We start from the raw sequence: 57,671 nt of genomic DNA on the forward strand, positions 1-57,671 counted from the left end.
CGCCGCGATCGAAACCGCCAGCGAGACCGCGGCAGCGCTCAGCAACGCCGCGAGCAAAGGCGTCGAGTGGGAGAACGGCAGTCGATCCGCGAGTTCCAAATTGGCCAAGGCCGAAAAGGCCGCGATCATGGCGGCGGTCAGCGGAAAGCGCGCGACCCCGTTCGATGCGTCTCCGAGCCAGGATCGGCTTCGAAAGCCATGGGTCGGCAAGAGGTCCATCGGCATCGACTTCCGCTTAGATCAGCGGCGCATAAGCCGCCAATAGGTCCAAAGACGTTTGAACGGGCCGACGGGCTTGGTTTCGTCGCCCAGGGTCGAAGCAGCCAAGAGCGCCGGCAGGAAGACCGGGCGAAGGCTGCGTGGAATCTCTGCCCAGCGCGTCGAGACGTTCGTAGTATGCTCACGCGCCAAGGCCCGGGTCGCCTCGCGCACTGGCCGCGCCTTATCCTCGCCCGCCAGCCATTCCGCCGGCGTCGTGCCGAGGGCCGAAAGCATGTCGCCTGGCACGTAGATCTGGTTGCGATGGCGATGCTGCGCTTCATGGCGCAGCGCCCACACGGCGGTTTCGGCCACACCGGCATGACCGGCGGCCGTGGCCACCGACGGGGCAGAGTCGCGATCGAGCACCATGGCCGCGAGCATCATCAGCGTCGAAAAAGTCTCGCCCGCATAGGCTTCGAACTCGGTGCGCGAAGGCATGGGATCGTTGTAGAGGTCGAAAAGCCTCGCTTCGAGATAGCGATCGAACGCGTCCACCGGCAGGTCGAAGGCGCGAACCGTCGAGATCAGGGCGAGGGCGACGGGCGAGCCCTGCGCGGCTTCTTCGATATCGTCGGCGCTGGTCAGCCGGTCGCGCCACCACTGGAGGCGAATTTCGCCGGGCAGAGGCTGCGAGACGAGGTCCCGCACGCGCAAAGTTTCGATGTGGAAAGCGTAGAGCGCGAACAGGTGCTTCTGCTTGTCAGGCGCGGTGAAGCCCACGGAAACGGCCCGATCCGCGTCGCCATCGCGCACGATGCGCTCGCATTCGGCATAGGCTGCCGCCAGGCCTTCGGGCGCCATGCGCTCAGTCCACCGCGATCAAGGCAGCGGCGACGGGCCGCCCTTCGCCCAGCATGATGTTGTAAGTCCGCACGGCGGCGCCAGTCGACATGGGATCGCAGGAGATCCCGGCCTTGCGTAGTCGGTCGAGCAGCGCGGGGGGCACGCGGCGAATGTCCTTGCCGGTGCCATAGAGAAGGAAGCGGATGTCCGCCCCCTCCTCGAGGATTTTCAAGAGACGCTCGCCGCCGAAAGGCTCCGCCTCCGTCGCGGTCCATCCGTAGATGCCCGACGGCAGGCAGAGGATCGAGCCGCGATGCGACATATCCGCGAAGCGGAAGCCGCAATTGCCATAGGCATCGATCGGTGCGCGACGCGGATAATGGGCGTCGCGCATGCCTGGGTTTTCGGCGTCGCTCACGGCTCAGACCTTGCCCGTGGGCGCGGCCGACGAGCCTGTGTCCGCCTTCAGCTCCTTCAGGTCGTTCTTGTCGCCACCGCGAATCGCGTCCGGCCGAAGCTTGAAATAGATGAGCACCGGCGCCGCGATGAAGATCGAGGAGTAGACGCCGACGAGAACGCCAGCCAGCATCGGCGCGACGAAGACACGGATTACGTCGCCGCCGAACGCATAGAGCGCGACCAGCGCAAGCACCAACGTCACCGCCGTCAGCATGGTGCGCGACAGCGTCTCGTTGAGCGACAGGTCGATGATGTCGGAGATCGACATCTTCTTGTATTTGCGCAGGTTTTCTCGAATTCGGTCGAACACCACCACCGTATCGTTCAACGAGTAGCCGACGATCGTCAGGATCGCGGCGATGGACGACAGGTTGAATTCAAGCTGCGAAACCACGAGGAAGCCGACCGTCATGGCGACATCGTGCGCGGTGGCAAGCAGCGCGCCGATCGCGAACTGCCATTCGAAGCGCAGCCAGACATAGACCGAGATGGCCAGAAGCGCGGCGCCGACGCCGAACACGGCCGCCCAGGCGAGTTCGCCCGACACGGTCGGGCCGACGACCTCCACGCGCTGGAAGTCGTATTCCGCCGCAAGCGCGCCGCGCACGGCGTTGACGCTGGCTTGCGGCGTCTGGAGGTCCTGCTGCTGGACGGCGAAGCGAACCAGCACGTCGGCCGGGTTGCCGAACTGCTGAACCTGGACGTCGCCCTCGACAATGCCCGAAAGATCCTCGCGAATCTTGCCGACATCGGCCTCTCCAGTCTTGGCGCGCAGCTCGAGTACGGTGCCGCCCGTGAAATCGATGCCGTAGTTCAGCCCGCCCACGAAAAGGCTGCCGATCGAGGCGAGCGACAGGCCGATCGTGATCGCAAAGGCCCAGCGGCGAATGCTCATGAAGCGGATGCGCGTTCCATGCGGAACGAAGGACACCCATCCCTTCGGCACTTCCTTCGGACGGCGGCTGCGCAGCCAAAAGGAAACCATCCAACGCGTCAGGGTCAGCGCGGTGAAGACGGTGGTGAAGATGCCGAGCGCCAGCGTCACGGCGAAGCCGCGCACCGGACCCGAGCCGAGGAAGAACAGAATCACCGCCGCTATCAGCGAGGTGATGTTGGCGTCCATGATCGTGCCGAGCGCCTTGTGGAAACCGGCGTCGATGGACTGAACGACCGATCGTCCGTTTCGCCGCTCTTCCAGCAGTCGCTCGTAGATCAAAACGTTCGAATCGACGGCCATGCCCATGGTGAGCACAATGCCGGCGATGCCGGGCAGCGTCAGCGTGGAGCCGAGGGCCGACAGAAGTGCGACAAGAAGGATGACGTTGACGAGAAGGGCGATGTTGGCGATCAGGCCGAGGAAGCCGTAGGCCACGAACATGAAGACGATGACCAGCACGCCGCCGATGATGCCGGCGGCCTGACCGGCCGCGACGGAATCGGCGCCGAGGCCCGGTCCGATCGTGCGCTCTTCGATGATGTCTAGCGTTGCCGGCAGCGCGCCAGCGCGCAGAAGAACAGCTAGATCGTTGGCGGACTGGACGGTGAAGTTGCCCGAAATCTGCGCCTGACCGCCGAGGATCGGCTCACGAATATTGGGCGCCGACAGAACCTTATTGTCGAGCACGATCGCAAAGGGACGACCGGTGTTTTCCTGCGTCACCTGACCGAAGCGCTGCGCGCCCCGCGCGTCGAAGCGGATGTTGACGACCGGCTGGTTGGTCTGCTGCTCGAAACCGGCCTGGGCGTCGGTCAAGTTCTCGCCGGAAATCATGACCTGGCGCTGCACCAGGATCGGCTGCGGCGTCGGGTCGTTGGTCTGGAGAAGCTCATCTCCGGCCGGAACCGGCTGCGCGCCGCTGGCGACAGCCTGCGCCGAATTGTTCACGTCGACAAGGCGGAAGGTCAGACGCGCGGTCTGGTTGAGGAGGTTCTTGAGGCGGGCGGGGTCCTGCAGACCCGGCACCTGAACCATGATGCGATCGAGACCCTGGCGCTGAATAACGGGCTCGGTGGTCCCTAGCTCGTCGACGCGCCGACGCACCACTTCGATCGATTGCGACACGGCGGTCGACAGGCGATAGTCGATGCCGGGATTGGTGAGAGCCAAACGGAACGTGCCGGATTGCGGCTCGGTGAGTTCGGTTTCCGTCACCGAGCCACCGGCCAGAAGGCCGCTGGAGATTGGCGACGTCAGGCTCTGCAGTGCCGTGCGCGCGGCGGCGCCCTGCGAAGGGTCGCGCAGCGTGAACTGGATCGCGCCATTGTTCTCGCGAAGGCTGGTGAAGCCGATATTGGCGGCCCGCAGGCTAACCTGCACGTCCTCGCGAAGACTCTGGAGGCGGTCGTTGACCAGCGAGGCGCGATCCACCTCCAGCAGCACATAGGAGCCGCCCTGCAGGTCGAGACCGAGCGTCATCGGCTGCTTGGGCATGAAGCCCGGCAGACTGGCCCGCTGCTGTTCGGTCAGAAGGTTCGGGAGCGCGAACAGGACGCCGAAGAGCACGGCGAGCCAGATGAAGGTGGTCTTCCACCGCGAGAAATAGAGCATGGCGTTCCCGAACGACAATCGGAGCACCGGACCGATGGGGTCCACGGCGCTCCGAAGATGGGGTTCGGCAGAGGATCTGCCGAAGATGAAACCGAGCCGAACGCCGTTCGGCCCGAAGGCAGGTTACTTCGCGTTGGCCGCCGTGGGCTCGCCCTTCACGCGGACATCCGCAACCATGGACTGCAGCACGCGGATCTTGGTGGTCTCGGAAATCTGCACTTCCAACTCGCCATTGTCCTGAACCTTCGTGACCTTGGCGATGATGCCGCCGCCAGTCACGATCGTGTCGCCGCGACGAATGTTTTTCAGCATATCGTCCCGCTTCTTGGCGGCCGAGCGCTGCGGGCGAATGATCAGAAAATACATGATCGCGAAGACGGCGACGAAGGGAAGAATGCTGATGAGGATGCTCTCCGGTCCTCCCGCTGCGGTGGCGGTCTGCGCAAAAGCCGGCGATACGAACATCAAGATCTCCCAACACAAACGAAAACAGGGCGCTGAGCCCTTCACAAGGTGGCCGCAATATACGATCGGTCGACGCGATTGCAACAAGCGCCGCCTGGCATATCCGGGTGGACCCGCGCACTTCCGAAGGGCCGACCGGTGACCATCGACACGGATTTCCTTCCCCTCCTGCGACGGATCGCCGACGCGCTGGATCGTCTGGCGCCGGAGGCGACCCCCTCGCCCGATCTCGGCGCGGCCGATTGCTTCGTCTTCGCGCCACCCGGTGGCCTGACGCCGGTGCCCCGGGTCAACCGCGTCGATTTCGAACTGCTGCGCGGCATCGACCGCTCGCGCGACATCCTGTTCGAGAACACAAAACGCTTCGCCGATGGCCTGCCGGCCAACAACGCCCTGCTTTGGGGCGCCCGCGGAATGGGCAAATCATCGCTGGTGAAGGCCGTTCACGCCAAGGTCAATTCGATAGGAACGGGCCGTCCGGTCCTGAAGCTCATCGAGGTCCACCGCGAGGACATCGACGACCTGCCTCTGCTGATGACGCTCTTGCGCGCCGCGCCCTTCCCGATTCTCCTGTTCTGCGACGATCTGTCGTTCGATCACGACGACACATCCTACAAGTCGCTGAAGGCCGCGCTGGACGGGGGCGTCGAGGGGCGGCCGGACAATGTCCTGTTCTATGCCACGTCGAACCGCCGCCATCTCCTTCCGCGCAACATGATGGAAAACGAGCAGTCGACCGCCATCAATCCAAGTGAGGCGGTGGAAGAGAAGGTCTCGCTGTCGGATCGATTCGGCCTTTGGCTCGGCTTCCACAAATGTTCGCAGGACGATTATCTCGCGATGGTGTGCGGCTATCTCGCCTCCGCCGGGATCGAGCGGGACGCCGAGGAGGTTCGTCGCGACGCGCTGGAATGGAGCACGACGCGCGGCAGCCGCTCGGGCCGCGTCGCCTACCAGTTCGTTACTGATCTCGCGGGACGCCTCGGCCACGCCCTGCCCCGCTGACCAACGAAAAGCGCCCGGCTCTTTCGAACCGGGCGCTGCCTTGCTCCGAACTATTCTTGCTTAGCGCAGATAGGTCATCGGATTGACCGGAGAGGAGTCCTTGCGGACCTCGAAATGCAGCATCGGCGCGTCCGTGTCGCCGGTCATGCCCGCCGTCGCGATTTCCTCGCCGCGCTTCACCGTGGCACCGCGCTGAACCTTGATGTCGTCGGCATGGCCATAGACGGTCACGAGGCCGTTCTCGTGCTTGACCAAGACGGTCTTGCCGAACTCCTTGAGGCCCTCGCCGGCATAGATCACGACGCCGTTCTCGGCCGCCTTGATGGGCGTTCCGCGCGGCACGGAAATGTTCAGACCGTCGTTGCGGCGCGAGCCGACCTTGTCGCCGAAATTCTTGATGACGCGGCCCTGCACCGGCCAACGCATCTGGTTGATTCCAGTCGAGGCCGGAGCCAACGAAGCCTGCTCCTCTTCCTCCGCCTTGGCAGCGGTGGTCTGGGCAACCGGTGCGGCGGCCGCCACTGACGTGCTCGCGGCGCTCGGAGCGACGGGCGCCGGCGTAGCGGCCACGGCCGGCATCTCATGCGTCGCAGGCTTGGCCGGCGTTGCGGCAGCGGCGGCTGCCTGCGCGGGCTTGACCGGCGGCAGTTCGCGAGTGGCCTGCGCAGCCGCAGCGGCCGGACGCGCATTGGTCGGAGCCGAGCTGGGCACGGCGATCTTTGCGGCCTGAGCCTGGAGGCTGGTCGGCGGCGCGCCGAGCGTGGCGTAGCGAACGTTCCCGGCCGGCTGTGCCGACGCCGTGGCAGAGCCCCCTGCCGGGATCGTCAGCTTCTGGCCGATCCGCACATTGTCGTCGGTCAGCCGGTTGGCGTTGCGCAGATCGGCGGCGCGGACATTGTGACGGCGCGCGATGCCAAGGAGCGAGTCGCCGGACGTCACGACATAGGTACCTGCCGAACCCGTCGGGGCCGGCGCCATGTTGCGAGAGGCTTCGGTGCGAGCCACTTCAGCGTGGTTCACCGGCGAGGACGCATGCTGCGACATCGGCGCAGCGGCCTGCTGCTGGACGGGCGCATAGCTGTCGTTGCCATTGCCGTAGGAACTGGCCGGCGGAGGCGGCAGCGTCGAGCGGGAGACCGGCGGCGTCGCTGCCGCAAAGGTGCGCGAGGCGCCCGTGGTGCCGGAACCGTAGGAGGCGTTCGGCTGCCCCGCGCCGTAGCTCGGCTCGGCCGCAGGGGCCGCACTCGCCACCTGCTGCGAGCGCACCGGCGCCGGCGGAATCGCTCCGGTATAGAAGCTATCCTGCAACCGCGTGGCGTCGGCACTGCATCCGGCCGCCAACGCGGCCAGCGCGATCAGCCCCGCCGAGCGCACCAGCCGAAGCCGACTCTGATTCAACACGTCCGTCCGCATTGCAGTCCCCAAAGCATTCGCCCAACCTGAGAACATTAGACAGCGTTAATGTTACCCGAGGGTTAAGCATGATCGGGACGAAGACGGATTTCTTTACAGAAAGCTCGCGACGCCGGTTTCGAGCGGCTGGAGACGGGCGTTGAACAGCGTCTCTTCCTCGAAGCGGCTTCCCAACTTCTGGTGTCGCACGAGACGCTGCACGTCGCCCGGTGGTCCAAGCGCGCAGATCAGAATTCCTTGCGACGCCATCTGCTCTACGAAGGCACGCGGCAGCGACTCGAAGGAGCCATGGACCACGATCCGGTCGAAGGGCGCCTGGTCGGGATAGCCCGTGCGACCATCCTCCTTAAGGAAGGTCACGTTGTTGATGCCGCAGGCCTTCAGTCGCTCCTGCGCCTTGGTCAGCAAGGTCTGGTAGCGATCCAAGGTCAGAACCTGAAAACAAAGCTTGGCGAGCAGCGCCGTGACGTAGCCGCTTCCCGTGCCGATCTCCAGCACGCGGTGCTCCGGGGCGATCTTCAGCGCCGCGACCAGTCGCACCGCGTGGCGCGCGCCGGGCATGGACTGGCCGCAGTCGAGCGGAAACACCTTGTCGGAATAGGCCTCCACCGCGTCCGCCGGCACGAAGGCGCGGCGCGGCACGGCCTCGACGGCGGCCAGGACACGCGGCGTCACGCCATCGGCGGTGCGCACCGTCATCAGGAAGGCCGCCAGTTGCTCGCGATCGACTGTTGCGGTCATGCGCGCTCAGCGGAAGGTTTCGCGCATCTGCTCGCGCAGCGCGTGATGGGTGAGATCGAGATGCAGCGGTGTGACTGAGATGCGGTTGGAGCGCAGGGCGCCAATATCCGAACCGTCCAGCTCCGGCCCGGCCTGACGCCCGAACTTCAGCCAGAAGTAAGGGAAGCCTCGCCCGTCGACCCGCTCTTCGATGCCAAGCGAATAGTCCAGCTTGCCCTGCCGGGTCACCTCGATGCCTTGCACGGCACCGGCTTTCACGGCCGGAAAGTTGACATTGAATAATGTCCCAGCCGGAGCATCGACTTTGAGAAGACGCTCCACGACATCCGCACCATGATGGCGAGCTGTCTCCCAGATGGCCTCACGCTCGGAGTCGGGACGGAAGGCTTGGCTGAGCGCGATGGACCGGACGCCCAGCATCATGCCCTCGATGGCGCCGGCAACGGTGCCGGAATAGGAGACGTCGTCGCTGACGTTCTGCCCGGCATTGACGCCGGACAGGACGAGGTCGGGTGCCTCCGACAGGAGATGCTTGACGGCCATGATGACGCAATCGGTCGGCGTGCCGCGCAGCGCAAAACGGCGCTCCGATTCCTGACGAAGACGCAGCGGCGAAGAGAGCGTCAGCGAATGGGACAGGCCGCTCTGATCCGTTTCCGGCGCGACGACCCACACATCGTCCGACAACTGTCGGGCGATGTGTTCGAGGACGGAAAGTCCCTCCGCGTGAATGCCGTCGTCATTCGTCAGGAGAATGCGCATGGATTACTTCTTGCCGATCTGTTCGAGCCCGCCCATGAACGGCTTGAGGACGTCCGGCACGAGAATGCTGCCATCCTCCTGCTGGTAGGTCTCCATGACCGCGATCAGCGCGCGCCCGACCGCCGTACCTGAGCCGTTGAGCGTATGTACGAAGCGGGGCGCAGCCTTTTCGCCAGCGGGGCGGAAGCGCGTGTTCATCCGCCGGGCTTGAAAGTCGCCGCAGACCGAGCAGGACGAGATTTCGCGGTAGGCGTTCTGCCCTGGTAGCCAGACTTCGATGTCGTAGGTCTTCTGCGAGGAGAATCCCATGTCGCCGGTGCAGAGCACGACGGTGCGGAAATGCAGGCCGAGCTTGGTCAGAACGGCTTCGGCCGCCGCCGTCATTCGCTCGTGCTCTTCATGCGACGTTTCCGGCGTCGTAATCGAGACGAGTTCGGCCTTGTAGAATTGATGCTGGCGCAGCATGCCGCGTGTGTCGCGACCGGCCGATCCTGCTTCCGAGCGGAAGCTCGGCGTCAACGCCGTAAAGCGGAGCGGCAGGGCCTGCTCCTCGATGATCTCCTCGCGAACGAGATTGGTCAGCGAGACCTCGGCGGTCGGGATCAGCCAGCGTCCGTCCGTGGTCTGAAATAGGTCCTCGGCAAATTTCGGCAGCTGGCTCGTGCCGTAGAGCGCCTCGTCGCGCACTAGAAGCGGCGGAGACACCTCCTCGTATCCGAACTCGCGAGTGTGGGTTTCGACCATGAACTGGCCGAGAGCGCGCTCCAACCGAGCCAAGTCCCCGCGCAGCACTGTGAAGCGCGAGCCGGACATGCGGGCGGCGCGCTCGAAATCCATGAGGCCGAGCGCCTCGCCCAATTCGAAATGCTCTTTGGGCTGAAAATTGAAGCTGCGCTTATCGCCGACGCGGCGCACCTCGACATTGCCCGTCTCGTCCGCACCAGTCGGAACCTCGGCGAGCGGAACATTCGGTACGGTCGCCAGCAGGGCATTGATCTCGGCGTCGATCTCGCGCTCGAGCTTCTCGCCATCCTGAATTTTGGTCTTGAGCTCAGTGACGGTGCGCATCGTCTCGTCGGCAAGGGCCGCGTCACCCGACGCCTTGGCCTTGCCGATCTGCTTGGAGGCTTCGTTGCGCTGGCCCTGCCAGTCCTGCAGCGTCTTCAGATGCTGGCGGCGCTTCTCGTCCAAGCGAACGATCTCGGCCGACGTCAGGGCCGAACCGCGACGCTTCAGAGCTTCGTCCAGAGCTTCCGCATTGTCGCGGATCCATTTGATATCCAGCATGATTTCCAGTCCGCTTCAGGCGGGCCGGAACCGATCGGATCACTCCGTGCCGGCTTCGTTGGCCGCCAGACGCACGCCTCGTTTCTTTTCGATCATCCGTGCCGTAATGATCGAGACCTCGTAGAGAATGATCGCCGGGATCGCAAGGCCGATCTGGGACATCGGATCGGGCGGCGTCAGCACCGCCGCGACGATGAATGCGAGCACGATTGCGTATTTGCGCTTCGACTTCAGCCCATCGGCCGTGACCATGCCGGCCCGCACCAGAAGTGAGCAGATCACCGGCAGCTGGAAGACCAGTCCGAAGGCGACGATCAACGTCATGATCAGCGACAGATATTCGGAGACCTTGGGCAGCAGCAGGATCGCTGCGTCGCTGCCCTCGCCCGGCTGCTGCATCGACAGGAAGAACCACATCACCATCGGGGTGAAGAAGAAGTAGACGAGCAGCGCGCCTAGCAGGAAAAGCAGCGGCGTTGCCACCAGAAACGGAATGAAAGCCGCGCGCTCATCCCGATAAAGGCCGGGGGCAACGAACTTGTAAATCTGGATGGCGATCACGGGAAACGCCAGGAAGAAGCCGCCGAAGGCTGCAACCTTCACCTGCGTGAAGAAGTATTCCTGCGGGGCCGTATAGATCAGTTCGACGCTGGCAGGGTCCAGTCCAGCCCAGCCGCTGGCGATCTGATAGGGCACGACGAGGATGTTGAAGATGCCCTTGGCGAAGAAGAAGCAGATCAGGAACATGCCGAAGAAGCCGGCGATCGACCAGATCAGCCGGCGCCGCAGTTCGATCAGATGCTCGATCAGAGGCGCGGACGAGGCCTCGATGTCCGACTCGGAACGCTGACTCACTGAAGGCTCCCGGCCGGCGCGCGAACAGGAGCGGCCTCGCCCCCATGTGCCGCCTCGACGTTGACATGGATCGCATGACCGTTCGTCGCGGCGACGGGCTGTGCTTCGCCGTTGACGGCTGGCGGCGTCGCGACGGCAGGGGAAGAGGTAGGCGGAACGTCTGCCATCGGCTCGACTGGCACCGCCGCTTGCGTTGCCGACGGAACGACAGGCTCAGGCGCTACGGTCGCGGCCTTGATCGAAGAGCGAATTTCGTCTCCGACCGCGCGGATCGGGTTCATCGCCTTGCGAAGATCGTTGCGCGGGTCGAGATCGCGGACCTGCTGCGCGGTGTTGCGCAGTTCTTCGAGTTCGGCCTCCTTCAAGGCCTCGTCGAACTGGTGCCGGAAATCGCCCGCCATACGGCGCATCTGCGAACTGACCCGGCCGAAGGTGCGAAGCATCTTCGGGAGATCCTTCGGACCGACGACGACGATCAAAACGACCGCGATAACAAGAAGCTCGAGTCCACCGATGTCGAACATGTCGATCCCCAGGAGGAGAATGGCGGCGCGCTATGCGCCGCCCATCCTTTAGATGCGGGACTTTTCGGTCGTGGTCTCGTGCGGCATGGCATCGCCTTCGCGCATGTCGAGCGAGCGACGCTCCTGAGCGACGGTCGTGTCCTCGTCCGCCATGCCCTTCTTGAAGTTCTTGATGCCCTTGGCCACGTCGCCCATCAGCTCGGGAATCTTGCCGCGACCGAAGAGAAGCAGCACGACGGCCAGAACGATGAGCCAGTGCCAGATGCTGAAGCTACCCATGATACGCCTCCAATGGGCGCGGGCTGCCCGCGCTCCGACTTCAAACCGAACCTTCGGCTCTTTCAAACACGAAAGTCCCAGCCGGTTCAACGGCTACGACGACATCGTGCACATGGTTCGCGAGTTCGTCAGAACGAAGCAGAGCCCGGATCGGTAGATAACACGCCGTCTGGCCCATCCGCCAAGCTGGCGGGTGTCAGTCAAGGCACGATCGAACTCGAACAATTCACAGACAACGCCGCATGGACGAACCGCAATTCGCCAATCCTTGCCATTCGATCGTGGCGAGTCTGCGACAGGCGCATTGCCAAGCGATCGCGTCAGTCGGATACCGATGGATGGGGCCGATCTCGGCTAGACGATGGGAAAGCCAGTCGGTCAAATCGCGCTCAGGTGGAGGCGGAGAACAGCGAGTGGAATTCCTCGCGCAGGGCCGGCTCGTCGATCGGCTCGGGTTGCTGGCGAGTGATCTGCAAGGCCCGCTCCGCTCTCGCCAGAGAGCGGCCGGCAAGTTCCGGGACATTGGCCGCCACGAGTTGCATCTCGGCCATATCGCCGTTGCAGTGGAGCGCCAAGTCGCAGCCGGCGGCGATGGCTCGGCCGGCGAGTTCGCCCATGTCGCCTTGAAGCGCCTTCATCGACATGTCGTCGCTCATCAGCAAACCGTCGAAGCCGATCGCCTTACGAATGATCTCTCCGATCACGACCGGCGAAAGCGTGGCCGGGCGGACGGGATCCAGCGATTCGAAAAGGAGATGCGCGGTCATCGCGGCCGGCAGGTCGGCCAAGCTCTTGAAGGGGCGGAAGTCGAAGCCCTCCAGCGCTGCCCGTTCCGCCGAAACCTGCGGCAGTTCGAGATGGCTATCCGCCTCGCCTCGCCCATGACCGGGAATATGCTTCATCACCGGCAGAACGGCACCGGCCATCAGCCCCTCCGCCGCAAGGCCACCGAGTTCAGCGACCAGCGCCGGGTCTTCGGCATAAGCGCGGTCGCCGATCACGGAATGGGCGCCGGGCTGGGGCACATCGAGGCAAGGGAGACAATCGACGTCGATCCCGTATCCCACCAGCAAATCATGGGCGAGAAGACGGCCTTGAAGCCAAGCCGCCCGCCGCCCCTTCACGGGATCGGCAGCGAAGACCTGACCGATTGACGCCGATGGCGGGAAACGCGGCGAAAGCGGCGGGCGCAGACGCTGAACCCGCCCGCCTTCCTGATCGATTAGAACCGGGCGCCGCGAGGAGCCGCCGAGGCTTTTGAGTTCGGCCACGAGATCCCAGACCTGCGCGGCCTCGCCGATGTTGCGACCGAACAGAATGAAACCCCAAGGCCGCTCGTCTTGAAAGAAGGCACGCTCGTCATCCGTCAGGCGCAGGCCGCTGCATCCCGCGATCCAGGCTTTCGTTCCGGTCATCAGGGGTCCCGTGTCAGAAGACGGCGCCGGCGGTTCGAACGGCCGACGCCGATAGGAAGAGCGATTCGTCTCAATCGTCAGCCCGGTAACGGCGATCAGCGCGTCACGAAGCAGCTTCCGCCGGCCGATTTCAGGCTGTCGCACAGGCTCGCCGCCTCGTTCTTGGAACCGGCCGCGACGCGGACGCGATAGAACGTACCCTTGCCCGCGATCTCCGCCGACTTGATGTTCAAACCGCGATTGCCGATCACGCTGGAGAACTTGCGCTTCATGTTCGCCATCGACTCCTCCGCCAGGGCCTGGCTCGGCTGAGACGAGATCTGAACGAAGAACGCCTCTTCGCCAGCCGCCGCCGGCTGCACCGACGCGACCTGCACCGGATCGGCCTCGGCCGGAGCAGCCTCCGTCGCGACCTTGGCGCTGAATGGCATCGTAGATTGGGCCGACGCGGCGGGCGCAGCAGGCGCGGCATGGCCGACGGCGGGCGAAGAGCTCGGCAGAAGCGCGGGCTGGCCGGCGATCGTCGGTTCCTCGGCCGGTGCGAGCGAGCCGTCCGGGCGCACCGTCAAGGTGCGAACCTTGCGCGGCTGCAGCGTGCCCTCGGCAGAAGCAACCTGACTGCCCGGCGCAGGTGGCATCTCGGCTTCGGCATCGGATTCGCTGGGAAGCGACACATCGTCGCCGACCATGACACCGGGGAGATCGGAGGACGCGCCCTCGTTCTCCGCGATGTCCATAGGCTCTTCCATCGCCGTCACCAGCGAGCGCTGCGTCGGCGCGGTCACCTTCGCGTTGCCCGCCGCGACATGCTCGTAGACGGCCTTGTTCTGGTTCGGGATCGAACGGCCGCCAGGATCGGCCGGCGCGGTCTTGTAGGGCTCTGCATCCGCCTTGATCAGGATCGGCCCTTCAATGCTCTGCGAGAGCGAGCCGCCACCGGTGTAAACCATCGTGCCGGCCACGGCGACCACGACACTGGCAGCCAGACCACCCATGACGAAAACCGCTTTGCGCAGCTTGGAGCCGCGCCGCGCCGCAGGGCGGTACTCGTCGTCATAGTGATGGCCGTCGCCATCCTCGTAGCCCTGGGCATATTCGTCTTCGTCGTAGCCCTGCGGCGCAGGCTGCATGGCAGCCCACTCGCTCGCGATCAGATCGTCGAAGTCGTCGAGCGTCAGGGTCTGGCGCACATCGGGAATGGTCTGGCGAACCGGCGCGTAGGGCTCGGGCTCGGGCTGGCGAGCCGGCGCGAAGGACTGCGTTTCGGTGGGATACCGGTCGCGCGGACGCGCAGGCTGGCTGAGATTGCGCAGGGCTTCCTGCGTTTCCGCATTGACGGGACGACCTGCCCGGCCCTGCGGCATTGAAGGGCCACGGCCGCCGGGGCTCGCGACGGGCTCGTAGCCCGCCGACTGATCCCAATCCTGCCGCACGCCCGGCGCACCGGGGCGCACCGAGGAGCCTTCCACCGCCCGAACGAGATCGGCAAACGGATCGCGATCGGTCGCGGAGAAGTTTGCGTCCCTGTAGTCCTTCATCGCGCCGACCCCACGCCGGGATCGCCGCCCAGTTCGACGACGATCCGTATTTTTCTGAACGTTTCTCCGCCCTATGGGTCGAACTTGTTCAAAGCGTGGAACGTCAGCGCATTTCGTCCGGGGCCGACACGCCGACAAGACCCAGACCCGAGGCGATGACGAAGGCGACGGCTTGAACCAGTCCCAATCGGGCTGCGGTCATTGTCACATCGTTAGGCTTAACGAACCGTAACTCGGGCTGGTCCTTTCCACGATTGTACTGGCCGTGGAAAGCGGAGGCGAGATCATAGAGATAGAAGGCGAGCCGATGCGGCTCCTTGGCCTGCGCCGCGCTCTGAATGAGGCGGGGATATTCGGCCAGCTTGCGAACGAGCGCGAGCTCCCCTTCGTCGGTCAGTTGCGCAAGCGCCGCCTCGTCTACCTTGTCCAGGGCGGACACGTCGATGCCCTCGGCCTCGGCCTGGCGGACGATCGAGCGTGCTCGGGCGTGCGCGTACTGAACGTAGAAAACCGGATTGTCCTTCGACTGTTCGGTGACTTTCTGAAAGTCGAAGTCGAGCGGCGCGTCGCTTTTGCGAAACAGCATCATAAAGCGGACGGCGTCTCGACCGACCTCATCCACCACGTCAGCCAGGGTCACGAACTCCCCGGCGCGCTTGGACATCTTCACCGGCTCGCCGTTGCGGAAGAGCTTCACCAGCTGGCAGAGAACGACATCGACCTCGGCCTTGCCGCCGGACACCGCCTTGGCCACCGCCTCCAGCCGCTTCACGTAGCCGCCATGGTCGGCGCCCAACACGTAAACCATCTCGTCGAAGCCACGGGCGAACTTGTCGGCGAAATAGGCGACGTCGGCGGCGAAATAGGTGTAGCTGCCGTCCGACTTCACCAGCGGACGATCGACGTCGTCGCCGACTTCGGTCGAGCGCAGCAAGGTCTGCTCGCGATCTTCCCAATCCTCGGGCAGCTGGCCCTTGGGCGGCGGCAGCGTGCCCTGATAGACGAAGCCCTTGTCGCGCAACGCCTCGACCGTCGCCGTGATACGACTCGGCTCGCCTTCGTGCAGCGTCTTCTCGGAGAAGAAGACATCCTGCGTGATGGCGAGCGCCTTCAGGTCGTCGCGGATGCTCATCATCATGGCGCTGATGGCATAGGCCTTCACCACCGGGAGCCACTGTGCCTCGTCTTGATCCAAGAGCTCGCGGCCGTAGCGAATAGCGAGCGCCGAGCCGACCGTCTTCAGATAGTCGCCGGGATAGAGCCCTGCCGGGATCTCCCCGATCGTCTCTCCCAGTGCTTCGCGGTAGCGTAGGAAGACCGAGCGGGCGAGCACGTTCACCTGCTCGCCCGCGTCGTTTATATAATATTCCTTGGTGATCTCGTGGCCGGCAAAACCCATGAGATTGGCGATCGCATCGCCCACGACGGCGCCCCGGCAATGACCGACATGCAGCGGTCCGGTCGGGTTGGCGGAGACATATTCGACATTCACCCGCCGCCCGGTCGGCGCGCCGCGCCCGTAGGCGAGCCCGAGCCCGAGCAGGCCGTGGAGATGCTTTGTCCAGAAAACCGAATGAAGACGCAGGTTGATGAAGCCGGGGCCGGCGATCTCCACCGAGGCGATGTCAGGGTCCTGCTCCAGTTGGGCACCGATCTCGTCGGCGAGCTCGCGGGGCTTCAGGCCCAAGGGTTTCGCCAGCACCATGGCGGCATTGGTCGCCAGATCGCCATGGCTCGCGTCGCGTGGCGGCTCGACGGCGATGCGCGAAAGGTCCGCTCCGTCGATTTCGCGCGCGCGCAGAACGGCTTCCACGGCTTTGCGAACGCGTTGCTCGAAGTCGGTGAAGATGTTCATGATCGAGTCCAGACTGGAGAAATCGGCGCAGAAAAAGGCCGTCCCCCGTTCGCGAGAACAGGAGAGTGAAGCGGCGCGCCTATCGCAATTCAGGCGTATCGTCAAACAAGCGACGGTGTTCCGACACGGCGTAGCTGTCGGTCATCCCGGACAGATAGTCCGAGACGCGGCGGGCCAGACGCGCTTCGTCCAGCGCCGCCACCTCCAGGCTCCAGGCGCCGTGCATCTGCGATGGCTCCGCGACGTAGCGTCGAAACAAGTCCTCCACCACACCCTCGGCCCGCGTCATGACGCGGGACACACCCTCGCTTCGATAGACGCGCGCGAAGAGAAACCGCTTCGTCCGGGCGGCAAGTTCTTCCATTTCCGGCGAGAAGCAGAGCAGCGTGCGCTTGGCATTGCGCACGTCCTCGGCCGTCTCGATCCCGTCCTCCCGCAACCGGCGCAAGGTCGAGGCGATGACATCCTCCACCATTCGCGTGATATGCCGGCGCATGATCTCGTGGACGGTTCGCGCCTCGTCGAGGCCGGGATACTTCGCACGCACTTCACTCAGGATCGTGCCGGCGAGTTCCAGTTCCGCCAGATCGTCGAGTTCGATCAATCCGGCCCGCAAGCCATCGTCGAGATCATGCGTGTTGTAGGCAATGTCGTCGGAGATCGCGGCGGCCTGCGCTTCCAGAGTCGCGAAGCGCTCCAAATCCAGCGGGTAGCGCGCGTCGAATTCGAGGATCGGGCGCGGCACCTCCTCATGCCAAGTCGCATAGGGACCGAGCATCGGCCCGTTGTGCTTCACCAGCCCTTCCAGCGTCTCGAAGCTGAGATTCAGCCCGTCGAACTCCGCATAGCGGCGTTCCAGCGCGGTCACGATACGGAGCGACTGCGCGTTGTGGTCGAACCCGCCATAGGGCGCCATGCAGCGATGCAGCGCCCGCTCGCCGGCATGCCCGAAGGGCGTGTGGCCGAAATCATGGACGAGCGCGATCGCCTCCGTCAGGTCCTCGTCCAGCCGCAGGGCGCGCGCGAAGGCGCGGGCGATCTGCGACACTTCGATCGTGTGGGTCAGGCGGGTGCGGAAGTGGTCTCCCTCGTAGGCGACGAAGACCTGCGTCTTGTGCTTGAGCCTGCGAAAGGCAGTGGAATGGACGATCCGGTCGCGGTCGCGCTGGAAAGGCGTCCGCGTCGGGCTGCCAGGCTCGGGAAACAGGCGCCCGCGCGACTGAGCGGGATCGCTGGCAAAGGACGCCAGGGTGGAGCGGCCGAGGCCGATGCTGGCGAAGATTGGGTCCGACATCCCATGCTTTCCGAGCGGCATAAGCCATACCGCCCCGTCTGGGCGGCGTTGACCCGCTAGGGGCGCATCCATACGTTAGGACACGAACAGCAACAAGCAGAGGTCGGGACGGCGCGCTCCGCCGCCCGAAATCCCCATGAGCCAGTCGCTCGACACGACGGTGACCGTTTCCGACGCCGCGGCCCGGCGCATCCTGTCCATCCTCCAGAAGACCCCGAGCGAGAACGCGCTGCGCATCTCGGTGGAAGGCGGCGGCTGCTCGGGCTTTTCCTACAAGTTCGACCTGACGCACGAGGCCGAAAGCGACGATATCGTAATCGAAAAGAACGGCGCGCGTGTTCTCATCGATCAGACGTCTCTGGCCTATCTCGACGGCTCGGTGGTGGATTTCGTGGACGATCTGATGGGCCAGTCCTTCCAGATCCGCAATCCGAACGCCACCGCCTCCTGCGGCTGCGGAACGTCCTTCTCGATTTGACACGCCCCGTCCTGCCGGGCATGCCGAAGCGCTCTTCAGCCATGCCCGGAGGACCCGCCATGCTCGTCGCGACCTGGAACATCAACGGCGTCAAGGCGCGCATCGAAGCCCTCAAGAGCTGGCTGGACGAATCAGGAGCGGACATCGTCTGCCTGCAGGAGATCAAGAGCGTCGACGAAGGCTTTCCCAAAGCCGAGTTGGAAAGTGCCGGCTGGCATGTCGAGACCCATGGCCAGAAGGGCTTCAACGGCGTCGCGCTTCTGTCGCGCCAGCCCGCCATGGCGATCGATCGCGGCCTGCCCGGCGACGAGATGGACGACCAGTCGCGCTTCATCCATGGCCTTTGGGAGACGGCAGCCGGCCCCTTGCGCGTCGCCTCGCTCTACCTACCCAACGGCAATCCGCTCGGCACCGAGAAGTTCAGCTACAAGCTGCGATGGATGGCACGCCTGGAGACGATCGCCCGGCGATGGCTGGCGCAGGAAGTGCCTTTCGTTCTGGCCGGCGACTACAACGTCATCCCCCAGCCCGAGGACGCCAAGAACGCGGCCGACTGGCTCGGTGATGCGCTCTATCAGCCGGAAAGCCGAGCGGCCTATCGCCGCCTCCTGAATCTCGGCCTCACCGACGCCGTGCGAGCCACGACGGACGCGGCGCAGACCTATACGTTCTGGGACTATCAGGCCGGCGCCTGGCCGAAGAACAACGGCATCCGAATCGACCATATTCTTCTGTCGTCCGACCTCGCCTCTCGACTCGCCGCCGTGCGGATCGACAAGCATGTTCGCGCCTGGGAGAAGCCGTCCGACCACGTGCCGGTTCTGGTCGATCTCAAGATCTGAGAGTCAGCCCGAGTATCGCTCAGGGTGCGTCCGCGCCGATCTTCTCGGCGGACGCGATGGCCATGCGGCGTTCCGATTCGCTCGACAGGGAGAAAGCCTCTTCCTGCAGCGGGCGAATCCATTCCTTATCCTTGTCCGGCGCGGCCTTCAGCGCGCGCGTCAACATGGCGAGGCCACGCGCAGGCTCGGCCCTCAGCGAAATCGTCTCGCCGTCGAACAGGAGATAGCCCAGCAGCGCCTCGGCCTTGGCGTAGCCCTTCTTGGCCGCCAGCTGGAGCCAGCGCGCCGCCTGCGGCGGATTGGGCCGGCCACCCTCGCCCGCCAGCAGCATGCGCCCCAATTCGAACTGCGCCTGCGCATCGCCGAAATAGGTCGCGGCATGGGCATAGAGCTGACGGGCCTGCGTCGGGTCGGCCGCAATGGGCGTGCCCGGAATGCCGTTGCGCATATACTCGGCGAGCGCGACCACGGCACTGGCGACATAGGCGGCATTCGGCGATGTCGCCGTGTCGTCCTCCTGATCGCGGACGATCTCCTCGAACATCTTGAAGGCTTCGAAGTCGTCCTCCTTGACGCCATCGCCCTCGGCATACATCTGGCCGAGCTTCCAACGGGCTCCGGCGTGGCCGAGATCGGCGGCCTGCTGCAGAGCTTCCAGCGCCTCGGCCTTTTCCCCACGCTTGTAGGCCGCAAAGCCCATGGAGAAGAACTCGCGCGGCGACTTGGCATGCGCGCTTGAGGCGACCGAGGACGGGTCGAGCGCCAGCGCCTGTTCGCCGAAGCCGACCGCGAAAGGCAAGACAAACAGAAAAAGACGGGCTGCGCGCATCAACCGAATTCTCAGATCCGACCGAACCGGCGAGTGGTCTCGCCAGCCTGAGAAAACAGGATCGCTTGCGCGTTCGAAGAAAGTCTGAAGACGAGCGAGTCGAAAGAGTTTCGATACTTAGGTGGGTGGCCGATCCGAGCTGAACCTGCGACGACCGCGCCTTCCGCAGCGGCGGAAGACCACAGGTGTCTCGCAGTCAACGATGCGACCCTGCTGACGAGCGTAATGTCGGACGTCATGACACCTCAACGACTCATCGCATTCTTGGGAAGCGACGAGTCTTTCCAGCCTTTATGCTTGTCGAGCGATGCCTTTGTTTTATGGCGGTAACGGGGCATCGCCTGACCCCGCAACACTATCCGATGCAAAGCCGCAATACTGTTGCAGAGCGCCCACATTCCCAGCTTCGGAACCGCGCGGGTCCATTGCCAAACGAAAAGGGCGCCCGACCAGCAGGCGCCCTTTTCATAAGCCGGAAAGATCGAACGATCAGAAGGTCAGCTTGAGCGAAGCACTCGCCGCATAGACCCAGTCGTCACCCACCGTCGCGTTGAACAGAGCGCCCTGCGAAACGTTCTGGCTGCCGCTCGTCCAGTAGCCGATCAGGCCGCCGACGCGGATTTCCGCCCAGTCCGTGTTCTTCAGGGAGAGACCGCCCGACAGGGTGTAGAGGTCGGTATAGGTGGTTTCCGAGCCGCGCGAGACGCCGCTGTCGTAGCCGACCGAAACGCTGCCGGAAATCTGCTTGTTGAAGGCGCGCCCGATGCCGAGCGTCACGGTGTAGCCATCGTCCCAATTGTAGGGGCTGATGGAAGAATTGCCCGCAACCGTGGTGATGACCGCCTTGTTCGTGCTCCAGTCCGTCCAACGGAAGGAACCCAGCAGCAGGGTGCCCTCCGCGATGCCGGTCTGGAAGTTCACATAAAGGCTCTGCGGGCTTGTGGCCGTGTTCTGGAAGGCCGGAAGGCCACTGGCGAGCACCGTGCCGTTGGTCGGCAGGCTGGCGAGAAGCGAGGACGGCACGTTGATGCCACGCTGCGCCAGGAACGCCGCCGCTGTCGGGATCGAGAGCTGGCGTCCGTCCGCAAGCCGGACAAAGGCGTCGCCGGTCGCGGCGATCGAGCCCTCGCCGGTAACGTCGTCATGCTTGACTTCCGACCGGTAGAGAACCTGCGCGCGCAGGGCGATGTCGGGAATCTCGAAGGCCGCGCCGATGCGATAGCCCGTCTTGTAGCTGCCTTCCGTGTCGGCCGTGACGCCGATGGGAAGGAGCAGGCTGGCGCCGAGGCCGCCCAGCGTCGCCCGCAGCGAAGCCGGCAGGGTCGCGCCGATATTGCGCGTGGCGAGGCTCGTGCCGTCGAAGTTGAAATCCTCGGCGAAAAGCCCGCCCAACAGGCTAAAGCGCATGCCGTCCTGCGAGTAGCTGATGCGGCAGGTTCCGCTGATCTCGTTGGACTTGAATTCGAGATCGCGCACCCGCGACCCGCCGGGGAACTGTGCCGGCTGCGCGCCACCCGGCAGCGAGCTATAGTCGCCTTCGGCCGCGAAGGACTCGGTGAAATTGCCTGCGCAGGCGGCGGTGTCGTTGCCGAACTTAATCGCCGCGCTGGGGATCTGATAGTTGCCGGTATAGGTGTCGTAGTTGCCGCGAACGCCGTTCACCGTCTCGAAGTCGCGCTGCGGCGAAACGTAGGTGAAGCTGAAACGGTTGGTGATCGTGCCTGGCTCGTAGAGAACATCCGTGTCGGCCGTGCCGCGCTGGAAGCCGCCGGCCTGCGCCAGCGTCAAGGTCGATAGCAACGCCGTAGAGGCGATCACCAAATGGCGCGCGAATGTCATGGTTTCCCCCAGTCCAACCCTCATAGCCGAAGTCTTACGCGCTCCGGCTTGCTGGAAACCTGTCACAAGTGTCGCGGACTTGAAACGGGCAAATCCGGGGAGAAACCCTAAGGCATCTCAACGAGCCCACGTCTTAAAGGTGTAGATTTTACATCAAGGGACACCAGCAAGGCGTTTTGAGTGTTGGATTTTCCCCGATCGATATTCGAGAAAGAATCAATACGTGGTCGCTCCGCAGGTAAATCACCAACTCTTCCGTTAACGGAAGAGTTGGTGATCGTTGCTGTCAAGTCACAGAGTGCAGCGCCGAAGAAAATCCTTCACTGCAGCATCGCCAAGGCCGCTCGCAGCTTTTCGGCCTCCGCTACGAAGGTCTGCCGCTTCTCGCGCTCCTGCTCCACCAGCTCCTCCGGCGCGTTGGCGACGAACTTCTCGTTCGACAGCTTCTTGTCGATTCGCTCCACCTCGCCGCGCAGCTTGCCCTCGGCCTTTTCAAGGCGAGCGCGCTCGGCGGCAAAGTCGATCATTCCCGCAAGCGGCAGGGCGTAGGTGACGTTGGAGAGGACGAGCTGTGCCGATTGAGCGGGCGCCGTCTCCGCCGTGGCAAGGCCCGAGAGGCGCGCCAGGCGCCGCAGCGCCGCCTCGTGACGCACCAGACGGTCACGAACCAAAGCGTGTGGAGCGACGGCAACCAAGGCGGCCTCCGCCGAAGGCGGCACGTTCATCTCGGCGCGAACCGAGCGGATTTCGCTGACGAGATCGACCAGCCAGTTCAAGTCGCTGGCGGCCGCTTCGTCGCGGAACGCCGTAGTCGGCCAGGGCGCGTGGCAGAGAAGCGTCGCGCGCGCCTGTCCCTCAGGGGCCGTCACCTCCCAAAGCTCTTCCGTCAGGAAGGGCATATAGGGATGCAGAAGCGTGTAGAGCTGATCCAGCACGAAACCCGTCACCCGTCGCGTCTCGTCCTTGGCCGCCTCATCTTCGCCCAGGAAGATCGGCTTGGCGAGTTCGAGATACCAGTCACAGACGATATTCCAGGCGAAGCGATAGAGCGCCGCAGCGGCATCGTTGAAGCGAAGGGCGGCCAAGGCCCCGTCCACTTCGGCGATGACGTTGGACAGCTCCGTCATGACCCAGCGGTTGACAGCGAGCGTCAGCGTCTCGCCCGTCACGCTCTCGCCATGCCGAGCGCCGTTCATCTCGGCGAAGCGCGTGGCGTTCCAGATCTTGGTGCCGAAATTGCGGTAGCCCGCGATCCGCTGCGGATCGAGCTTCACGTCGCGACCCTGCGCCGCCATGATCGCCAGCGTGAAGCGCAGCGCGTCGGCGCCGTACTCGTTCACGATGTCGATGGGGTCGATGACGTTGCCTTTGGACTTCGACATCTTGGCGCCGGACTTGTCTCGCACCAGCGCATGGACATAGACCGTGTGGAACGGCTCCTGCTCCATGAAATGGAGGCCCATCATCATCATCCGGGCGACCCAGAAGAAGATAATGTCGAAGCCGGTGACGAGCACACTGGTGGGGTAGTAGGTCTTCAGTTCCGGTGTCTGGTCCGGCCACCCCAGCGTCGAGAACGGCCAGAGCGCGGACGAGAACCAGGTGTCGAGCACGTCCTCGTCGCGCGTCAGGAAGGCGTCGAGCCGGTCCTGGCTCTCAGCGAGCGTGCGCGCCTCGGCGTCGGTGATCGTGCCGTTCGTAACGTAATGGGCGAGCGCGCCGGCGATCGCCGTCTCCTCGTCCTCATCCACGAAGATCGTGCCATCCGGCCCATACCAGGCGGGAATGCGATGGCCCCACCAGAGCTGGCGCGAGATGCACCAGGGCTGAATGTTTTCCATCCAGTCGAAATAGGTGTTTTCCCAATTGCGCGGCACGAACTTCGTCCGGCCCTCGCGCACGCTGTCGATCGCGGGCTTGGCCAGCGTCGCCGCGTCGACATACCACTGGTCAGTGAGGAACGGCTCGATCGGCACGCCGCTGCGGTCGCCATGCGGGACCATGTGCGTGTGGTCCTCGATCTTGGCGAGGTAGCCTTCCGACTCCATCCACTCGACCAGGAGCTTGCGCGCCGCGAAGCGGTCAAGTCCCTCGAACAGGCCGATCGCCCGCTCGCCATCGTCGGCATAGAGTCCTTCGAGGAAGTCGGCATTGTCGCGAAGCGCGATCGTGCCATCGACCGCCATGATGTTGATGCGCCGCAGATCGTTGCGCTTGCCGACCTCGAAATCGTTGAAGTCGTGCGCCGGGGTGATCTTAACGGCACCCGAGCCCGCCTCCGGGTCGGCGTAGTCGTCCGCGACCACCGAGATCAGACGGCCGATCAGCGGCAGGCGAACCATCTTGCCGACCAGAGCGGCATAGCGTTCGTCGCCCGGATTCACGGCGACGCCGGTGTCGCCCAGCATGGTCTCCGGCCGCGTGGTCGCGACGGTGATGAAGGTTTCCGGGTTTTCCGGGTCGTAGTTGCGACCTTCGACGGGATAGCGGAAGTGCCAGAGGTTGCCCTTCACCTCCTGCTGCTCGACCTCGAGATCCGAGATTGCTGTCAGAAGCTTGGGGTCCCAGTTGACCAGGCGCTTGTCGCGATAGATCAGGCCTTCGCGGTAGAGCTGTACGAAGACCTTGCGGACGGCACGAGACAGGCCCTCGTCCATGGTGAAGCGCTCGCGCGACCAGTCGCAGGACGCGCCAAGGCGACGCAGCTGCTGAAGGATCGTGCCACCCGATTCTCCCTTCCACTGCCAGACCCGATCGACGAAGGCTTCGCGGCCCATGGCGCGGCGGCTCGGCTCCTGCCGTTCGGCCAGTTGGCGCTCAACCACCATCTGCGTGGCGATGCCAGCATGGTCGAGCCCGGGCTGCCAAAGAACGTTCTTGCCGCGCATGCGCTCGGTGCGAACCAAGATGTCCTGCAGCGTGTTGTTGAGCGCATGGCCGATATGGAGCGAGCCCGTCACGTTCGGCGGCGGGATCACGATCGAGAAAGGCTCGGCACCGGGCTTGGCGGCGGCACCGGCCGCGAACGCATCGGCGCTTTCCCAACGCTCCGCGATGCGGGGTTCGACGGCGGCCGCGTCGTAGGTCTTCTCGATCATGGACTATCCAACCATTCCAAAGGAGGATTTTCGGTTACAGGCAGAGTTTCGCGGGTGTCAACGCACCCGCCCTGCCGTGAGCGGCGTCGGTGGCCTGCTCAAACGAAAAAGGAGCGGCTGGGCCGCTCCTTTCGGATTGCTGCAAACAGGCTTTCGTCCGTTCAGCGGCGACCACCGCGCGACAGGCGCTCGATTTCCTCGCGTACGAGACGCTCGACCATGCGCGGCAGGTTATCGTCCAGCCATTCGGCCAGCATGGGCTTCAGCATTTCCTGCGCCATGGCTTCAAGCGACTTCAGCTCGCCATTGCGGATCGCCTGCGCCAGTTCGTCGAACGAGGCCGCCACCATCTGACCGGACGACTGCGACAGAAGCGGATCGACGCCCGCCGTCGCATAGGTGCCGTAAGCGCCCTGCTCCTCCAGGCCACGGCGATCCGTGTTGGCGGGCTCGAAACTGGTGCGGTCCGTGGGAGCCTGATGCCGGGCGGTTTCGCTCATCGTCGTTTCTTCCCTGCTGTCCGTCTGCACATGTTCATCGGAGCCGATGGGCTCGCCTACGCTGCCGGTGACGGCCTGCGTGACCGAGGCCACATGCGCGCCATCCTCGTATCCGTTCAATGCGGCGGTGGCATGATGGGTCTGCTCGAACTCGCCCCACGTGGCGGCCAGTTCGGTTTCCAGTTGAACGGTGAGGTGGTCCTCGTCCACCCCGAACCCGCCGCCCCGGTTTTCGCCGCCGTGCTCCTGGAAAGACGCCGTCGGCGCGACCGTTCCGTAGGATGGAACCTCGCTCGCGATCGGCTCGGCGACCGGCCGCTGGAAATAGGACAGGCTCGATCCGTCAGACGCTTCCGCGTCCTCCGCCTCCTTTCGGATGGCATCGAGACTTGCGTCCCGTGTCGCGCCGTCGCGGAATCCCCCGGCGGCGCCTCGATCTTCTCCCGTCTCGATAATCCGACGGATGGACGCCAAAATTTCGTCCATCGACGGCTCTTGCGCGACGTTCGCCTTGCTCATGCTCCGCACCCGATCTCGACTCGCGGCCTGACGCGACCTCGATGCATCATAGGTAGAGACAAAGAAAGCGCCGTTGAAGCCTTTCCCGGCATTCAACGGCGCTTTGCAACGCTTTTTTAACGAATGGTGATGAACGCGGGCTTAGCGACCGTCCGGCGTGCGAAGGCCGTACCACTTGTCCTTGACGGCCTGGTAGTGCTCTTCGGGCTCGTAGGCCGCGACCGTCAGCCCCAGGCGCTGCGGCGACAGATGGCCGATCGCCGAGGCCAGCGTGTAGTTCGCGACCACCACATCACGCTGCGCGCCGGCGAGCAGGATCTGCGCCGTGATGACGTCGGACTGCGCGTTCAACACGTCGAGCGTCGTGCGCTGACCGACATTGCGCTCCTCAATGACGCCGTTCAGCGCCAGCTGCGCAGCGGAAACTTGCGCGCGGTAGCCCGTGACGTTGGCTTCGGCGGCCTGCTTCTGCGCCCAGGCCGTGGCAACCGCCGAGCGAACCTGATCGCGCGTGCCGTCGACCTCAATGCGGCGCTGGCCCAGCACTTCCTTGGCCTGCCGCACGCGGGCCGAGACGATGCCGCCCTGGTAGATCGGAACCGTCAGGCGCGCCGAAACCGAAGCCGACACCTGGTTCTGCGTCAGCACGTCGACGCCCGGCAGGCTGGAGCTGTTGGGATCGGTGTCGCTCAGCGAATAGGTGTTCTCGACCGTGCCGTTGACCGAAAGATTCGGCAGGCGCTGACCTTCGGTCGACTTGACCTGGAACGAAGCGGCATCCACCGCGAACTGCGTCGCCAAGATGGCGGGATGCTCGTTCTGCGAGACGGTGATCGCCTGCGAGATATTGGCCGGCAGCAGCGAGCGAGGGGGCAGCGTCCCCGAATCGAGCTCGCCCGGCGGATCGCCCACCACGTCGAGATATTGCGACTCGCTGCTGGCGACCTGCGCCAAGGCGGTGTTCAACAGCGCCGTGGCAAGCGCCTGCTGCGATTGCGCCTGCGCGACGTCCGTCCGCGTTCCCTCACCCACGTCGAAGCGGGCCCGCGCGGCGCGCACCTGCTCGTTCAGGAAGGCGAGGCTCTGGCGACGGAAGGCTGCGATCTCTCGGTCGCGACGCACATTCATATAGACGGTGATCGTATTCAGAAGCGTGTTCTGGACGGTGTTGTCCAGGTTCTTCTGCGAGGCGCGGACCTGCGCTTCGGCGGCGTTCACGTTGTTGGGGGTCTGAAAGCCGTCGAAGATCGTCTGGTTGATCTCGATCGCTCCGGCCAGAGCGCCGGTGCGCGAATTGGTGGTGCGCAGATTGTCGCCCAGCGTCGTCCGCGAGCGGGCGCTCTGCGCCTGACCGACGGCGGACACGGTCGGCCGCAGACCGCCCTTGGCGATCGGCACGTTCTCGTCGGTCGCACGAAGCTGCGCCCGCGCGACGTTCAGATCGTGGTTGTTGGCGTAGGCTTTCGCCATGGCGCCCCGAAGCGATTCTGCATCGGCGAGGCTTGCGCTGCCGAGCAGAAGCACCGCCGACAGGGACATCAGAACCCAAGACTTCTTGCGCAATGGCTCACTCCGAAACCCGGGCCGTGGCCCTGACCGGCATCAGGACCGCATATAACAACGAGAGGCCTAGCCCGAACCTTGGCCTAATCTGGTATCCGAATGAACCTACAAACCGATGAACGCCAGTGCGCCAGCCAGGGGCAAGCTTCTTTTGAAGGTCAGTGTGGCGAAGCGAAAACACTTTCCGCACGTAAGAGAGAGACGCCAAGGCCAAGCATCTCTGCTGCAGCGGCCGCAGCGAAACGCCGATTATGCGTTGTGCAACGACCGCTTAGGCCCAACCTGACGTTCAGGCGGAAGGGCCGCCTCAACCAACCCATCTTATCCACAGGCAAGGCTTGTTCGGCACGCAGCCGATCGTCAGAAGACGAAGGCCTTCTCGCGCTCGAAGCTTGGCAGAGGCTTCACGCCGCAATTGAAGGCGAAGCGGTTGGAGACGATTCCGTCTTCCTTCGTGTAGAGCTTGGCGAGAGCTGAAAGGCCATGCCCTTCCACGACCACCAACCGGCCGCGATCGCGCAGCTGGTCGAAGAAGACTGGTGGCACCTCCTCGACCGCACCCTGGAAGACGATGACGTCATAGGGAGCGTCGGCGGCGTAGCCCCTGTTCAAAGGCCCCTTGGCGACGGCGCAGGACAGGCCGCCGAGCTGGCCGATCAGGTCGGTCGCGCGCGATGCCAGGGCCTCGTCCGATTCCAGAGCCACAACCGAGCCGGCGAGATGAGCGAGGATGACGGAGGAATAGCCAGTGCCACAGCCTACATCGAGAACGACGTCCTGCGGCTGGATGGCGGCCAGCTGGATGAGCTTGGCCAGCGGCGAAGGCTCCATGAGATAGCGGCCGTTGCCGAGGGGGATATCCTCGTCGATATAAGCCAGCGTCCGCCGCTCGTCAGGCACGAACAACTCGCGCGGAACGGTCAGGAACGCACGAAGAATCTCGTGCGACGTGACGTCCGTCGTGCGGATCTGGTTGTCGACCATCTTGGTGCGAGCGGCCGCGAAATCCATGGCAGTTCCCGGATTGGTGATTTTGCGCCACCCATAGGCGTCCGCCCGGACACTGGCAAGCAAAACCCGTGGGTCAGCCCTCGCGAGGCGGCAGGCTGAAGCAACGATGTAAGGGGCTGGTTGGATGGAGGCCTCGGAGGGAATCGAACCCCCGTGCAAGGATTTGCAGTCCTCTGCGTAACCACTCCGCCACGAGGCCCCAACGAGCGGCTACCTAGCCGCGCGGATCGGCCAGCGCAAGCCCCGCACCGTCACAATCGTCATGAAGCCGCTACCTCCGGCCGAAGTTCGGCAGCCGGACCCAGCGATACCAGGGCCGCCCGGCGGCTTGCGGATTATTGGCGAACTTCAGACGCTGGCGACGCCCCCACTTCACCTCGGTGCGGCGGCGCCAGCGGCGCACGAAGGCAAGGTCGATCGACAGGATGATCAGCCCGAGCGGCAGCATCCAAAGGCCGAGGATGGGGAGAAAACTGAAGACACCTCCAATCAGAAAGGCGATGCCCAGCGCCATGCGCGCCAGACGGTTCGCCGGCAGTCGCAAGGTTCGACCGAACATCTCGACCGAGTGTCCGCGCAGTCGAAACAGGCCCCGCTTGGGCGGCTGATACTCGTTCATTCGCCTTTTCAGACTCCGATTAAGGGTCGTGCCAATTAGGAAATAGGGACGATCCGGTCCCTTACCCAGCGCAGAGCGTCGGTTCGAACGAAAGCCTGTGAGAAACGCCAGCTTTCCAACCTTTTGTCGCCTTGCCCAGCCGTTCGCTCGTCTAAGCCATGTGACGAGGCGTAGTCGCGGAGCGTGCCGGAATGGTGGCCTCCCGCAAAAATCTCGGCAGCTTCCCCAAGTGCCCCCTTTTCAAATCGGAACAAGTCACGTTATAGGGCTCCTCGTTCGCAGACGATGCGAGCCTTTCCCCGGTAGCTCAGTGGTAGAGCAATCGACTGTTAATCGATCGGTCGCTGGTTCGAATCCGGCCCGGGGAGCCAAGTCAAGCCATCCGCCTTTTCGTTGGATTGATGCTGGCTGAAGAACTCACCTTACTTCATCTGTCGATCGCGGCTTCGCGCCGCCCCGATGATGCTCCCGCGTTGCGCGGCTTGCCTGCCCCTCCCCAATCGGAACGCAATTCCTATCTGCTCGTCTTCGCGAGAAAAAGGCGATCGGATGGCAATGCACGGCTGAAATGCCTGTTCTTGCCGCTCCGGGATCGCCCCCCTAGGGTCCACCGCATCCCTTCCCACGATTCGGAGCCGCCATGTCCAGACTCAACTCCGTGATCGACGCCATCGGCAACACGCCGTTGATCCGTCTCGCCAAAGCCAGCGAGATCACGGGCTGCGAGATCTACGGCAAGGCGGAGTTCCTCAATCCCGGCCAGTCGGTCAAGGACCGCGCAGGGCTCTTCATCATCCGCGATGCCGAGGCGCGGGGTCTCCTGCAGCCGGGCGGCGTCATCGTCGAAGGCACGGCCGGCAACACGGGCATTGGTCTTTCGCTTGTGGCCGACGCGCTCGGCTACAAGACGGTGATCGTCATCCCCGACACGCAGGCGCAGGAGAAGAAGGACGCGCTGCGCCTGATGGGAGCCGAGCTGATCGAGGTCCCGGCCGTCCCTTACAAGAACCCCAACAATTACGTGAAGCTCTCCGGGCGCCTCGCCGAGCAGCTGGCGCGCACGCATCCGCAAGGCGCGATCTGGGCCAACCAGTTCGACAACACCGCCAATCGCGACGGCCATGTCGTGACCACCGCCGAGGAGATCTGGCACCAGACCGGCGGCCAGGTGGACGGGTTCGTCTGCGCGGTCGGCACGGGCGGCACGCTAGCCGGCACCGCGATGGGTCTGAAGCGCCATTCCAGCCATATCAAGATCGGCATCGCCGATCCGTTGGGTGCCGCGCTCTACAGTTTCTACAAGACGGGCGAGTTCCGCTCCGAAGGCAATTCGATCACGGAAGGGATCGGCCAAGGCCGCATCACCGCCAATCTCGAAGGGTTCGAGCCCGATTTCGCCTATCAAATCCCTGACGAGGAGGCGCTTCCGATCCTGTTCGATCTGGTGGGCCAGGAAGGGCTCTGCCTAGGCGGCTCGTCCGGCATCAACATCGCCGGCGCCATCCGTATGGCGCGCGAGCTGGGGCCGGGCCATACGATCGTGACCATCCTTTGCGACTACGGCAATCGCTATCAGTCCAAGCTTTTCAATCCCGAGTTCCTGCGCTCCAAGAACCTGCCGACGCCCGACTGGCTCGAGGCGCAGCCGGCCTTCGACATCCCATTCGTCTCAGTGGATGCGTGAACATGGAGACTGAGGCGGTCTATTCTGAGGACAGCTATCTTTCGACCATGGAGGCGCGTCTCGTTCGGATCGAAAGCGAGAGGGCGCTCGTCTTCGATCGCTCGAACTTCTTTCCCGCCGGCGGCGGCCAGCCGGGCGACCAAGGCTTCATCGAGCGACCGGACGGAACACAGGTCCCCGTTCTGGACACGCGCTATACGGAAGACCGATCCGCCATAGCGCTCGTGGTCGGCGAAGGGGTCACCTTGCCGGAGCCCGGTGAGATGGTCGTTCTGCATGTCGACTGGGGGCGGCGCTATCAGTTGATGCGCATGCACACGGCGCTGCATCTCCTCACCGTGGTCTGCCCCTATCCCGTGACCGGCGCCGCCGTGGGCGAGGAGGAAGGGCGAATCGACTTCGACCTGCCCGAAGCCGAGACGGACAAGGCGGAGGTTACAGTGCGGCTCATGGCCCTGGTGGAGGCCAACCATCCCGTTTCCATTCGCTGGATCACGGACGAGGAGCTCGACGCCAACCCATCGTTGGTGAAGTCGGCCAATGTTCGCCCGCCGCGCGGCGCCGGCCGGGTGCGGCTGGTGGCGATCGGCGCGAACGGCGAGATCGACTCGCAGCCCTGCGGCGGCACGCATGTCTCGGAAACGCAGGAGATCGGCGAGATTCACATCTCCAAGATCGAGAAGAAGGGTAAGACGAACCGCCGCTTCCGCCTTCGCTTCGGACCAGCGGCGAGCTGACGCATTCGGCAGCCCACGCCCCTGGCTTCGGCCGATCGATGGCTTGACGCTTCGCCCTTTCGCCGGGGCACGACGCTCTTTATGGTGCAGCCACCCGAACGCGGAGCGAGGTTCCCGGTGAGCGACAATCCCTTTCTGATCAGCGCCGAGGATCTGCAGGGCCATATCGGCCGCGAGGGACTCTCGGTGGTGGACGCCTCCTGGTATCTGCCGGCTCAGAAGCGCTTCGCCCGACCCGAATTCGAGGCCGGCCACCTGCCCGGCGCCGTTTTCTTCGATCAGGACGCGATCGCCGACAAGGCGTCATCCCTTCCCCATACGCTGCCGAGCGAAGCGTTCTTCTCGGAGGCCGTCAGCGCGCTCGGAATTCGCGAGACGGACACGATCGTCGTCTATGACGGGATGGGCTTCTTTTCCGCGCCACGAGTCTGGTGGATGTTCCGCACCTTCGGCGCGAAGGACGTGCGCCTTCTCGATGGCGGCCTCCCCGCTTGGGTTCAGGCGGGCTTCCCGCTAGAAACCGTAATGCCCGACAAGGCCGCCGCTCACTTCAACGGCAAGCTAGATCCCTACTCCGTCGTGTTCCTCGAAGAGATGAAGGGAATCGTTGCCGAAGGCGCGCATCAGATTGCCGACGCGCGATCGGGCGAGCGCTTTCGCGCCGAGGCGCCAGAGCCGCGTGAGGGCGTGCGCGGGGGCCATATGCCGGGTGCCCGCTCCGTACCGATCGGCACGCTCGCCGAAAACGGCCGGCTGAAGGACGAAGCGAGCCTTCGCGCGATCTTCAGCGAAGCGGGAATCGACCCCGCTCGGCCGGTCGTCACGTCCTGCGGATCGGGTGTGACTGCGGCTGCAATCAATTTCGCGCTCGCTTCGCTCCCCCATACGACTGTACGGCTTTACGACGGGTCCTGGACCGAATGGGGCTCCCGCGACGACACGCCGGTCGAAACCGGCCCTGCCCGATGAAAGACTGACGCCGAATCATGCGCCTTCTCACCACCACAGTCACGCAGCTCGTCCTGCACCAGCTGCCCGACGGCCCCGTGCCCGCTCCCCAGAACGGCCGGGAATACGTTCTCCTGAAGGTTCGGCAGATCCCGCTCGCCTATTACCGCTACCTCTACGAGGCCGTGGGCAAGCCCTATCACTGGACCTCGCGCCGGCTTGGCGACGCCAGCCTGTCACGCGAAATTCACGCGCCCAACGTACGTCTGCGCATCCTGTATTGCGACGGCGTTCCGGCCGGATGGTTCGAACTGGATGTGGGCCGCGCTCCGCGCGACACGCGGCTGGTGCATTTCGCCATCATGCCGGAGTTCCGGGGCCAGGGCCTCGCGCGTCACCTCCTGTCGCAGGCGATCGTCGCCGGCTTCGAGGACCAGCCGAGCGCCCTGACGGTGGAGACCAACACACTGGACCACCCGGCCGCGCTACCGCTCTACCGCAAGATGGGGTTCCGCCCGGTGTCGACCCGCGAGGTCTCGACGCCGGCCTACGAAGACTGACGGGAAAGGGCGGCGCGAGGCGCGCCCATCCAGACAAGGAGATCCGATGGCGACCGATGGCTCCCAGCTGAACCGGCGGCATTTTCTCGCGGCCAGCGGCGCCCTCGCCGCCGGCGTCGTGCTTCATCCCTGGAGCGCGAAGGCCGAGGCAAGTCAGGCGCATCTGCGCCTGATGGAAACCACGGATCTTCACGTCAACGTCTTCCCCTACGACTATTACGCCGACAAGGAGACGCCGACGGTCGGACTCGCGCGCACCGCGGCGATCGTGGATCGCATCCGCGCGGAGGCGAAGAACGCACTTCTTTTCGACAATGGCGACTTCCTTCAGGGCAACCCGATGGGCGACTACATCGCCTTCGAGCGCGGCATGAAGGCTGGCGATACGCATCCGGTGGTCGCAGCCATGAACACACTGCGCTACGACGCGGGGACGCTCGGCAATCACGAGTTCAACTACGGGCTCGACTTCCTCGAAGCGACGCTGACGAAAGCCAACTTCCCCGTCGTCAGCGCCAATGTCCAGACGAGCGCCGGCGCGCCGCTCGTGCCGCCCTATATCGTGCTGGATCGGCAGATCGAGCTCGGCGACGGCACGCGCCACCCGATCCGCATCGGCGTGATCGGCTTCGTGCCGCCACAGATCACGGTGTGGGACGCGCAAAACTTCAAGGGCCGCGCGACGACGCGAGGCATCGTGGAAGCGGCGCGCGAGCTTGTCCCCAAGCTCCGCGCGGAAAAGGTCGATCTCGTGCTCGCGCTTTGCCATTCCGGCATCGCGGCCGGCTCGGCCGAGGATACGGGGCTGGAGAACGCCGCGCTGCAGCTTGCCTCCGTCGAGGGGATCGACGCGCTGTTCTGCGGCCATCAGCATCTTCGTTTCCCCGGCGAGGACTTCAAGTCGATCGAAGGCGCGGACTGGCAGAAGGGCACGCTCGCCGGCAAACCCGCCGTCATGGCCGGCTTCTGGGGTTCCGATCTCGGCTTGATCGACCTTCTTCTGGAACGCTCGGGCGAAGGCTGGCGCGTCGTCTCGGCGACATCGGAGCTGCGCCCGATCTACGAGCGCGTCGATCGCAAGCCCAAGGCGCTGGTGGAATCCAAGCCCGAAGTGCTGGCCGCCGCCCAAAGCGAGCACGAGGCGACGCTGAACTATGTCCGCCGCCCCGTCGGCGAAACCCGGGCGCCTCTGCATTCCTTCTTCGCTCTCGTGGCGGACGATCCGTCCGTGCAGATCGTGAACCAGGCGCAGCTCTGGTACATGAAGGAAATCCTGGCACAGACCGAGTTCAAGGACCTCCCGCTGCTCTCGGCCGCCGCGCCCTTCAAATCCGGCGGGCGCTCGGGGCCGGACTACTACACCGACATTCCGGCGGGGCCGATTGCGATTCGAAACGTCGCCGATCTCTATCTCTATCCCAACACCGTCCAGGCGGTGCGCATCACGGGCGCCGAGGTGAAGGACTGGCTGGACATGTCGGCCGGCATCTTCCGCCAGATCGAACCCGGCAGGGCGGACCAGGAACTGATCGCCGACGGCTTCCCGTCTTACAATTTCGACGTGATCGACGGTGTGACCTATCGTATCGACGTGACCAAGCCGCCGCGCTTCGACAAGGACGGCGCGTTGGTCAATCGCGACATCTCGCGCATCGTCGATCTCGCGTTCGACCGAAAACCGGTCGACCCCAAGGCGTCCTTCGTCGTGGTTACCAACAACTACCGCGCCGGCGGCGGCGGCAAGTTCCCCGGCATCGGGCCGGACAAGATCGTCTTCGTCGCGCCGGACGCCAATCGCGATGTGCTGATCCGCTATATCGTGGAGCAGAAGGTGATCGACCCCAAGGCCGATCGGAACTGGCGCTTCGAGGCCTCGCCCGGCACCTCCGTCCTGTTCAGCACCGGCCCCGCCTCGGCCGCTCATCTGAAAGACGTGTCCGAGTTGAAGCTCGAGGAGGCGGGACGAACGGACGAGGGCTATGCGCGCTATCGCCTGTCGCTCTGAACCTCTGCCCCGCGCGATGATCTGCCAAGCGTCGTGACGACTTCAAAAGACCGCGCGGGTCTTCTAGAGGCTTGTTGAAGAGCCGCGCGGGTCACCGGGGCGGCGATCCGACTGCCCCGACGTCCCGTCTCGCCGCCCGGCGGGGCGCTCCACAGGATGCCCGACTTGCTCCACTTGCGCCGCGCCTTGTTTGTCCTGATCCCCCTCCTCGTGATCCTTGCCGGTCTCTGGGTCTTCGGCGAGAGAGAGCCGGCGCGGCTGGAGCCGAGCTTCAATGCTGCCGCGATCGGCAGCGACCCTGCGGCCTATCTCGCGCGTACCGAGGCCGACATTCCCAATCTGCGCCCCAATGCGCAAAAGGAGATCGTCTGGGCCTATCCGCTGTCGCACGCCAAGACGCCCCTGGCATTGGTCTATGTCCACGGCTTCTCGGCAGCGAAGGGCGAGGCGCGACCGCTGGCCGACGAGATCGCCAAGCGGCTCGGCGCCAATCTCTTCTACACCCGCCTCGCCGGCCACGGACGCGACGGCACGGCCATGGGCGAGGCAAGCGTCGGAGACTGGATAGACGACATGGCCGAGGCCATGGCGATCGGCCGGCGGCTCGGCGAAAAGGTCGTGGTGATCGGCTCGTCCACCGGCGCGACGCTGGCGACGCTGGCCGCAAGCCGCCCGGACTTGTCGGAGGACATGGCCGGCCTCGTTCTCCTATCTCCCAACTATCGACTGCAGGATTGGCGCAGCTTCGCCCTGCGGCTGCCCTTCGCGCGCAAGCTGCTGCCGCTGATCGAGGACGAGACCTATCGTTACACGCCGATGAACGAGGCCTTCGGCGCGAACTGGACGGTGAGCTACCCCACGCTTGCGCTCCTCCCCATGGCGCGCCTCGTGGAGATCGTCGGCGGACTGGATGTCTCCGCCATCAATGTGCCCGCCCTGTTCGTCACTGCGCCGAACGACTCGCTGGTTGATCCGCAGCGCACGGCCGAGGTGGCGGCGCACTGGGGCGCACCGCATCAGGAGATTACGGTCTCCGACAGCGCCGACCCGCAGCATCACATCCTGGCGGGCGAGATCGTCTCTCCCAACACGACGGAGCGGCTGGCGGGGCAGATCGCGGATTGGATCACCGCGCTGCCCGGCTCCAAGCCTTGATACAAGAAGGGCGGCGATTGGTTTCGCCGCCCTTTTTCGTGCGTCGGATCAGATCAGGAGATCGGACATGATCTGGTTTTCGGTTATGTCCTGGTAACGGATACCTTCGTCCGCGAAGCGCCTCAGCAGGATGTCGAAATTGCCGGGCTCGCGCGTTTCGATGCCGAGAAGGATCGAGCCGAACTCCCGCGTGCTCTTCTTCAGATACTCGAAGCGGGCGATATCGTCGTCCGGGCCGAGCAGAGCCAGAAAGTCCCGCAGGGCGCCCGGCCGCTGCGCCAAGCGCAGGATGAAGTATTTCTTGCGCCCCTCGAAGCGCAGCGCCCGCTCCTTCACGTCCGGCAGGCGTTCGAAGTCGAAATTGCCGCCCGACACGACCAGCACCGCCGTCTTGCCTTTCAACTCGGGCCCGAGCGTGCGCAGCGCATCGATCGCCAGAGCGCCAGCCGGCTCCACGACGATACCCTCGACATTCAGCATTTCCAGCATCGTGTTGCACAGGCGCCCTTCGGGCGAGAGCACGACCTGCTCGGGCGCGAAGCGGCTGAGGATTTCGAAGGGCAGAGCGCCGATCTCGGCTACCGCCGCGCCATCCACGAACCCGTCCATCTGCGGCAGGCGCACGCGGCGCCGCTCCTGCAGGCTGGTGCGCAGGCTCGGCGCGCCCATGGGCTCGGCAAGGCGGAAGGCTGGCTTGCGCTGACCGTCGAAATAGAGCGCCATGCCCGAGGCGAGACCGCCGCCGCCGACCGGCAGGACGAGCATGTCGATCGCCTCGTCGCCGAGCTGACGCAGCGTTTCCAGTGCCACGGTCGCCTGGCCTTCGACGATGTCGGCATGGTCGAAGGGCGGCACCATCTCGGCGCCACTGGAGGCGGCATAGGCGCGCGCCGCCGCATAGCAATCGTCGAAGAAGTCGCCGACCAGCTCGATCTCGATCGCGCCGCCGCCGAAGGTGCGCGTCTTGTCGATCTTCTGCTGCGGCGTCGTCACCGGCATGAAGACGCGGCCCTCGACGCCGAAATGGCGGCAGGCGAAAGCGAAGCCCTGGGCGTGGTTGCCCGCCGAGGCGCAGGTGAAGCGCGCCTCCGGGCCGCCGCGCGCGAGCCGCTTGCGCATGAAGTTGAAGGCGCCACGAATCTTGTAGGAGCGGACGGGGGTCAGATCCTCGCGCTTCAGGAAGATGCGCGCGCCGTAGCGGTTGGAAAGATGCTCGTTCAGCTGCAGCGGCGTCTCCCCGAAAAGGGAGCGCAGCGCCTCTTCCGCCTGCGCGACGCGGGCGTGAAAATCAGGTTGGGTCATGGATCTGTCTTCGGTCGAAAGGCGGTCGAGACCTTGTGCCTCGAGCCAGCCAGAAGCGGGCCGACGGCCCGGAAAGGATCGGTTGCGACGGACCGCCGGACGGCGGGCGACGCAGGCCGGACGCGCTCGGCGCCGGACGCTGCAAGCAGCGGCGGTGCCTAGAGGGCGCCGGCGCCGATAATCAGGGACGCGATCCCGCCGATCGATGTTCTCTGCGCCATCGCACGTCCCCCTTCGTCACCTTGTTTCGACCGATTCTGCTCTTCCTCCAACACGCGGCATTTGTAAAGCCGCACGGATTCGGATCGGCTCACTGGAAAACGTCCACGATCTCGAACCGATCGACATCCACCAGACCCTTGTCGGAGATGCGCAAGGAGGGGATCACGACCAGCGCCAGGAGCGAGTGCTGCATATAGGCGTTGTTGAGTTGGCACCCCGCCTCGCGCATGGCCGCGATTAGGCGATCGGCCTTCGCGGCGACGATCTCCGCCCGCTCCACCGACATGAGACCAGCGACCGGCATCTCAACCAACGCTTTCTCCTCGCCTTCTGCGAAGAAGACGACGCCGCCTCCGACCTCGCCGAGCCGGTTGGCGGCCTGCGCCATGGCGGCGCCATCGGTTCCCACCACGATCATGTGGTGGCTGTCATGGGCGACGGTGGAGGCGAGAGCGCAGCGACCGCGATAGCCGAAGCCGGAGACGAAGGCGTTGACCACCGCGCCCGTCGCGCGGTGCCGCTCGACCAGGGCGATGCGGCAGACATCCTGCGTCTCGTCGCCGGGCACGGCGCCGTCGATCACCGGGAGCGTCGCTGTCAACGCGCGGGTCGGGGCCTGATTCTCGACCACGCCGATGACCCGTGCCGTCACCTCGTTGCGCCCGGCCGGGGCCTGAAGCAGAAAGTCCTCCGCGCCGAGCACGCGGCCGAGCTTCACCGTGCCCATGGCGCTTTCGGGATAGGGATAGGCGGGAATGTCGGCGACCAGCCGTCCCGCCTCGGCCAGCTTGCGGCCCCGCGCGAACACGGCGTCGATCGTGAGTTCGGCAAGATTGGACACGAGAAGGAAGTCGGCGCGTCGCCCGGGAGAAACCGACCCGATCTCTCGGGCAAGGCCGAAATGCTCGGCCGTGTTGATCGTCGCCATCTGGATCGCGGTGACCGGCTTTAGTCCCTGCGCGATGGCATGACGAACGACGCGGTTCATGTGACCATCGTGAACCAAGGTGCCGGAATGGCAATCGTCGGTGCAGAGGATGAAGTGGCGGCTGTCGAGCCCCTGCTCTGTCACGGCGCGGATCTGCTCGGCCACGTCGTACCAGGCCGAGCCGAGTCGCAGCATCGCCTTCATGCCCTGGCGAACGCGGGCGATCGCATCCTCCATGCGCGTGCCTTCGTGATCGTCCTCCGGCCCGCCCGCGACATAGGCGTGGAAGGCCCGGCCGAGATCGGGTGAGGCATAATGACCGCCCACCGTGCGCCCGGCCCGGCGCGTGGCGGCAATAGCGCCGACCATGGTCGGATCGTTGGCGACGACGCCGGGAAAGTTCATCACCTCGCCAAGGCCGATAATGCCGGGCCAGCGCATGGCCTCGGCGACGTCCGCTGGCGTCAGCACCGCGCCCGCCTCCTCCAGCCCCGGCGCGGAGGGCACACAGGAGGGCATCTGAACCCAGACGTTGACCGGCTGCTCCAGCGCCTCGTCATGCATGAGGCGCACGCCGGGAAGGCCAAGCACGTTGGCGATCTCGTGCGGATCGATGAACATGGAGGTCGTGCCGTGCGGGATCACCGCGCGGCAGAATTCGGTGACCGTCACCATGCCGCTCTCGACATGCATGTGCGCGTCGCAAAGGCCGGGCACGACATAGCGCCCCGCCGCTTCGACGATCTCGGTTTCGGGTCCGACGCAGTGCGAGGCGTCCGGCCCGCAATAGGCGAAGCGCCCTTCCACCACCGCGAAATCGGTGTCCGGAATGATCTCGCCGGAATGGACATTGACCCAACGCCCGCCACGCACCACCAGATCGGCCGGCCGGCGACCCATGGCGACGTCCACCAGCACCGGCGCGATATCCTCGAAAGCGTTCACGGGCATTCCCCTCGCATTGACGGCTCGGGACCTTCGTAGCCAGCGGGGCGCGGAAAATCCATCGCCAGTGCCCTCGCCGCCGCTCCGGCACCCGCTCTCCGACAATCGCCGCCCGCTCGCCGCGCGAAAAGGAGGATTGAGGATGGCGGAGGAGCGAGGTATCACGAGCGGAGCAGGGATCGGTTCCGCCCACCAAACCAAGGCGGTTGCGGATCGCGGTGTCGGCGCCCTGTTAGGCAGGGCATGCGGGCTTGGCGAAATGGTAGACGCAAGGGACTTAAAATCCCTCGGACTTAATCTGTGCGGGTTCGAGTCCCGCAGCCCGTACCACCCCGCTATTGCGCGCCCCGAATGCGCGTTTTGTCTCACTTAACCGAATGTTAATGTTGCTCGGGTGTCGAGCGGGTGATCTCGAACGGGTGTCGGCAAGCGATCCATTATTTATTTCAGCTACTTAGTCAGGCGATTTAGGTCTGCTCAGACAATTACGAGTTATAAAGGAGGGCTGTTGCGACCATTGTTAAGGTTTTCGGCCTGTGATTTGATAGTGTTCAGAGGTTAACCGCGTTCGAGGTTGGTTCCAGGAGGAACACCTATGACACAGGCGACCAAAATCCCGAGCGTGCTGGCGAGCGATGCTGATCTGATCTGGTCGGACTTGGGCGCGACCAATGCGGACGAGATGCTGAGCCACGTCCGCAGCGACAATCGCGCGCTCGACACCTTGAGGCTGGCGCTCGAATGCGACGCGCAGTGCGACAACGGCTCGACCCTCATTCCCGAACTCTGCCGCTGAGGCACGCCTTCGCGAACGCCATGACACTTGGCAGGCGGCGGTGAGCCTTCTCGACTCCTTCAGATGAAATGCGGCGGAGTGGTCCCCGCCGCTTTCGCTCGTCAGGCCGAAAGCTTGGCTGCGATCTCGGCGATGTGCTTGCCCTGGAACTTGGCGCCGTCGAGCTCGATCTGGCTCGGCTGGCGCGAACCGTCGCCGCCCGCGATCGTCGTCGCGCCGTAGGGCGATCCGCCTGCGATCTCGCCGAGAGTCATCTGGCCCTGGAAAGAATAGGGCAGACCGACGATTACCAGACCATGATGCAGAAGCGTCTTGTGGACGGAGAGGATCGTCGCCTCGTTGCCGCCGTGCTGCGTCGCCGAGGAGGTGAAGACGCCGCCGACCTTGCCGATCAACTTGCCCTGCGCCCAAAGGCCGCCGGTGCGATCCCAGAAGGAGGCCATCTGCGAGGCCATGTTGCCGTAGCGCGTGGGCACGCCGACGATGATCGCGTCGTACCCTGCGAGATCGTCCGGCTGGGCTTCGGGAAAGTCGTGGTCGGTCTTGAAATGCGCGGCCTGGACGACTTCGGGCGGCGCCGTCTCGGGCACGCGCTTGATATCAACCTCGGCGCCGGCGGAGCGCGCGCCTTCTGCCATGGCCTTGGCCATGGTTTCGATGTGGCCGTAGCTGGAATAATAGAGAACCAGGACCTTCGCCATCGTCTCTCCCTTTTCATTATCGAACCGATCCCCAGCGGACCGGCGTCTGGGGCTGACATAGAGCGGCAGCGCCCGAGGAAAGCGAGCGTCGGAATGTTTGACGCTGCGTCGCTGAACGCAAACAGGTCCTGTCGCTTTATCTTCACGCCGGCACTCGCCACACTCCGCCTGGCGCGAATCGAAGGGAACGGGACGATGACACATCAGGGCGAGACGGCGCCGACGGCCGCGATGCTGGCGATCGGCGACGAACTTTTGTCCGGCCGCACGAAGGATCGCAACATCGCCCATCTGGCGAGCGTTCTGACGCTCACCGGGATCGACCTCAAGGAGGTGCGGATCGTCGCCGACGACCAAGGCGCTATCGTGGACGCCTTGAACGCCTTGCGTGGCCGATACGACCACGTCTTCACCTCGGGGGGCATCGGCCCGACGCATGACGACATCACGGCCGAGGCCGTCGCCCTTGCCTTCGGCCTGCCTCTGATTCAGCACCTAGAGGCCATGGACCGGCTCGCGCGCCACTACGCCTCGCGCGACCTGCCCTTCACCGAAGCGCGCATGCGCATGGCGCGCACGCCGGAGGGCGCCACGCTGATCGACAATCCCGTTTCGGTGGCGCCCGGCTTCCAGGTCGAGAACGTCTTCGTCATGGCGGGCGTGCCGGGAATTTTCACCGCCATGCTGGACAATGTTCTCCCCACCCTGCCCGGCGGCCCGGTCATGCAGAGCGCCTCCGTCGCCTGCCCGTTCGGCGAAGGCGATATCGGCGGACCGCTGGCCGAGATCCAGAGGCAGCACCCCGGCACGGCGATCGGCTCCTATCCCCGCTTCGATGGCCAGCGCTATTCTACCGAACTGGTGATCCGCTCGCGCGATGCTGACGCGCTTTCCGCTGCGCGCGAAGCCGTTGAGGCGATGATCGATGGGCTGAAGGCGAAAGCGGCGTGACGACGTTCCCACGCCTCGAACTTGCCGGAGCGCGGTGGAACCGCTATCCGAGCCCGCTTACGCGCGTAAGCCCTTCGGAGAGCCAGCATGTCGACGCCCGATAAGTCCTTCCCCGTGTCCTGGGACCAGTTCCACCGCGACGCGAGGGCTCTTGCCTGGCGTCTGGCGGGCGTGCGGCCGGAATGGAAGGCCATCGTCTGCATCACGCGCGGCGGCCTCGTTCCGGCGGCGATCATTGCGCGCGAACTCGGCACGCGCCTGATCGAGACCGTCTGTATCGCGTCGTATCATGACTATGACTCGCAGGGTGAGTTGCAGGTTCTCAAGGACATCTCGCCCACCCTGCGCGAGGAAGACGGCGAAGGCATCCTGATCGTGGACGACCTGACCGACACGGGCAAGACCGCCGCTCTGGTGCGCGCCATGCTGCCCAAGGCGCATTTCGCCACCGTCTACGCCAAGCCGAAGGGCCGCCCGCTGGTGGACACGTTCATCACCGAGGTCAGCCAGGACACCTGGATCTTTTTCCCCTGGGATCTCGGCCTGACGTTTCAGGCGCCGATCGCCAAGGGCTCAGCTGGCTGAGTTTTCCCCAGTCTCCACAGCAATCCCGTTCGACTTTTATCAAACGCTGGCCCTCGCCCGGGCTGGCGTTTATTTTTGACCCGTGTGCCTCTTCGGATCGGCTCGACAGCATCCTGTGGATAAGCCGAAAGCCAGGGAACCGATCGATCGGTGAGGCTTTGAGTCGCGTGTTTCGAGGCGTCGGATTGGTTCGAATTTTACGGTTTCCACACCCTTTCAATTGATTGTGGATATTCAAGCCTCGCTACAGGTAGTTGGTCGCGGATGCGTCAGCCACCATATATAGTGAAGCCAACGCAACTTTAAGAATCACCGCCGCCCAGGCCCTTGGGTTCGGCGCCGACCTCGGAGTCGGCGCGCGACCTCGCTTGGCCAAAGCGGGGCATTCCGGATCGGAGTACGACCATGGGCCTGAAGATCGAACGGCGCTACACCAAGCCCGGCCAGGGCGCCTATGCCAATGTCGAGTTCCGCAAAGCCACGAGCGAGATTCGCAATCCGGATGGCTCGGTCGTCTTCCGCCTCGCCGATATCGACGTCCCCGCCCAGTTCAGCCAGGTCGCCTCGGACATCCTGGCGCAGAAGTATTTCCGCAAGGCGGGCGTGCCCAAGGCGCTGAAGCGCGTGGAGGAGAACGACGTTCCCTCCTGGCTCTGGCGCTCGGTCGCCGACGAGGAGGCGCTGGCCGCCCTGCCCGAGGACGAGCGCACCGGCTCCGAGATGGACGCGCGTCAGGTCTTCGACCGTCTGGCCGGCACCTGGACCTATTGGGGCTGGAAGGGCGGCTATTTCCAGACCGAGGAAGACGCGGGCGCATTCCGCGACGAACTGGCCTTCATGCTGGCGACTCAGAAAGTGGCGCCGAACTCGCCGCAATGGTTCAACACCGGCCTGCATTGGGCCTACGGGATCGACGGGCCGAGCCAGGGCCATTTCTATGTCGACCATCGCACCGGCGAGCTGACCCGCTCCGCCTCGTCCTACGAGCATCCGCAACCGCACGCCTGCTTCATCCAGTCCGTCGCCGACGACCTCGTCAACGAGGGCGGCATCATGGACTTGTGGGTGCGTGAGGCGCGGCTGTTCAAGTATGGCTCGGGCACCGGCTCGAACTTCTCGCAGCTTCGCGGCGAAGGCGAGAAGCTGGCCGGCGGCGGCAAGTCGTCGGGCCTCATGAGCTTCCTCAAGATCGGCGATCGCGCGGCCGGCGCCATCAAGTCCGGCGGCACGACACGCCGCGCGGCCAAGATGGTCGTGGTCGATATCGATCACCCCGATATCGAGGCCTATATCGACTGGAAGGTGCGCGAAGAGGAGAAGGTCGCGGCCCTCGTCACCGGCTCCAAGGTCGTCTCCAAGCACCTGAAGCTCATTCTCTCGGCCTGCGTGAACTGCGAAGGCGGCACGGGCGAGGAGTGCTTCGATCCGAACGTCAACCCGGCGCTGAAGCGCGCGGTGAAGGACGCCAAGAAGTCCCAGGTTCCCGAGAACTACATCAAGCGCGTGATCCAGTTCGCGCGCCAGGGCTACACGGATATCGACTTCCCCGTTTACAACACGGACTGGGACTCGGAAGCCTATCTCACTGTCGCCGGCCAGAACTCCAACAATTCCGTCCGCGTGACGGACGAGTTCCTGCAGGCGGTGGAGCAGGACGGCACGCACGACCTGATCGGCCGCACCACCGGCAAGGTGACGAAGACGCTGAAGGCCCGCGAGCTGTGGGACCGGATCGGCTATGCAGCCTGGGCTTCGGCCGATCCCGGCATCCAGTTCCACACCACGATCAATGACTGGCACACCTGCGCGGCGGCCGGCGCGATCCGGGCCTCCAATCCGTGCTCGGAATACATGTTCCTGGACGATACGGCCTGCAATCTGGCGTCCATGAACCTCCTGCAGTTCCGCGAGCCGGGCGCCCGGTTCGACGTGGACGCCTATGAGCATGCCACGCGCCTCTGGACGGTGGTGCTCGAAATCTCCGTCCTGATGGCGCAGTTCCCGTCCAAGGAAATTGCCCAGCGCTCTTACGACTACCGCACGCTGGGTCTGGGCTTCGCCAATATTGGCGGCCTCCTGATGACCGCCGGCATTCCCTATTCCTCGGCCGAAGGGCGGGCGATCTGCGGCGCGCTGTCGGCTATCATGACGGGCGTCGCCTATGCGACCTCGGCCGAGATGGCACGCGAGCTCGGCCCCTTCCCGGACTACGAGCGCAATGCGGCCGGCATGCTTCGGGTCATCCGCAACCATTCGCGCGCCGCCCATGGCCTTGCCAATGGGTACGAGGGCCTTGCCGTCGAGCCGGTTCCGCTCGACCATTCCTCGCTGAAGGACAAGCGTCTTTCGGCCCGCGCCAAGCAGGCCTGGGCGCAGGCGCAGGAACTGGGCGAGAAGCACGGTTATCGCAACGCGCAGGTTTCCGTCATCGCGCCGACCGGCACGATCGGCCTCGTGATGGACTGCGACACGACGGGCATCGAGCCGGACTTCGCACTGGTGAAGTTCAAGAAGCTCGCCGGTGGCGGTTACTTCAAGATCATCAACCGCGCCGTGCCCGAGGCGCTGCGCACGCTCGGCTATTCCGAGGCGCAGATCGCCGAGATCGAGGCCTATGCGGTCGGCCACGGCAATCTCAACCAGGCCCCCGCCATCAACCCTGGCTCGCTGCGGGCCAAGGGCTTCGGCGACGAGCAGATCGAGGCGCTGAACACGGCTCTGAAGAGTGCGTTCGACATCAAGTTCGCCGTCAACAAGTGGACGCTCGGCGAGAGCTTTTGCAAGGACGTGCTTGGCTTTACCGACGAGCAGCTGAACGACTTCTCCTTCGAGATCCTCCCCGCGCTGGGTTTCAGCCGGAAGGACATCGAGGCCGCGAACATTCATGTCTGCGGCGCCATGACCCTGGAAGGCGCACCCTTCCTGAAGGCCGAGCACCTGCCCGTCTTCGACTGCGCCAGCCCTTGCGGGCGCATCGGCAAACGCTCACTCTCGGTGGAATCGCATATCCGCATGATGGCGGCCTCGCAGCCCTTCATCTCCGGCGCGATCTCCAAGACGATCAACATGCCGAACGATGCGACGGTGGAGGACTGCAACAGCGCCTATATGCTGTCCTGGAAGCTCGCGCTGAAGGCCAACGCCCTCTACCGCGACGGCTCCAAGCTTTCCCAGCCGCTCAACGCCTCGCTGATTGCCGACGAGGAGGCCGAGGACGATCTGGTCGAGGAGACCGCGGCCGCCATCGCCGCCTTGCCCGCCGCCGCGCAGGCGACGGAGGTTGCCGAGCGCATCGTCGAGCGCATCGTCGAGAAGGTGATCCGCGACCGCGAGAAGCTGCCGAATCGGCGCAAGGGCTACACTCAGAAGGCCATCGTCGGCGGACACAAGGTCTATTTGCGCACCGGCGAGTTCGATGATGGGCGTCTCGGTGAGATCTTCATCGACATGCACAAGGAAGGCGCCGCCTTCCGCGCGATGATGAACAATTTCGCCATCGCCATCTCGCTCGGCCTGCAGTTCGGCGTGCCGCTGGACGAGTATGTGGAGGCATTCACCTTCACGCGCTTCGAGCCGGCCGGCATGGTCCAGGGCAACGAGGCGATCAAGAACGCGACCTCGATCCTCGACTATGTGTTCCGGGAACTGGCGGTCTCCTATCTCGGCCGCCATGACCTCGCCCATGTCCAGCCTGAGGAGTTCAGCGCTTCGACCATCGGTCGCGGCGTCGAGGGTGACAAGCCCGCCCCGCTGCCGATCTCGGCCGGTATGGTTCGCGGACAGACCTCGAAGTTCCGCCTCGTCTCCTCCAGCGAGCCACAGGGCTCGGTCGGCGGCAACGTGGCACCGGTCGCCAAGCAGGCTTCGCCCTCCGTCGTGACGGCCGTGCTGCCGCGTGCGGCGGCCCCGCTCGCCCGGGGCGGCGCGCAGGTCGCGGCCTTCAAGCGGGACTACGAGGCAGTTCCCCTCGCCGAGCCCGCCCCCATCGCCGACAGCTCGCCGGCCCAGGGCCTCTTCGACTCGCCGCTGTCATTCGCCGCGTCGGATCGGGACGTGTCCCGCGTCGAAACCGCGCCCAAGTCCACCAGCGCCGAACGCCGCGCGCAGGCTCTTATGAAAGGCTACACCGGCGACAGCTGCTCGGAATGCTCCAATTTCACGATGGTCCGCAACGGCACCTGCTTGAAATGCGACACCTGTGGAAGTACTTCCGGCTGCAGTTAACTATTCCACTTGTTGTCGGAGTTCTCAGCGGCGCGATGGTGAAAGAGGAGGCATAGGATGGGCATTTGTCGGCAAAGTGTGCCCTCATTGAAGCCATTCCAGTGCCTCGTCCCTAAGTTCGGACAGCCCCTGCCAAACGGGGGTTGAGACAACAAGAAGCCGGCCTTCGCATGGAGGCCGGCTTCTTGTATTTCGTCTTATGCGGGGTACGGGCACAGATGAGAAGCCTGCGGATCGCGACACGGGACGGCGTGACGCTCGGTGGAATGCGTTCCGAAGATCCGGTACGCATGACCTTCTGAGTCATGCAGCCGGCCCGGGCCAAGGCGGAGCGACGCGGTGTCGCTGCGCTGATGGACCATCCACCTTGGCTGAGCTCGGTCGAAAGGCTGAACGCTCATCGTCAGGCGACGAACGCACGCTCACCGCTTCTCGTTCAGCATCCGCAAGAGGAAGCGTTCGCCATCGGCATCGACGCGGTGCCGGAAGGCGTGAAGGAGCGCGTTGCGTTTGGCGCGACCCTCTTCGCTCACGTAGAAGGCGGCGAGCGTGGCTAAATCGCCCGGCGGAAGTCTGCTGAGAACCGCCCGGAGGGATCGAAGCGTCTCGTTCCTCAGGAGATTCCGGCGCAGGGGCGGGATGGTTGTTTCTCCGTCCGCCTCTCGTGTTTGCGCCATAATGCCTTTCACGCCCGCCTCCAGAGCCTCAGGGCTCATGGCGCGCAATGCCTGGAGGTCTTCGGTCAGCAAGGATTCGTAGAGCCATTTGATGCGCCGCCCAGTCACGCCGGCCTCGGCCGCGAGATCGGGCAGCGCCATGGCGTCGCTGACCTCGCGGATCAGGGCATGGTCCCGATCGGCCGTCGATTCGGCGCTCTCACTTAACGTCGCCGCCGATGAACCCGCGGACAAGTCAGCTTCCGCTTCCTGCATGCGACGGGCGATGGCGCCGAGTTCGGGTGGAACGTTCCCCGGCGTTGCGGCCAGGGCGGCGAGCATGTCCGCTCGCGCGCCGGCGAGCTCGAAGACCGTTTCGGCGACCTCCCGTCCGCGCCGTGCCAGGACCGCGCTGTCAGGTTGATCTCTCACCTCCAGAACCGGCCACTGCATGTCCGCGAAGCGGCGCATACCCTCGAAGACGCGCTCGGCCCGCTCCAGCGCGAGATAACTCCGGTCTCCTTCCGCATCAGCCGAGGCAATCGCAACCGGACCAAGCGCCAGCACGGTCGCCAAGACATACGCCCGAGAAAGGCTCCCGAGTGCGACAGGTCGTATCATCGAACATCGAGCGATCACACGACGCAATCCCACTCGTCGCCGACCAGATGGGCCCCGGCCCTGCTGACCGGCACACGACGGCTTGGTTTCGATTTCAAGGTCTCTCAGCATGAATAGGGTTGGTTGAGCTGGTTGATCATATTGGAGAAGTTCGATTGAAGGGTGCCGTGGCTTTGCTTGACGATTGCGTATGGCGTACTGCTGTCCGGGTTGAAACGGCCTTTATCCGCGTTCTCGATCGCCTAACGGCCGTTCCCGATCACGCTGTTGAAGCTGCTCTGGAGCGCCGCTGCAGCGGGCAAGGCACGAGCCCATTAGCGAGGCCAGGCCCAAGAGCCACGCCCAATCGCCTTGTCGCATCAGCGGTTCTTCCGCGTGTCTCCGCCTCACCCTCCCCTCGGTTGGGCGAAACGATCCGTCTGGTCGTAGAGGCGCCATGTGTTTCGCAGTCACGGCCCTGTCCATGCCCCGCATGTATAGCGACACCATCGCCGGGGCCAGACGGTGACCAGCGAGCCGCTTCGAAAAGGCTCGCCGCTTTAACAAGATGAGCGAAATTCCAGGCCAGTCGAGCGCGCAAGGGCAAGGGAGCGCGGGAGTTCCGACGGGTTTGCAGCCAGCGCCGGGGAATCGCAGCCAGCACCTTCGCCTTGCTGCTCTCGACTGAGTTCAATCTCGGCGCGCTCATATGGTCGATTCGAGAAACAATAGCTGCCAAACGAAACAAGTTGATTCAGTCGACCTAGTTGCAGCGCACAAATAATACCGGCCTGCCGTTAGATTGACGACACCAATCTTACATGTTCGTAGTGTCCATCGATAAATCTCAGGCGGGGGCAGACATGGCTACACTGGCTCGTCTGGAGGGAATCGTGAAGGACTTCGGCGCCATCCGAGCCTTGAACGACGTCTCGCTCGACATCCATGCAGGCGAAGTCCTCGGCCTCATGGGCGACAACGGCGCCGGCAAGTCCACACTGGTCAAAACCATCGCGGGAAACTTCTTGCCGACGGCTGGTACCTATCTCCTGGAGGGCAAGCCGCTTCAGCTCACGGGGCCCTCCGATGCGCGGCGGCACGGGATCGAGGTCGTGTATCAGGACTTGGCTCTTTGCAACAATCTGTCGGCGGCGGCCAACGTCTTTCTCGGCCGCGAGCTGATGCGGCGCTGGGGGCCGTTCAAGATCGTCGACAAGCGGCGGATGAATGCCAAGGCGGACGAACTCTTCAAGGAGCTCAAGTCCGAGACCCGTCCTGCCGACCTCGTCGCCCGGATGTCCGGCGGTCAGCGTCAGGCCGTGGCCATCGCGCGCACGCGGCTGGCCAAATCCAAGATCGTCCTCATGGACGAGCCGACGGCCGCCATCAGCGTGCGTCAGGTCGCCGAAGTCCTCGCCCTCATCCGGCGTATGCGGGACCAGGGCTTGGCGGTCATCCTGATCAGCCATCGTATGCCCGACGTGTTCGAGGTCTGCGACCGCGTCGTCGTCATGCGGCGCGGCCGCAAGGTGGCGGACAAGCGCGTCGCCGACTCGAGCCCGGAAGAGGTGACGGGTCTCATCACCGGCGCCATCGCCACAGCCTGACGGTCGGAGAACAGCATGGCCACCTCGTCCGACCCGCACGGGATGAACATCGACCTTCTCACCGCGCCGAAGCGGAGCCTGGTTGGGCAGCTGGGCGGCACGCAGGAAGCATGGATCGCGATTGCGATCGTCGTGCTCGGCATCGTCGTGTCGATCATATCTCCGAAGTTCGCGACATCCGGCAACCTGCTCAACGTTCTCCAGAACGCCTGCTTCATCGGCATCATGGCGCTCGGCATGACGCCCGTCATCATAAGCGGCGGCATCGACATCTCGGTGGGATCGATCCTCGGCCTGTGCGGGGTCTCGCTCGGCATCTTGCTCGTTGCCGGCTGGCCCCTGCCGCTGGCGATCCCGGCCGTGCTGATGCTTGGCATCCTTTGCGGGGCGTTCAACGGCGCGATCATCGCCTATCTCAAGCTGCCGCCCTTCGTGGTGACGCTGGCGACGCTTTCCATGGGGCGCAGCCTCGCCCTCGTCATTAGCAAGAACACCGTGTTCTACGATTTCGGTCCATGGTCCGAAGCCCTGCTGGCGCTCGGAGGCGGCAAGACGCTCGGGTTGCCCAACGTCATCTACGCGCTGGCCGTGGGCATCGTCGTTCTTCATTTCCTTCTGACGATGACGCGTTGGGGCCGTTACGTCTTCGCGGTCGGCGGCAATGAGGATGCGGCCCGCCTGTGCGGCATCCCGGTCGAACTCATCAAGGTCTCGACCTACGCGTTCAGCGGCCTCATGGCGGCGGTGACGGCGGTGTTTCTGGTCGGCTGGCTCGGCGCGGTCACCAACGCGATCGGCACGGGCTACGAGCTCCAGGTCATCGCCGCGACGGTGATCGGCGGGGCGAGCCTGATCGGCGGTTTCGGAACGGCGATCGGAGCCGCGATCGGAGCGGTGCTGGTCGAGGTGATCCGCAATTCGCTGCTGATCGCGGGCGTCAATCCGTTCTGGCAGGGCTTCTTCGTGGGCAGCTTCATCCTCGGCGCCGTCCTGCTCGAACGGATCCGCGCCTCGCGGCGATGAAGAACGCTGCGGCAGGCAAGACCAACGAAAAAAAGGGAGAGAACGAACATGACGACGACACGCAAAATGAAAGCGGCGCTGGCCGCGGCCTGTCTTGCCGGCAGTGTGCTGGCCGCGCCCGCCGAGGCCGCGGATCGCGAATTCGCGCTGGTCTTCAAGGTGCTCAATAACGCCTTCAGTCCGCCGATCGACGCCGGCTGCAAAGCGGCGGCGGCCAAGCTCGGGGACGTCACCTGCACCTATATCGGCCCGACCGAATACGACGAGGCCAAACAGGTCCAGCTCGCACAGGATGTCATCACGCGTGGCGTCGACGGGCTCGGCATCTCCGCCGGCAATCCGAAGGCCATGGCACGCATCCTCAAGATGGCGAACGACGCGGGCATTCCCGTCGTCACCTTCGACACCGACGTGCTGCCGGAGGACGCCAAGCTGCGCGCCACCTATATCGGGACCGACAATTACGAGTTCGGCAAGGTCCTGGCGCAGAAGGTACTGGAAAGCGGCAAGAAGGGCGGAACCGTCTGCATTCAGTCCGGCGCCCCGGCTTCGGAGAATCTCAACAACCGCATCCAAGGCATTCGCGACACGCTGGCCGGGACCACCAAGGACAAGCCTGCCGCTGCCTTGAACAACACGAACGGTTGGACGGAGCCCGCCGGTTGCCCCGTCTACAACAACGACGACATCGCTCTCGCCGCCCAGCAAGTGCGCGACGTCATGACGAGCCATCCGGACCTCGATGCGCTGATCGCCGTCGGTGGCTGGGCCCAGTATGCCCCTCAAGCCTACACACAGGCGATGGAGCCGCTCAAGGCGCGCCTCGACAGCAAGCAGCTGGTCGTCGTGTTCGGCGACAATTTCGGGCCTCAGCTTCCCCTTCTCGCCCAGGGCCTCAGCCATTTCAACGTCGGCCAGCGGCCCTATGACATGGGCTACGAGACCGTCATGGCGCTGGACAAGCTGACCAAAAAGGAGACCGTACCCCCGATGATCATCACGGGGACCGAGGTCTGCACGCCTGAGAACGCGCAGACGACCTGCGGCAAGACAACCAACTGAGAACCTCGCGACGGCGCCGCCCGGGAGTCTTTCCGGCGGCGCCTGTACCGATTTCCTCAGCCCACTTCTGAAGCGGGTTTGCGGAGCTGCCGTTGATGACATGACGACCGCGCCTTGGAAGGTTGGAGGCGGCTTCTTCGGCACCGTGAATAGGGCTGCGGCCCAACTGACCGATCGCTTCGAGCTGGTTGCCGGCTCGTCATCAGTCCCCTCGCCGATGCTTGCGATCACAGGGATTGGGCGGGGCGAATATCGTACTGCCCGTCAGGCCGCCACGCGGTTCCGTCCGGCCGATTTGGCCTGGTAAAGCCTATCGTCCGCGCGCGACAGGGCATTGGCCAGGCCAATCTCGGAGCGTTCGCTGCGCGCCATGCCGAGACTGATGGTGCATCCGGGTTGCGGCATCGCCAGCTTGCGCAGGCGTTCGGCCATCTCCCGGCCTGTCTCGATGTCGGGCAGGCCCGGCAGCACGGCGGCGAACTCGTCCCCTCCTAGCCGCACCAGATGCGAACCAGGCGGCAAGGTGGCCTTCGCTCCGGCGACGAGCGCGATCAGGATCGCATCGCCGGCGGCGTGGCCATGGCGATCGTTGATCTCCTTGAAATGATCGACGTCGAAGACGATTACGCCCGCCGGCTCGCGAAGCGCTTTCTCTATCGTGGCGAGGCCCGCCCTGTTCCACGCGCCGGTGAGCGGGTCTTTCAATGCTGCCTCGCTCAACGCAGCTTCGGCCTGTTCCCCGGGCATGGCGAGGAGCGCGATGTTGAGAACGCCCAGAAGCAACTGATCGCTGAGCAGCGGCACGAGCGCGAGCCAATCGATGCCGACGTCGATCGACAAGGCGAGCATCACCGAGATGACGTAGGCCGGCACATACGCGAGCTGAAAGATAGCGAGAAGACGCCGGCTGCGCGGCGCACGCGAGCCACGGGTCCGCACGAGGACCAGTCCCACGGCCAGGGTCGAAAAGCCGAGGAACACCGAATTGGCGGTCTGCCCCATCGAAACCGTTTCGGGCGAGAACGCGAACATTCCGAACGCGGCGCCCGACAGGATCGGCAACGCGACGATCCATCCGTCCATGACGCGCTTGCCCTCGAAGGCGCGCACGGCGGCGAGCAGGAAGCTGTTGTAGGCTCCCAGTCCGATGAAAAGCAGCGTCGACAACAAAAGACCCCGATCCGGAATCAAGAGGCCTGTGAGCGTCGCGGCATAGATCAGCGCACCGGCGCCGCAAAGGAGGTAGTATGCCCCTCGCCCCCTGATGAGCCAAAGCGCCACGAACATCGCACCGAATGCCGCACTCGCAAGGAGCGTGCAGAGGTGAATGGTCGGGGCGTCTGGCAAGGGCAAGCGTTCGTTCCGAAGACCGTTTGGGACACGCATAGTCTCCATCGGAAACTTTAACGTTTTAGTATCAAACGGTGCGCCTCTGCCGTCCGGCCACGGACGAACGATGCCGCCCCTTCTACCGATCGGAAGAACGCGTGCCTCGATTTCATCCCAGATCGTGGAGGGGCTTTCCGAGATGGGGCGTCAACGACCAGTCGGAGAAACGGACGGAAAGGCCGGCGCGCTCGGGCGTGCAGCACATCGGACCGACGCGATAGCGAGCACTCCGTGGGAAAGGACAGAGGCGAACCAGCGGCCAGTGCTTGCCATCCTGCGAGGCTTGCAGGCGCAAGACACCGTCCGCGAGCGAGACGCGCATCCAGAAGTCCATGGGATTTCCCGCAAAGGGACCTGTAGCCCAATCCGACCGATCGACCGTCAGGACGCTTCCGAGCAGCGCCTGGCCATCCGAGAACTCCAGTCCGGCCTTGAGCCAGTTTCGCTCGTCGATCCGAACCATCAGTCCGGCTTGGTCGTAGAGATGCTCGAACGTGGCGCGCACGCGCAGTTGGGCCGTGAAGCCGTCGGCCGTTTCCACGCCGAGAAAATGGCCGTTGTCCCTCGTGAAGCCGTAATGCGTCTCCCGCCAGAAGTCCGTCTGCTCGTCGGTCACGACGTGAAGGCTGCCATCCGAATGGTCGAAACGCGTCGGCTTGTTGTGCCAGACGCCGTTCTCAAGATCCTGCAACGGTGCTGTCCTCCCCTCGATCCGCAGCCGACCGTGCTTCAGATCGGCACCCATGTTCAAGCCGAGCGTTCGGGCATCGCGCGTTTGGCAGGCCATCTGGCGCAAATGTCCCGGCAATCTGCGCAAAGATACTGTCTCCAAGTCCGCCCTCCGCACTAGCCTTCCAGTTCCTCGCAGGAGATCGTCATGACCCGCTTCTTGCTCCCGGTTCGATTTGCGAAGACCTGAAGGGCGACAGGCGTGAAGGCCCTCGACGCGTCGCGTCTCGACCCCAGGTCGAGGGGATCGGCGAGCCTGCGCAGACAAGGCGAGAAGCATGTTCCTCAGCACCTTCGACCTCTACAAGATCGGCATCGGCCCCTCCAGCTCGCACACGATGGGGCCGATGACGGCGGCAGCCCGCTTTCTGGCCGAGCTGAAGGACGGAAGCTGGCCGCGCCCGGCGGGGGCCGTGGTCTCCCGGCTGCGCGCCATCCTGCATGGCTCGCTCGCCTTCACCGGCGTCGGTCACGCGACGGACAGGGCGGTTGTCCTGGGTCTGGCCGGCTTCGTGCCGGCCAATGTCGATCCCGACCGGGTCGAGACGATCGTCGCCGAGGTGAGCGCGAAGGGGGAGGTGCAGCCCGAAGGGCATCCCGCCTATCAGTTCGAGCCGTCGCGCGATCTCGTCTTCGACCGGCAGCGCGCCTTGCCGGGCCATGCCAACGGTATGGCGTTCGAAGCGATGGACCGGAACGGACTCATGCTTCTGCGCCGCGTCTATTACTCGATCGGCGGCGGCTTCGTGGTGGACGAGGACGAGTTGCAACGCCAGGACACCGGCTCGCCGGCCACTGACACGGGCACCCTTCCCTACCCCTTCACCTCGGCAGCCGAGCTCCTGCTCATGGCCGAGCGATCGGGTCTTTCCATTGCCGAGATGCAGCGCCGGAACGAGCTCGCCTTTCTCTCCGGCCCGGAGCTCGACGCGCGGCTCGACGCGATCGCCGAGGCGATGAGTGACTGCGTCCGTCGCGGCATCCGGCAGGAGGGGATCATGCCGGGCGGCCTCAAGATCCGCCGCCGCGCCAAGGCGATCCACGACAAACTGCGCGAGGACGAGCGGCTGAACCGCTTTCAGCCGCTTCTCGCCAACGACTGGCTCTCGGTCTACGCCATGGCGGTGAACGAGGAGAACGCTTGCGGCGGCCGCGTGGTGACGGCGCCGACCAACGGCGCCGCCGGGGTCGTGCCCGCCGTCATGGCGTACTTCAAGCATTTCCATGCCGAGGCGGGAAAGGCCGAGATGCGGACCTTCCTTCTCACCTCGGCGGCGATCGGCGGGATCATCAAGCGAAACGCCTCCATATCCGGCGCCGAGGTGGGCTGCCAGGGCGAAGTCGGCTCGGCCTCGGCCATGGCGGCAGCGGGGCTTGCAGCGCTGATGGGCGCGACGCCGGCCCAGGTCGAGAACGCCGCCGAGATCGCCCTCGAACATCATCTCGGCATGACCTGCGACCCCGTTCGCGGTCTAGTGCAGGTGCCCTGCATCGAGCGCAACGCCTTCGGCGCGGTGAAGGCGGTGACGGCGGCCTCGCTGGCGATGAAGGGCGAAGGGCTGCATTTCGTGCCGCTCGACGCCTGCATCGAGACCATGCGCCAGACCGGGCGCGACATGGACCATCGCTACAAGGAAACCAGCCTCGGCGGGCTCGCGGTCAACCTGCCGGAATGCTGACGCCTGCCCCGCCCACAATAGGGGCGCCGCACCTTCCAACTCCCCATTCTTCCGCGTTCGAGGACCGTCCGTCACAATGAGCCAGTACATCCTCACCGCCGACTGCCCGTCGACGCGCGGCATCGTCGCCGCCGTCTCCACGCATCTGGCAGGGCGCGGCTGCAACATTCTAGACTCCGCCCAGTTCGTGGACCGCGACACCGACCGCTTCTTCATGCGGGTGGGGTTCGATGCGGAGGACGCGGGCGGCCTGTCGGAGATCGAGGCGGGCTTTTCCGAGCTCGTGGAGCGCTTCGCCATGAGCTACGCCTTTCACGACACGGCACGCCGGGCCAAGGTCCTGCTCATGGTCTCGCGCTTCGGCCACTGCCTCAACGACATTCTCTACCGCTGGCGCATCGGCGCGCTGCCGATCGAGATCGTCGGCGTCGTGTCCAACCATCTCGACTATCAGAAGCTCGTGGTGAACCACGACATTCCCTTCCACCACGTGCCAGTAACCAAGGCGAACAAGGCGGAGGCCGAGGCCCGCATCCTGGCGATCGCGCAGGACGCGGGAACCGAGCTGATCGTCCTGGCGCGCTACATGCAGGTTCTGTCCGACGCCATGTGCCAGGACATGTCCGGTCGGATCATCAACATCCACCATTCCTTCCTGCCGAGCTTCAAGGGCGCCAATCCCTACAAGCAGGCTTATGAGCGAGGCGTGAAGCTGATCGGTGCGACGGCGCACTACGTCACCGCCGATCTCGACGAGGGGCCGATCATCGAGCAGGACGTGGCGCGGGTCACGCATGCGCAGTCGGCGTCCGACTATGTCACGATCGGCCGGGACATCGAGGCGCAGGTTCTGGCCCGGGCGATCCACGCCCATATCCATCACCGCGTCTTCCCGAACGGCGACCGGACGGTGGTGTTTCCGGCGTCGCCGGGCGAGCATGCCTCGGAGCGGATGGGATAGCGTTCATCGAACGGGAAACAGTTCGTTCCGACGCAGGCCGTCAGTTGATCGTTTGGACCCTGCCCTGTTGGAACGCGATGCGTAGGCCCGCATCCCCCAATTGACGAAGGCCGATTGCGGGCATATACCCGCACTCATGTCATTCGACTGCACCTGTATCGTCCTGCGGACGGCGGCCCGGAAGATCACCGCTCTTTATGACGAGGCCCTGGCTCCGCATGGTGTCACCACCGCGCAATACAGCTTGCTGCGCCGGATTCAGCAGGCGGGCGACCCGTCGTTGACCGAACTCTCGCGCCTCGCCGATCTCGATCGATCGACCGTGGGGCGCAATGTCCGGCTTCTCGCTCAGATGGGGCTGGTGTCGCTCGGTGCCGGAGCCGACCAGCGCGAAGCCGAGGTTCGGCTGACGGCATTGGGTCTGGCCCGGATCGAGGCATGCGAAGCACCCTGGCGGGAGGCGCAGCGCGTGGTGGAGGCGAAGGTCGGCTCGGACGGACTGGCGGCGTTGAAGGCGCTCGCCGCGTCACTTTAAACAATTCTTTTGACTAGAAGCGGGTCACGACCCGCGCGCGAGGGGCAGAAGGCAGATCATGGCAGGTTCGTCTGAAGCGCTCGGAACGCAACCGGCTGGCGGAGGCTGGCTGACCCGCCTCCTCGGGCGCCATCAGATCCATTACGGCTGGGCCGTCGTGGGCTGCACCTTCCTCACGATGCTCGCCACCGCCGCCGCCATGGGCGCACCCGGCATCATGCTGGAGCCCCTGCAGCGGGAATTCGGCTGGTCGAACGCCGACATCTCGGCGGCCATGGCGATCCGCCTTGCGGTGTTCGGCCTGATGGCGCCCTTCGCGGCGGCCTTCATGAACCGGTTCGGCATTCGCCGCGTCGTCTTCGCCGCGATCGCCATGATCGTCGCGGGCATTGCCGGCTCACTGTTCATGACCGAACTCTGGCACCTCGTCGCCCTTTGGGGGATCGTGATCGGCTTCGGCACAGGCATGACGGCGCTGGTTCTAGGCGCCACCGTTGCGGCGCGCTGGTTCTCCGAGCGCCGTGGCCTCGTGATCGGCCTTCTCACAGCGAGCAACGCGACGGGTCAGCTCGTTTTTCTGCCCATTCTGGCGAGCCTGTCCGAGCGGTTCGGCTGGCGCCCGGCCCTGGTCCTCGTGGTGACCGTCCTACTCCTCGCCTTGGCGCTCGTCGGCTTCGTGATGCGCGACCGGCCGTCCGATGTCGGCCTTCCGCCCTATGGCGAGGCCGCCGTCCTGCCCGAGCCGCCGCAGGTCCACGGGATGAAGGAGTTGCTGCGCACGCCTCTGCTGGTTCTGGCAGAGGCGGCCCGCTCGCACACGTTCTGGGTCCTGTTCCTGACCTTCTTCATCTGCGGCTTTTCCACCAATGGTCTGATCCAGACCCATTGGATCACGCTATGCGGCG

The 57,671-nt window shown here is 64.7% G+C and carries 49 protein-coding genes and 3 tRNA genes (2 of these 52 running past the window's edge); 22 read left to right on the plus strand and 30 right to left on the minus strand.

The window, feature by feature from the left end; translation table 11 throughout:
• The 5 genes from M673_RS11600 to yajC form a co-directional block, all read right to left on the minus strand.
• A protein-coding gene (locus M673_RS11600; RefSeq protein ID WP_061976207.1) for a DUF4153 domain-containing protein crosses the window boundary here: on the minus strand, positions 1-219 show its beginning. It extends 1,548 nt beyond the left edge of the window; only the first 219 of its 1,767 coding nucleotides appear in the window; the start codon lies at positions 217-219; the stop codon falls past the left edge of the window.
• 21 nt (positions 220-240) lie between these two features.
• Positions 241-1,062, minus strand: a complete 822-nt coding sequence (locus M673_RS11605) for a phytoene/squalene synthase family protein (RefSeq protein ID WP_061976208.1) — start codon at positions 1,060-1,062, stop codon at positions 241-243.
• 4 nt (positions 1,063-1,066) lie between these two features.
• A complete protein-coding gene (locus M673_RS11610) occupies positions 1,067-1,438 on the minus strand; it encodes an Mth938-like domain-containing protein (protein ID WP_061976209.1) in 372 nt (123 codons plus the stop codon).
• 27 nt (positions 1,439-1,465) lie between these two features.
• Positions 1,466-4,051 carry a protein translocase subunit SecD gene (gene secD, locus M673_RS11615; RefSeq protein WP_061976210.1) on the minus strand — a complete coding sequence of 862 codons (2,586 nt, stop codon included), beginning with the start codon at positions 4,049-4,051 and terminating at the stop codon, positions 1,466-1,468.
• 123 nt (positions 4,052-4,174) lie between these two features.
• Positions 4,175-4,516, minus strand: a complete 342-nt coding sequence (gene yajC / locus M673_RS11620) for a preprotein translocase subunit YajC (protein ID WP_061976211.1) — start codon at positions 4,514-4,516, stop codon at positions 4,175-4,177.
• A 138-nt stretch (positions 4,517-4,654) separates the two neighbouring features.
• Between yajC and M673_RS11625 the strand changes: the two genes are divergently transcribed.
• On the plus strand, positions 4,655-5,521 hold the full coding sequence (locus M673_RS11625) for an ATP-binding protein (protein ID WP_061976212.1): 867 nt from the start codon (positions 4,655-4,657) through the stop codon (positions 5,519-5,521).
• Between the two features lie 60 nt (positions 5,522-5,581).
• Here the strand turns inward: M673_RS11625 and M673_RS11630 are convergent, their stop codons facing one another.
• From M673_RS11630 to M673_RS11680, 11 genes are all read right to left on the minus strand, one after another.
• Entirely contained in the window at positions 5,582-6,922 is a 1,341-nt protein-coding gene (locus M673_RS11630) for a M23 family metallopeptidase (RefSeq protein ID WP_244493158.1), read from the minus strand.
• A 105-nt stretch (positions 6,923-7,027) separates the two neighbouring features.
• Positions 7,028-7,675 (minus strand): protein-L-isoaspartate(D-aspartate) O-methyltransferase, encoded by a 648-nt coding sequence (locus M673_RS11635; protein WP_061976214.1) that lies wholly within the window; start codon positions 7,673-7,675, stop codon positions 7,028-7,030.
• A 6-nt stretch (positions 7,676-7,681) separates the two neighbouring features.
• The gene (gene surE, locus M673_RS11640) at positions 7,682-8,437 is read right to left on the minus strand and encodes a 5'/3'-nucleotidase SurE (protein WP_061976215.1); all 756 of its coding nucleotides are present in this window, start codon (positions 8,435-8,437) and stop codon (positions 7,682-7,684) included.
• Positions 8,438-8,440: 3 nt separating this feature from the next.
• Positions 8,441-9,724: a serine--tRNA ligase gene (gene serS, locus M673_RS11645; RefSeq protein WP_061976216.1), complete on the minus strand. Its 1,284-nt coding sequence runs from the start codon at positions 9,722-9,724 to the stop codon at positions 8,441-8,443.
• A 39-nt stretch (positions 9,725-9,763) separates the two neighbouring features.
• Entirely contained in the window at positions 9,764-10,579 is an 816-nt protein-coding gene (gene tatC, locus M673_RS11650) for a twin-arginine translocase subunit TatC (RefSeq protein WP_061976217.1), read from the minus strand.
• Positions 10,576-11,103: a Sec-independent protein translocase protein TatB gene (gene tatB / locus M673_RS11655; RefSeq protein ID WP_082639387.1), complete on the minus strand. Its 528-nt coding sequence runs from the start codon at positions 11,101-11,103 to the stop codon at positions 10,576-10,578. The genes tatC and tatB overlap by 4 nt, the downstream gene beginning before the upstream one ends.
• Before the next feature lie 48 nt (positions 11,104-11,151).
• Complete coding sequence (locus M673_RS11660) at positions 11,152-11,382, minus strand: twin-arginine translocase TatA/TatE family subunit (protein WP_061976218.1); 231 nt, start codon at positions 11,380-11,382, stop codon at positions 11,152-11,154.
• Positions 11,383-11,771: 389 nt separating this feature from the next.
• Complete coding sequence (gene nagZ / locus M673_RS11665; protein ID WP_061976219.1) at positions 11,772-12,797, minus strand: beta-N-acetylhexosaminidase; 1,026 nt, start codon at positions 12,795-12,797, stop codon at positions 11,772-11,774.
• Between the two features lie 95 nt (positions 12,798-12,892).
• A complete protein-coding gene (locus tag M673_RS11670; RefSeq protein WP_061976220.1) occupies positions 12,893-14,335 on the minus strand; it encodes an SPOR domain-containing protein in 1,443 nt (480 codons plus the stop codon).
• A 103-nt stretch (positions 14,336-14,438) separates the two neighbouring features.
• A complete protein-coding gene (gene argS / locus M673_RS11675) occupies positions 14,439-16,190 on the minus strand; it encodes an arginine--tRNA ligase (protein WP_061976221.1) in 1,752 nt (583 codons plus the stop codon).
• A gap of 79 nt (positions 16,191-16,269) precedes the next feature.
• Positions 16,270-17,484, minus strand: coding sequence for a deoxyguanosinetriphosphate triphosphohydrolase (locus tag M673_RS11680; RefSeq protein ID WP_061976222.1), 1,215 nt, complete (start codon positions 17,482-17,484; stop codon positions 16,270-16,272).
• Positions 17,485-17,620: 136 nt separating this feature from the next.
• On the opposite strand from M673_RS11680, the gene erpA reads away from it, so the two are divergent.
• Positions 17,621-17,962 carry an iron-sulfur cluster insertion protein ErpA gene (erpA, locus tag M673_RS11685; protein WP_061976223.1) on the plus strand — a complete coding sequence of 114 codons (342 nt, stop codon included), beginning with the start codon at positions 17,621-17,623 and terminating at the stop codon, positions 17,960-17,962.
• A 59-nt stretch (positions 17,963-18,021) separates the two neighbouring features.
• Complete coding sequence (gene xth / locus M673_RS11690) at positions 18,022-18,804, plus strand: exodeoxyribonuclease III (RefSeq protein WP_061976224.1); 783 nt, start codon at positions 18,022-18,024, stop codon at positions 18,802-18,804.
• A 19-nt stretch (positions 18,805-18,823) separates the two neighbouring features.
• On the opposite strand, the gene M673_RS11695 is transcribed toward xth, so the two are convergent.
• The 8 genes from M673_RS11695 to M673_RS11730 all read right to left on the minus strand — a co-directional run bounded on the left by M673_RS11695 (position 18,824) and on the right by M673_RS11730 (position 28,782).
• Positions 18,824-19,633, minus strand: a complete 810-nt coding sequence (locus M673_RS11695; protein ID WP_061976225.1) for a tetratricopeptide repeat protein — start codon at positions 19,631-19,633, stop codon at positions 18,824-18,826.
• A 489-nt stretch (positions 19,634-20,122) separates the two neighbouring features.
• Positions 20,123-21,472, minus strand: a complete 1,350-nt coding sequence (locus M673_RS11700) for a hypothetical protein (RefSeq protein WP_061976226.1) — start codon at positions 21,470-21,472, stop codon at positions 20,123-20,125.
• Between the two features lie 320 nt (positions 21,473-21,792).
• Positions 21,793-24,570 (minus strand): valine--tRNA ligase, encoded by a 2,778-nt coding sequence (locus M673_RS11705; protein ID WP_061976227.1) that lies wholly within the window; start codon positions 24,568-24,570, stop codon positions 21,793-21,795.
• Positions 24,571-24,731: 161 nt separating this feature from the next.
• Entirely contained in the window at positions 24,732-25,556 is an 825-nt protein-coding gene (locus M673_RS24625; protein WP_187301255.1) for a PopZ family protein, read from the minus strand.
• 174 nt (positions 25,557-25,730) lie between these two features.
• On the minus strand, positions 25,731-27,128 hold the full coding sequence (locus M673_RS11715) for a TolC family outer membrane protein (RefSeq protein WP_061976229.1): 1,398 nt from the start codon (positions 27,126-27,128) through the stop codon (positions 25,731-25,733).
• Between the two features lie 384 nt (positions 27,129-27,512).
• Positions 27,513-28,163, minus strand: a complete 651-nt coding sequence (locus M673_RS11720) for a protein-L-isoaspartate O-methyltransferase family protein (RefSeq protein ID WP_061976230.1) — start codon at positions 28,161-28,163, stop codon at positions 27,513-27,515.
• Between the two features lie 125 nt (positions 28,164-28,288).
• Positions 28,289-28,362: transfer RNA gene (locus M673_RS11725), tRNA-Cys, on the minus strand.
• A 72-nt stretch (positions 28,363-28,434) separates the two neighbouring features.
• Entirely contained in the window at positions 28,435-28,782 is a 348-nt protein-coding gene (locus M673_RS11730; protein WP_187301256.1) for a hypothetical protein, read from the minus strand.
• Positions 28,783-29,078: 296 nt separating this feature from the next.
• Between M673_RS11730 and M673_RS11735 the strand changes: the two genes are divergently transcribed.
• The 7 genes from M673_RS11735 to M673_RS11765 all read left to right on the plus strand — a co-directional run bounded on the left by M673_RS11735 (position 29,079) and on the right by M673_RS11765 (position 35,871).
• Positions 29,079-29,153 (plus strand) — tRNA-Asn (locus M673_RS11735).
• Between the two features lie 269 nt (positions 29,154-29,422).
• Positions 29,423-30,466, plus strand: coding sequence for a cysteine synthase A (locus M673_RS11740; RefSeq protein ID WP_061976231.1), 1,044 nt, complete (start codon positions 29,423-29,425; stop codon positions 30,464-30,466).
• A gap of 2 nt (positions 30,467-30,468) precedes the next feature.
• Positions 30,469-31,203, plus strand: coding sequence for an alanyl-tRNA editing protein (locus M673_RS11745; protein ID WP_061976232.1), 735 nt, complete (start codon positions 30,469-30,471; stop codon positions 31,201-31,203).
• Between the two features lie 81 nt (positions 31,204-31,284).
• A complete protein-coding gene (gene sseA / locus M673_RS11750) occupies positions 31,285-32,172 on the plus strand; it encodes a 3-mercaptopyruvate sulfurtransferase (RefSeq protein ID WP_061976233.1) in 888 nt (295 codons plus the stop codon).
• A 17-nt stretch (positions 32,173-32,189) separates the two neighbouring features.
• On the plus strand, positions 32,190-32,711 hold the full coding sequence (locus tag M673_RS11755; RefSeq protein WP_061976234.1) for a GNAT family N-acetyltransferase: 522 nt from the start codon (positions 32,190-32,192) through the stop codon (positions 32,709-32,711).
• A 46-nt stretch (positions 32,712-32,757) separates the two neighbouring features.
• Positions 32,758-34,716 carry a bifunctional 2',3'-cyclic-nucleotide 2'-phosphodiesterase/3'-nucleotidase gene (locus M673_RS11760; RefSeq protein ID WP_061976235.1) on the plus strand — a complete coding sequence of 653 codons (1,959 nt, stop codon included), beginning with the start codon at positions 32,758-32,760 and terminating at the stop codon, positions 34,714-34,716.
• A gap of 156 nt (positions 34,717-34,872) precedes the next feature.
• Entirely contained in the window at positions 34,873-35,871 is a 999-nt protein-coding gene (locus M673_RS11765) for an alpha/beta hydrolase (RefSeq protein ID WP_244510299.1), read from the plus strand.
• Between the two features lie 48 nt (positions 35,872-35,919).
• Here M673_RS11765 and ilvA read toward each other — a convergent pair whose 3' ends face one another.
• Complete coding sequence (gene ilvA / locus M673_RS11770; RefSeq protein ID WP_061976236.1) at positions 35,920-37,173, minus strand: threonine ammonia-lyase IlvA; 1,254 nt, start codon at positions 37,171-37,173, stop codon at positions 35,920-35,922.
• 310 nt (positions 37,174-37,483) lie between these two features.
• Entirely contained in the window at positions 37,484-39,223 is a 1,740-nt protein-coding gene (locus M673_RS11775; RefSeq protein WP_374755558.1) for an adenine deaminase, read from the minus strand.
• A gap of 290 nt (positions 39,224-39,513) precedes the next feature.
• On the opposite strand from M673_RS11775, the gene M673_RS11780 reads away from it, so the two are divergent.
• Together M673_RS11780 and M673_RS11785 are read left to right on the plus strand one after the other, a co-directional pair.
• Positions 39,514-39,598, plus strand: a tRNA-Leu gene (locus M673_RS11780).
• Positions 39,599-39,863: 265 nt separating this feature from the next.
• Positions 39,864-40,064 (plus strand): hypothetical protein, encoded by a 201-nt coding sequence (locus M673_RS11785; protein WP_061976238.1) that lies wholly within the window; start codon positions 39,864-39,866, stop codon positions 40,062-40,064.
• A 101-nt stretch (positions 40,065-40,165) separates the two neighbouring features.
• On the opposite strand, the gene wrbA is transcribed toward M673_RS11785, so the two are convergent.
• Positions 40,166-40,765, minus strand: coding sequence for an NAD(P)H:quinone oxidoreductase (wrbA, locus tag M673_RS11790; RefSeq protein ID WP_061976239.1), 600 nt, complete (start codon positions 40,763-40,765; stop codon positions 40,166-40,168).
• Positions 40,766-40,960: 195 nt separating this feature from the next.
• On the opposite strand from wrbA, the gene M673_RS11795 reads away from it, so the two are divergent.
• The 3 genes from M673_RS11795 to M673_RS11805 all read left to right on the plus strand — a co-directional run bounded on the left by M673_RS11795 (position 40,961) and on the right by M673_RS11805 (position 46,525).
• Positions 40,961-41,716: a competence/damage-inducible protein A gene (locus M673_RS11795; protein WP_061976240.1), complete on the plus strand. Its 756-nt coding sequence runs from the start codon at positions 40,961-40,963 to the stop codon at positions 41,714-41,716.
• Positions 41,717-41,803: 87 nt separating this feature from the next.
• On the plus strand, positions 41,804-42,301 hold the full coding sequence (gene gpt, locus M673_RS11800) for a xanthine phosphoribosyltransferase (protein WP_061976241.1): 498 nt from the start codon (positions 41,804-41,806) through the stop codon (positions 42,299-42,301).
• Positions 42,302-42,712: 411 nt separating this feature from the next.
• Positions 42,713-46,525 carry a vitamin B12-dependent ribonucleotide reductase gene (locus M673_RS11805; RefSeq protein WP_374755559.1) on the plus strand — a complete coding sequence of 1,271 codons (3,813 nt, stop codon included), beginning with the start codon at positions 42,713-42,715 and terminating at the stop codon, positions 46,523-46,525.
• A 422-nt stretch (positions 46,526-46,947) separates the two neighbouring features.
• Here the strand turns inward: M673_RS11805 and M673_RS11810 are convergent, their stop codons facing one another.
• A complete protein-coding gene (locus tag M673_RS11810; protein ID WP_148640041.1) occupies positions 46,948-47,913 on the minus strand; it encodes a hypothetical protein in 966 nt (321 codons plus the stop codon).
• Between the two features lie 731 nt (positions 47,914-48,644).
• Between M673_RS11810 and M673_RS11815 the strand changes: the two genes are divergently transcribed.
• Genes M673_RS11815 through M673_RS11825 form a run of 3 tightly spaced genes read left to right on the plus strand, consistent with a single transcriptional unit; the run spans position 48,645 to position 51,473 of the window.
• Positions 48,645-49,388 (plus strand): ATP-binding cassette domain-containing protein, encoded by a 744-nt coding sequence (locus tag M673_RS11815; RefSeq protein ID WP_061976244.1) that lies wholly within the window; start codon positions 48,645-48,647, stop codon positions 49,386-49,388.
• A 42-nt stretch (positions 49,389-49,430) separates the two neighbouring features.
• A complete protein-coding gene (locus tag M673_RS11820; RefSeq protein ID WP_061977810.1) occupies positions 49,431-50,411 on the plus strand; it encodes an ABC transporter permease in 981 nt (326 codons plus the stop codon).
• Between the two features lie 48 nt (positions 50,412-50,459).
• Positions 50,460-51,473, plus strand: a complete 1,014-nt coding sequence (locus M673_RS11825) for a sugar-binding protein (protein ID WP_061976245.1) — start codon at positions 50,460-50,462, stop codon at positions 51,471-51,473.
• A 264-nt stretch (positions 51,474-51,737) separates the two neighbouring features.
• On the opposite strand, the gene M673_RS11830 is transcribed toward M673_RS11825, so the two are convergent.
• A complete protein-coding gene (locus M673_RS11830; protein ID WP_187301257.1) occupies positions 51,738-52,820 on the minus strand; it encodes a GGDEF domain-containing protein in 1,083 nt (360 codons plus the stop codon).
• Between the two features lie 151 nt (positions 52,821-52,971).
• Positions 52,972-53,553 carry a DUF1349 domain-containing protein gene (locus M673_RS11835; RefSeq protein ID WP_061976247.1) on the minus strand — a complete coding sequence of 194 codons (582 nt, stop codon included), beginning with the start codon at positions 53,551-53,553 and terminating at the stop codon, positions 52,972-52,974.
• Between the two features lie 316 nt (positions 53,554-53,869).
• Between M673_RS11835 and M673_RS11840 the strand changes: the two genes are divergently transcribed.
• The 4 genes from M673_RS11840 to M673_RS11855 form a co-directional block, all read left to right on the plus strand.
• Complete coding sequence (locus M673_RS11840; protein WP_061976248.1) at positions 53,870-55,270, plus strand: L-serine ammonia-lyase; 1,401 nt, start codon at positions 53,870-53,872, stop codon at positions 55,268-55,270.
• 76 nt (positions 55,271-55,346) lie between these two features.
• A complete protein-coding gene (gene purU, locus M673_RS11845; protein ID WP_061976249.1) occupies positions 55,347-56,231 on the plus strand; it encodes a formyltetrahydrofolate deformylase in 885 nt (294 codons plus the stop codon).
• 136 nt (positions 56,232-56,367) lie between these two features.
• Positions 56,368-56,766 (plus strand): MarR family winged helix-turn-helix transcriptional regulator, encoded by a 399-nt coding sequence (locus M673_RS11850; RefSeq protein WP_061976250.1) that lies wholly within the window; start codon positions 56,368-56,370, stop codon positions 56,764-56,766.
• Between the two features lie 58 nt (positions 56,767-56,824).
• On the plus strand, positions 56,825-57,671 hold the 5' portion of the coding sequence (locus M673_RS11855) for an MFS transporter (protein WP_082639389.1). The gene runs 488 nt beyond the window's last position; the window shows 847 of its 1,335 coding nt (coding positions 1-847); it begins with the start codon at positions 56,825-56,827; its stop codon lies off the right edge, out of view.

The sequence above is a fragment of the Aureimonas sp. AU20 genome (genome assembly GCF_001442755.1).
GTDB lineage: Bacteria > Pseudomonadota > Alphaproteobacteria > Rhizobiales > Rhizobiaceae > Aureimonas.

Excerpts from the sequence above, each read along its gene's own strand:
- M673_RS11610 (WP_061976209.1), bottom strand. The coding sequence starts at position 1,438 with ATGCGCGACGCCCATTATCCGCGTCGCGCACCGATCGATGCCTATGGC.
- M673_RS11730 (WP_187301256.1), bottom strand. The coding sequence starts at position 28,782 with ATGAACGAGTATCAGCCGCCCAAGCGGGGCCTGTTTCGACTGCGCGGA.
- M673_RS11825 (WP_061976245.1), top strand. The coding sequence starts at position 50,460 with ATGACGACGACACGCAAAATGAAAGCGGCGCTGGCCGCGGCCTGTCTT.
- M673_RS11820 (WP_061977810.1), top strand. The coding sequence starts at position 49,431 with ATGAACATCGACCTTCTCACCGCGCCGAAGCGGAGCCTGGTTGGGCAG.
- serS (WP_061976216.1), bottom strand. The coding sequence starts at position 9,724 with ATGCTGGATATCAAATGGATCCGCGACAATGCGGAAGCTCTGGACGAA.
- surE (WP_061976215.1), bottom strand. The coding sequence starts at position 8,437 with ATGCGCATTCTCCTGACGAATGACGACGGCATTCACGCGGAGGGACTT.
- M673_RS11765 (WP_244510299.1), top strand. The coding sequence starts at position 34,873 with ATGCCCGACTTGCTCCACTTGCGCCGCGCCTTGTTTGTCCTGATCCCC.
- M673_RS11760 (WP_061976235.1), top strand. The coding sequence starts at position 32,758 with ATGGCGACCGATGGCTCCCAGCTGAACCGGCGGCATTTTCTCGCGGCC.
- M673_RS11775 (WP_374755558.1), bottom strand. The coding sequence starts at position 39,223 with ATGGGTCGCCGGCCGGCCGATCTGGTGGTGCGTGGCGGGCGTTGGGTC.
- argS (WP_061976221.1), bottom strand. The coding sequence starts at position 16,190 with ATGAACATCTTCACCGACTTCGAGCAACGCGTTCGCAAAGCCGTGGAA.
- M673_RS11810 (WP_148640041.1), bottom strand. The coding sequence starts at position 47,913 with ATGCTGAGAGACCTTGAAATCGAAACCAAGCCGTCGTGTGCCGGTCAG.
- M673_RS11695 (WP_061976225.1), bottom strand. The coding sequence starts at position 19,633 with ATGCGCGCAGCCCGTCTTTTTCTGTTTGTCTTGCCTTTCGCGGTCGGC.
- M673_RS11715 (WP_061976229.1), bottom strand. The coding sequence starts at position 27,128 with ATGTCCCTGTCGGCGGTGCTTCTGCTCGGCAGCGCAAGCCTCGCCGAT.
- yajC (WP_061976211.1), bottom strand. The coding sequence starts at position 4,516 with ATGTTCGTATCGCCGGCTTTTGCGCAGACCGCCACCGCAGCGGGAGGA.
- xth (WP_061976224.1), top strand. The coding sequence starts at position 18,022 with ATGCTCGTCGCGACCTGGAACATCAACGGCGTCAAGGCGCGCATCGAA.
- erpA (WP_061976223.1), top strand. The coding sequence starts at position 17,621 with ATGAGCCAGTCGCTCGACACGACGGTGACCGTTTCCGACGCCGCGGCC.
- nagZ (WP_061976219.1), bottom strand. The coding sequence starts at position 12,797 with ATGACCGGAACGAAAGCCTGGATCGCGGGATGCAGCGGCCTGCGCCTG.
- wrbA (WP_061976239.1), bottom strand. The coding sequence starts at position 40,765 with ATGGCGAAGGTCCTGGTTCTCTATTATTCCAGCTACGGCCACATCGAA.
- M673_RS11840 (WP_061976248.1), top strand. The coding sequence starts at position 53,870 with ATGTTCCTCAGCACCTTCGACCTCTACAAGATCGGCATCGGCCCCTCC.
- M673_RS11815 (WP_061976244.1), top strand. The coding sequence starts at position 48,645 with ATGGCTACACTGGCTCGTCTGGAGGGAATCGTGAAGGACTTCGGCGCC.
- M673_RS11720 (WP_061976230.1), bottom strand. The coding sequence starts at position 28,163 with ATGGATTTCGCGGCCGCTCGCACCAAGATGGTCGACAACCAGATCCGC.
- M673_RS11850 (WP_061976250.1), top strand. The coding sequence starts at position 56,368 with ATGTCATTCGACTGCACCTGTATCGTCCTGCGGACGGCGGCCCGGAAG.
- M673_RS11740 (WP_061976231.1), top strand. The coding sequence starts at position 29,423 with ATGTCCAGACTCAACTCCGTGATCGACGCCATCGGCAACACGCCGTTG.
- M673_RS11705 (WP_061976227.1), bottom strand. The coding sequence starts at position 24,570 with ATGATCGAGAAGACCTACGACGCGGCCGCCGTCGAACCCCGCATCGCG.
- gpt (WP_061976241.1), top strand. The coding sequence starts at position 41,804 with ATGTCGACGCCCGATAAGTCCTTCCCCGTGTCCTGGGACCAGTTCCAC.
- M673_RS11785 (WP_061976238.1), top strand. The coding sequence starts at position 39,864 with ATGACACAGGCGACCAAAATCCCGAGCGTGCTGGCGAGCGATGCTGAT.
- tatB (WP_082639387.1), bottom strand. The coding sequence starts at position 11,103 with ATGTTCGACATCGGTGGACTCGAGCTTCTTGTTATCGCGGTCGTTTTG.
- secD (WP_061976210.1), bottom strand. The coding sequence starts at position 4,051 with ATGCTCTATTTCTCGCGGTGGAAGACCACCTTCATCTGGCTCGCCGTG.
- M673_RS11755 (WP_061976234.1), top strand. The coding sequence starts at position 32,190 with ATGCGCCTTCTCACCACCACAGTCACGCAGCTCGTCCTGCACCAGCTG.
- M673_RS11795 (WP_061976240.1), top strand. The coding sequence starts at position 40,961 with ATGACACATCAGGGCGAGACGGCGCCGACGGCCGCGATGCTGGCGATC.
- M673_RS11680 (WP_061976222.1), bottom strand. The coding sequence starts at position 17,484 with ATGTCGGACCCAATCTTCGCCAGCATCGGCCTCGGCCGCTCCACCCTG.
- sseA (WP_061976233.1), top strand. The coding sequence starts at position 31,285 with ATGGTGCAGCCACCCGAACGCGGAGCGAGGTTCCCGGTGAGCGACAAT.
- M673_RS11745 (WP_061976232.1), top strand. The coding sequence starts at position 30,469 with ATGGAGACTGAGGCGGTCTATTCTGAGGACAGCTATCTTTCGACCATG.
- purU (WP_061976249.1), top strand. The coding sequence starts at position 55,347 with ATGAGCCAGTACATCCTCACCGCCGACTGCCCGTCGACGCGCGGCATC.
- M673_RS11660 (WP_061976218.1), bottom strand. The coding sequence starts at position 11,382 with ATGGGTAGCTTCAGCATCTGGCACTGGCTCATCGTTCTGGCCGTCGTG.
- ilvA (WP_061976236.1), bottom strand. The coding sequence starts at position 37,173 with ATGACCCAACCTGATTTTCACGCCCGCGTCGCGCAGGCGGAAGAGGCG.
- M673_RS11670 (WP_061976220.1), bottom strand. The coding sequence starts at position 14,335 with ATGAAGGACTACAGGGACGCAAACTTCTCCGCGACCGATCGCGATCCG.
- M673_RS11605 (WP_061976208.1), bottom strand. The coding sequence starts at position 1,062 with ATGGCGCCCGAAGGCCTGGCGGCAGCCTATGCCGAATGCGAGCGCATC.
- M673_RS24625 (WP_187301255.1), bottom strand. The coding sequence starts at position 25,556 with ATGGACGAAATTTTGGCGTCCATCCGTCGGATTATCGAGACGGGAGAA.
- M673_RS11635 (WP_061976214.1), bottom strand. The coding sequence starts at position 7,675 with ATGACCGCAACAGTCGATCGCGAGCAACTGGCGGCCTTCCTGATGACG.
- M673_RS11700 (WP_061976226.1), bottom strand. The coding sequence starts at position 21,472 with ATGACATTCGCGCGCCATTTGGTGATCGCCTCTACGGCGTTGCTATCG.